This window comes from Frigoribacterium sp. CFBP 13605, assembly GCF_014839405.1.
Classification (GTDB): domain Bacteria; phylum Actinomycetota; class Actinomycetes; order Actinomycetales; family Microbacteriaceae; genus Frigoribacterium.
The window spans coordinates 1-47,140 of the sequence record NZ_JACYNS010000014.1 but is presented as its reverse complement, the minus strand read 5'-3'; the positions used below and the strand labels follow the sequence as shown (position 1 = coordinate 47,140).

Genomic DNA, 47,140 nt, shown 5'->3' with positions numbered 1-47,140 from the left:
GGTCACGCCGCGGCCGACGGGCTCGTCACGCGCGCCGCCGAGCAGCTCGCCGCCGGGGTCGTCACGCTCGCCAACCTGCTCGACCTCGACCGCGTCGTGCTGAGCGGTCCCGGGGTCGCGGTCGCCGGCTCGATCTACGCCCGGGCGGCCGTCGAGGCCCTGGCCCGCACGGCGTTCTCGCGGGGCGTGCACACCACGAGGGTGGAGGTCTCGACCGACCCGCGCGACGCGGCCGCGATCGGTGCGGCCGCCCTCGTCGTGCAACGCGCCATCTCGCGCTGACCCCGCGACGGTGCCCGGACCCGGCCCGCGCCTCCTCGGCACCGCGAGTCGTGCACTGCACCGGGTCCGGTCGGCTGCCCCGGCGGGCCCACACGCCTCCGCGCCGCGTGTCGTACAGCGCATCGCGTCTAGTCGGGGTGCCGTGCACGAAACGCGGTGTGGTGCGTGGGGAGGTACGCCGCGCAGCGTGCCCCCGCTGCCCGGGCGGGCCCACCTGCCTCCGCGCCGCGCCGCGTTCCGTGCAGCGCACCGCGTCTCGTCGGGGTGCTGTGCACGAAACGTGGTGTGGTGCGGGCCGGGCCAGCGCGGGCCGGGCGAGCGCGGGTCGGGCCGGTGTGGTTCGTCGCGGCACCGCAGGAGGCGCGGGTCACGATCCCGACACGTCCTCACGACTTTCTTGACTCGCTTACGTAAGTCGTCTAAGAAAGACCCGGGACCAGGCGACGGCGCCTGGCACGACGAAGGGTCGACGATGCCTCTCTCCATGACCAACCGCCGACGGGTCGGGTTCGGTGCGATCGCACTCGCGACCGCCGCGGGCCTCGCGCTCACCGGCTGCACCGCCTCGAGCGGCGGCGACGAAGGCGGCATCACCGCCAACACGGGCCCGGCGGGCGACCTCACGGCCAACTTCAACCCGTTCTCGGCCACGGCCGACAGCACCTCGCAGGGCCTGCTCTACGAGCAGCTCTTCTACTACAACGTGCTCACCGGCGCCGACCCCAAGCCCATGCTGGGCGAGGAGTACGAGTGGAACGACGACGGCACCGAGCTGACCGTCGACCTGCGCACCGGCGTGCAGTGGAGCGACGGCGAGGACTTCACGGCGGACGACGTCGCGTACACGTTCCAGACGATGCTCGACAAGCCCGAGCTGAACCGCGTCGGCTTCGAGGGCACCGTCGAGGCCACGGACGACGACACGGTGGTCTTCACCTTCGCCGACACCTCGTTCGTCAAGGGCCCGGACATCCTCGGCCAGGCCGCGATCGTGCCCGAGCACGTCTTCTCGAAGCTCTCCGACATCGCGACCGACCCGGTCGAGAAGCCGATCGGCACCGGGCCGTACATGCTCGACACCTTCACCCCGCAGAGCTACGTCTACAAGGCGAACCCGAACTACTGGCAGTCGGGCAAGCCCGAGGTCAAGAGCATCCGGTACATCGCCCTGGCGAACAACACCTCGGCCACCGACGCGATCGTCGGCGGCGACCTCGACTGGTCGAGCATCTTCATCCCCGAGGCCGACAAGGTGCTCGGCAGCAACCCCGACGTCAGCTACGTCGCCACCCCGCTGCAGCAGATCACGTTGATGACCTGCTCGAACGCCGACCTCGGCTGCACGGGGCCGCAGACCGACCCGGCCGTTCGCCAGGCGATCTACAAGGCGATGAACCGCGACCAGCTGAACGACCTGGCCTTCTCGGGCACGAACAAGCAGATCTCGCCGACCTTCATGACCCTCGGTCGTGACGACGACTACATCAGCCCCGACGTCGAGAAGGAGACGCCGATGACGGCCGACACCGAGGGCGCCGACGCGCTCCTGCAGTCGGCCGGCTACGCGAAGGGGTCGGACGGCATCTACGCCAAGGACGGCCAGAAGCTGCAGCTCGAGATCCAGGTCGTCACCGGCTACTCGGACTACATCGCGGCGATCGACGCCATGGCCGAGCAGCTGCGCGCGGTCGGCATCGAGATCACGCAGAGCGCCAAGTCGTACAACGAGTGGGTCGCCGCCCGCAACAACGGGCAGTTCCAGCTGACGATGGACTCGCTCGGACAGGGCCCCTCGACCGACCCGTACTACCTCTACAACGGCAACTTCGACTCGACGACGACCTCGCCGGTGGGCGAGCAGGCGATCAACAACTTCGCCCGCTACTCGAACCCGACCGTCGACGCCGCGATCGTCGCGGCCGAGCAGACCGACGACGTCGCGGCGAAGACCGAGCAGTACTTCACGATCCAGAAGGAGATCGTGGCGGACATGCCGTACATCCCCGTGCTGCTGCAGTCCACGCTCACCGAGTTCAACAGCGCGAAGGTGACCGGCTGGCCCACGGGCGACGACGACACCGAGAACTTCCCGGCGACGTGGAAGACCTGGGACAACGCCCAGACCGTCCTGAACCTGAAGCTCAAGTGATCGTGGTCGGGACCGAGAAGGTCAGGAGGCGCGGATGAGGTACGTCGCGCAGAAGGTCGGCTTCTACGCGGTCGCGTTGTTCGCGGCCCTGACGCTGAACTTCTTCATCCCGCGGTTGCTGCCCGGTGACCCGGTGGACATCCTGCTGGCCAAGATGCAGCAGAAGGGACCGGTCAGCGAGGCGACCGTGACCAGCCTGCGCCTCCTTCTCGGTTCCGACTCGGACGAACCCCTGTTCTCGCAGTACGTGCAGTACCTCGGCAACCTGGCCCGGGGGGACCTCGGCATCTCGGTGTCGTACTTCCCGGCCGGGGTGTCGACCATCATCGGCCAGGCCATCCCGTGGACGATCGCCCTGATCGGCATCGCGACGATCCTGTCGTTCGTCTTCGGGGTGGGTCTCGGGACCCTCGCCGGGTGGAAGCGCGGTTCGGTGCTGGACAACTTCATCCCGGTGACGACGATGTTCCAGGCGGTGCCGTACTTCTGGCTCGCGCTCATCCTGTTGTACGTGTTCGGCAGCGTCCTGCGGGTGTTCCCGCTGTCGGGCGGCTACAACGTGTACGAGGCGACGCCGGGGCTCAACTGGACGTTCGTCCAGAGCGCGGTGCTCTACGGCACGCTGCCGGCGTTGACGATCATCATCTCGTCGGTCGGCGGCTGGCTGCTCGGCATGCGCAACATGATGGTGTCGACCCTCAGCGAGGACTACATCGTCACCGCCGAGGCCAAGGGCCTGTCGCCGATGCGCATCCGCCAGAGCTATGCGGCCCGCAACGCGGTGCTGCCGCAGTTCGCGGGCTTCGCGATCTCGCTCGGGTTCGTCGTGTCGGGCTCCATCGTGACCGAGCAGGTGTTCTCGTACCCGGGCATCGGCAACGCGCTCTTCACGGCGACGCAGAACAACGACTACGCGCTGATGCAGGGCATCTTCCTGGTCATCACCCTCGCCGTGCTGGGGACGAACTTCATCGTCGACCTGATGTACGGCTTCATCGACCCGCGCACGCGCGCCAAGCGTTAGGACGACGAGCATGTCCACGATCGACCTCGGCCAGCTCGCCGACCCGAACTCGCCCACCGGCGACAGCGGCGCGGGCACCGGCCGGAAGGGCCTCAAGCGGGTCTTCCCGCACGTGACGCCCAAGCTCTGGGTGGGGGCGGGCATGATCGCCGCCATCGCCCTGTTCGGCCTGGTCTTCCCGTTCGTCGTCCAGAACCCGCAGGCCATCAGCGACGTCGGCCTGAGCGCCCCGAGCGGGGAGCACCTGCTCGGCACCACGCAGACCGGGCAGGACGTCTTCGCCCAGCTGGCGTACGCGACCCGCGGCTCGCTGCTGATCGGCGTGCTGGTCGGCGTCGTCGCGATGGCGTTGGCCATCGTCTTCGGCGTCATCGGCACCTACGTCGGCGGGTTCGTCGACGAGGCGTTCTCGCTGTTCTCGAACGTCGTGCTGGTCATCCCCGGCCTGCCGCTCGCCATCATCGTGTCGAGCTACGTGCCGCAGAAGGGCCTCGTGGTGATCGCCTTCGTGATCGTCATCACGAGCTGGGCGGCCAGCGCCCGCGTGCTGCGCGCCATCACGCTGAGCCTGCGGTCGCGCGACTACGTCGCCGCGTCGCGGGTGTCGGGCGAGAAGACCTGGCGCATCGTCGCCGTCGAGATCCTGCCCAACGTGCTGCCCGTGCTGGCCAGCCAGTTCTTGTTCGCGGTGATCTTCGCGATCCTCGCCGAGGCGGGACTGTCGTTCCTGGGGCTCGGCGTCTCGGGCCAGTTCACCTGGGGCTCGATGCTCTACTTCGCGCAGAACGGGCTCGCGCTGCGACTCGGCGCCTGGTGGTGGTTCGTGCCGCCGGGGCTGATGATCGCGCTGCTGGGGTGTGCGCTGTCGCTGATGAACTTCGCCATCGACGAGATCATCAACCCGAAGCTGCGCGACCAGACCCGGGCCGGCGTCAGCCGGGCCGACCGCAAGCGACTGGCGCGGGCCGAGGCCGCCGCCGGCACCACCGAGGGGGCCACCGCATGAGCACCGTCCTGACCGTCGAGGACTTCAGCGTCGACTACGCCGTCGAGCACCCCGTGCACGCCGTCAAGAACGTCAGCTTCGAGCTGGCCCGGGGCGAGATCCTCGGGCTGGCGGGCGAGTCGGGCTGCGGCAAGACGACGCTCGCCTACGGCATCAACCGGCTGCTCGGGGCGCCGGCCGTGATCACGGGCGGTCGGGTGGTCTTCCACGACGCCGAGGGCGCCGACATCCTGCTGCCCGAGCTCGACGACAAGGCGTTGCGGGCGTTCCGCTGGGACAAGCTGTCGATGGTGTTCCAGGGGGCGATGAACGCGCTCAACCCGGTGACGACGATCCAGGCGCAGCTCGAGGACGTCTTCAAGACCCACCGGCCGTACTGGAAGAAGGCCGACCGCGTCGAGCGGGCGGGCAAGCTGCTCGAGACCGTCGGGGTCGACCGCAACCGGCTCCGGTCGTATCCGCACGAGCTCTCGGGCGGCATGCGCCAGCGCGTGATGATCGCGATGGCGCTCGCCCTCGGCCCGCAGATGATGATCATGGACGAGCCGACCACCGCCCTCGACGTCGTGGTGCAGCGCGAGATCCTGCGCGAGATCGGGCGGTTGCGAGACGAGTTGGGCTTCGCGGTCATCTTCATCACGCACGACCTGCCGTTGCTGCTCGAGATCAGCGACCGCATCGCCGTGATGCGCGCGGGCGAGATCGTCGAGATCGGGGAGTCCACCGAGCTCTACACGAACCCGCAGCACGAGTACACGAAGAAGCTGCTCGGGTCGTTCCCGAGCCTCACGGGCGACCGCGGGGCGTTCATCCGCAGCGGGGTCGACGAGACGGCCCAGGACGGCGCGACCCGCGCCTCCTCGGGGCACGAACGGGCGACGTCCGTCGCCACGAGCACAGGAGGCGCGGCGTGAGCACGCTCGAGTTCCGGAACGTCGTCAAGGACTACCGGGTGCGCGGGGGCCGGGGTGAGAAGGGTCGCCTGCGTGCGGTGGACGACGTCAGCTTCACGCTGGAGGCCGGCAAGACGGTGGCCCTGGTCGGCGAGAGCGGCAGCGGCAAGTCGACCATCGCCAAGATGCTGCTGCAGCTCGAACGGCCGACGAGCGGCTCGATCGTGCTCGACGGTGCGGTCGCGCCCCGGCACGGCGAGGCCCTCCGGCGCTACCGGAGCGACGTGCAGATGGTCTTCCAGGACCCGTTCGCCTCGCTCAACCCGTTCCACTCGATCGGGCACCACCTGGCGCGGCCGCTGCTGCTGCACGGCAAGGCGACCCGCTCGACGGTCGACGAGAAGGTGCGCGACCTGCTCGGGCGGGTGCAGCTCGGCCCGGCCGCCGACGTCGCCGCGCGTCGACCGCACGAGCTGTCGGGTGGGCAGCGGCAGCGCGTGGCGATCGCCCGGGCACTGGCGCCCGAGCCGCGCATCCTCATCGCGGACGAGCCGGTCTCGATGCTCGACGTGTCGATCCGGCTCGGGGTGCTCAACCTGCTGGCCGACCTGCAGCGGCAGGAGGACCTCGGCGTGCTCTACATCACGCACGACCTGGCGACGGCCCGTCACTTCTCGGACGAGATCCTCGTGATGTACAAGGGGCAGGTGGTCGAGCGCGGGACCCCCGACGAGGTCATCCTGAACCCGCAGCACCCCTACACGCAGCAGCTCGCCGAGGCCGCGCCCGACCCCGAGAAGCGCATCGCCGAGCGGCGCGCCGCCCGCGCCTGACCCTCGCCCGACCCCACGCCACACCCTCGATCGCTGGGAGCGACATGAGCACCACCGAGACCACCACCGGCACCACGACCCGCGCGACGCCGCGCGCCGTCCGCCCCCTGCACACCGGCTGGAGCCTGCGCAGCACCGCGGGCCCCGTGCCTCCCGAGATCGCGGCCGTCGACGTGCCCGCGACCGTCCCGGGCACGGTGCACACCGACCTGCTGGCGGCCGGCCTGATCGTCGACCCGTACCTGGACGCGAACGAGCACCTGCTCGCCTGGATCGGCCAGGCCGACTGGTCGTACGCGACGACGTTCGACTGGCGGCCCGACGGGCACGACCGTCACGAGCTGGTCTTCGCGGGCCTCGACACCGTGGCCACCGTGCTGCTCAACGGCGAGGTCGTGGCCGAGACTCGCAACATGCACCGCACCTACCGGGTCGGGGTCGACGGGCGGCTCCGCGAGGGGTCGAACGACCTCGAGGTGCGCTTCGGGTCGCCCGTGGCCTACGCCGACGCGCAGAGCCTGGCGCTCGGCTACCGGCCGCACGTGAACCACCACCCCTACAACGCGATCCGCAAGATGGCGTGCAGCTTCGGCTGGGACTGGGGGCTCGACACGGCGACCTCGGGCATCTGGAAGCCGGTGACGCTCGAGTCGTGGTCGTCGGTGCGGCTGGCGTCGGTCCGACCGGTCGTGACGGTCGACGGGGCGCGGGGCGTCGTCGACGTGCACGTCGACCTCGAGCGCGCCGGGGTGTCGGTCGGGGACGCGGCCGAGCCTGTGATCGTCCGGGCGACCGTCGGGGACGTCACCCAGGAGGCGCGGGTCGAGCCGGGCGCGGACTCCACGGTCGTGCAGGTGGTCGTCGACGACCCCGAGCTGTGGTGGCCGCGGGGTCACGGCGGGCAGCCGCTCCACGACGTGACGGTCTCGGTGACCGGGGGAGGGGACGGGGACGCGGGCCGCGCCTCCTCGGGGGGTGACGGCGACGGGGTCGACGCGACCCGCGCCTCCTCGGGTGACGGGGAGGGGGCGGGTGACGTGCTCGACGAGTGGTCGTCGCGGATCGGGTTCCGCACCGTCGAGGTGCAGGTCGAGCCCGACGAGGTCGGCACGAGCTTCACGGTGGTGGTGAACGGCGAGCCGCTGTGGATCAAGGGGGCGAACTGGATCCCCGACGACGCGTTCCCGCACCGCATCGGACGCGACCGGTACCGGGACCGCATCGAGCAGGCCGAGTTCGGCAACGTGAACCTGCTGCGGGTGTGGGGTGGCGGCATCTTCGAGTCCGACGACTTCTACGAGCTGTGTGACGAGCGCGGCATGCTCACCTGGCAGGACTTCCTCTTCGCCTGTGCCGCCTACGCGGAGGAGGACCCGCTGCGCGGCGAGGTCGAGGCCGAGGTGCGCGACAACGTGACGCGGCTCATGACCCACCCGAGCCTGGTGCTGTGGACGGGCAACAACGAGAACATCTGGGGCCACGACGAGTGGGGCTGGGAGCGCCGGCTCGACGGGGCGACCTGGGGGCTGGGCTACTACCTCGACCTGCTGCCGGCGCTGGTGGGCGAGCTCGACCCGGGGCGTCCGTACGCGGCGGGCAGCCCCTGGTCGGGCAGCCTCGACGTGGCGCAGAGCGACCCCGACCACGGGTCGGTCCACCTGTGGGAGCAGTGGAACCGCAAGGACTACCCGACGTACCGCGACGTCGTGCCGCGCTTCGTGGCCGAGTTCGGCTGGCAGGGGCCGCCCACCTGGTCGGCGATGACCCGGGCGATCCACGACGAGCCGCTGACGCCCGAGTCGCCCGGCATGATCGTGCACCAGAAGGCCATGCAGGGCAACGACAAGCTGACCGACGGCCTGCTGGCGCACTACCGGCTGCCCGACGAGATCGAGGCGTGGCACTGGGCGATGCAGCTGAACCAGGCGAACGCGGTGCAGGTGGCGCTCGAGCACTTCCGCTCGCACGCCCCGCGGTGCAGGGGAGCCGTGGTGTGGCAGATCAACGACTGCTGGCCGGTGACGTCGTGGGCCGCCGTCGACGGCGACGGGCAGCGCAAGCCGCTGCTCTACGCGATGCGGCACGCGTTCGCCGACCGGCTCGTGACGATCCAGCCCCGGGACGGCGGCCTCGCGGTGGTCGTGGTCAACGACACCGAGGAGGCGCTGGCCGGCCCGGTCACGGTGCGTCGCGTCGCGTACGACGGTCGCGTCCTCGCCTCGGAGCAGATGTCGCTCACGGTGGCGGCCCGCGACACGGCGACCGTGCCGGTGCCCTCGGCCGTCGCGGCGTTCGGTGCTCCGGAGTCGGAGCTGCTCGTGGCGTCGGTGGACGGGGTGACCCGCGGGCTGTGGTTCCCGGTCGAGCCGCGGGACTCGGCGCTCGCCGCGGCGTCGCTGTCGACGTCGGTGACCGCGCTGGGCGAGGTTTCGGGCTACCGGGTCGAGGTGACGGCGGGTTCGCTCGTGCGTGACCTGGCCCTGCTCGTCGACAAGGTCGACCCTGCCGCGACCGTGGACGAGATGCTCGTGACGCTGCTGCCGGGCGAGGCGGCCGTGTTCATGGTGGCGTCCGACGTGGTGGGCGTGGGGGAGGAGTTCGTCACGCAACGGGTGTTGCGTACCGCGAACGAGTTGGTCGGGTGAGGGAGGCCGTCGTCCGGGGCGGGGGAGTCCGGCGAGGAATCGTCGGCTCCTTGTTATAGTCAGGTGCGCTGTGGCCGAGATCCGTGACCGAGTGCTAGGGGAGCGAGCCGCATGAGCGACATCTTCACGCTGACGCCGGACGAGGGCGACGGTGGCGAGCCGACGCCGCAGAAGAAGCGCAGGCGGCGTCGTTCGAAACCGGTCATCGCTCTGATCACGCTGGCGTCGGTGCTGGTGGGGGTCATCGTGATCGTCGGGGTCGTGGGCGGCGTCTACGCGTCGCGGCTGGCGAACTCGTTCAACGACAACGCGACGAAGATCGAGCAGGCCTTCCCCGAGGAGTCGACGCGTCCGGCGCCGGCACCCGACGGGGCGATGAACATCCTGCTGATGGGTTCGGACTCCCGCGCCGACGCGACGACCATCGACGACCCGTCGTCGTCGGACCAGCGGACCGACTCGATGATGCTGGTGCACGTCGACGCCGACCGCGAGAACGTCTACGTGATGTCGATCATGCGCGACCTCTACGTGCCGATCCCCGGCCACGGCTCGAACAAGATCAACGCGGCCTTCGCCTACGGCGGCTCACCCCTGACCGTGCAGACCGTCGAGCAGCTACTCGGCGTCCGGATCGACCACGTGGCCATCATCGACTTCGAAGGCTTCAAGGGCATGACCACGGCACTGGGCGGGGTCGACGTGTTCTCGCCGCAGGCGTTCTCGACGAAGACAGGCTTCTCGTATCCGGCGGGTCTCAACAAACTCGAGGGTGACGCTGCGCTGGCATTCGTGCGTGAGCGCTATGCCTTCGCCGACGCCGACTTCACTCGCGTCAAGAACCAACAGGCGTTCGTCAAGGGCTTGGCCAACACCATTCTCAGCCGTTCTACCTTGACCGACCCGGGCAAGATCTCGGCCTTCGTCACAGCGATGTCGCCGTATCTGACCGTCGACAAGGAGTTCGACATCGGAACGATCGCCTCGCTCGGCTTCAGCCTGCGCTCGATTGACGGCTCGAAGATGCACTTCTTCACCGTCCCGACGGCCGGCACCGGCTCGATCGCCGGGCAATCGATCGTGAACGTTGATCAACCCGGCCTCGACGCCGTCAAGGCGGGGCTAGCAAACGATTCGCTGAATAACGTCCCCAACGCTCAGTAGGTGACGGGTCACAGCCTGAGGTCAGAGCACGTCCAAAAAGGCCTGCCGGAGTTCTCGTAGCCGCTCCGAGGCGGTGTGGAGCTCGTCGGTCAAGCGTTCCTGCGCGGATACGGGTGACCGTGTCAGCCATGGACCGGGCTGGTCATCAGTGCGCGTGCTCTCCGGCCAACTCTCTGTAGTGACGACTCCGCGGAGCGTGCTCGTCAGTTTGTCTTGGCCTGCTTCGGTGAAGGCCACCGGCAATGCGCCGCACTGCATGCCCATGATCAATGCGTGTAGACGATTGCTCAACACGTGCAGAGATCGACGGTAGATGCCCCTGACGACCTCGTCTTGCTGGAGGTGAGTCCTGTCCTCCCATAAGGCTGTTCGAACGCCCAACAAGTTACCGAGTTGACGGTGTTGGGGGTCGTCGCGGCGTACCTGAGAGACAAGAACAGGTTCCAGCGCCTCAGCGCGCGCCGTTTCGACCAGACGTGACAGGAGCTCGAGCGGAACGGCTCTATCGCTACGAAATGAGAGGGCGAGTAGGTTGCGATCCCCCTCAGAAGGCGACGTGTCGACGTGCGCAAAGGCCATGTCCGGGTGTTGCCGGAGGTTGAGGCCAATGGCCTGGGAAGAAAGGTCGTCTCTCACGGTATAGAGAGAAAAAAGCTTGATGAGGAACCTGTCGAGCACACGCCCGAGCGAGAGGCCGCCTCGCAATGATCTACCGACGGCGACAGCCGATCCCCCTCGGCTCCGAACGGCCAGAACGTTGACGAGGTTGATGAGCGATCGAACGGCCAAGGCTGCGGGCCCGAAGATTTGAGGCCCAGGCGCCAGGACGAGGGTCGCCCGTCCTCGGCACGCTGCGAATAAGAGTCTGCGTTCGAAGGAGACACTTCTCGAATGGATTTCGACGTCCGCCAGGTTGCCGAAACCCGCCAGGTAGTCCGAGGGCATAGGCCCGACGAACACGACGAGGGGACGGCCGCTGTCCTTCAGCCAATCGAGGACGGTCTTCCGAATCTCGATGTCTCCCAGATTGTCTGGTTGAGCCGAGACGCTGTAGAAGATGGGCCGAAGTCGGGACATGGGTTCTTCCTAGGGGTTCTTGGTCGTACGAAGGTGGCGGGGTAGCCGAAAGGAGAGGCCCAGCGCCTGGACCAGGAAGGACAGCGCGAGCCCAGCGCCCGCCATCGTCGCACCGCCGACCGCAGCGCCTATGGAGACGGAGACGAGGCACAGTGCGCTCGTCGTAGCAGCGACCGTGCCCACGTAGGGAGCATCGCCCCAGCCCTGAAGCGACGCACTCAGCAACGACGACCCCGCAGCGAAGACGAGTCCGACGAGAACGATCTGCACGGCAGGGATCGACGCGCTGTACGACTGTCCGAGGACGACGGGAATGCCCCAGGGAACGATGACGGCCAGGACGACATAGATGAGGGTCATCACGAGGACGACGTACAGGGTGAGCCCGAGACTCCGGCGCCTGACGGACACATCGTTGGCTCGTGTCGCATTCGGAAGCAGGACGGCCGCCAAGGACGTCGGCAGGATGCGAAGTGGCCCGGTCAGTCGTGCAGCGGCGGCGTACAAGCCGCCTTGCGCAGGTCCCGCGAATGCCGCGACCAACGTGGTGTCCAGATTGCGGAACTGGGTTGCGAAGGAGTTCACGTAGAAGGGCCACGATGCTGTGAGCGTCTCATGCCATCCCGCCCGCGGCACGACGGGATCGACGTGCCGGCGAACGTAGCGGTGGGCTGTGGCGACGGACACGAGCCCTGCGATGGCGGCTGCCAGACAGTAGGCGAGGACCGGCTCAGCGTCCGTAGAGAGAACGAGGACAACGAATACGAGGATCGTGCCCGTGCGCCGACCCACGAGGTTCAGTGTGTTCACGCGAGCATCGCCGTCAGCCAAGGCGACGCCCAGCCGCACGTCGGCGTTGCGCTCCGCGGCCATCGCCACCGCCAGGGGAATGAAGACCCAGAGGGTCAGGGGGGTCGCGATTGACAGACAGAAGAGAACGAGGATCGAGAAGGTACCCATGGCGATCGATGTCGCGTTGTTAATATGCAGAGCCATCGAAATCTTCCCGCTGTGCGGTTCGTTCGCCCTTTCCCTGACCACGTAGGTGCCGAGACCCAGGTCGAAAGCGTTCTGCAGGACGACTCCGATGCCGAACACGGCTGAGAAGAATCCAAAAGTAGCCGGGTCGGTGGAACGGGCCAACACCACGAGAATCGCAGCCTGGAGCACGGCGGCAAGGATTCGACCCCCGGCGACCCAGACGAACTGCCGTTTCACCGTCGCGCTCGTGCGGGCCGACGCGGTGTATCTCGTCGTGGTCTCGGAAAGTGTTCCGTGGACGTCTCGTCTGACGTCGCCCTCGTGACCCACCAGCCGGCCATGAGTGAAAAGCCCATGTACAGCCACATGAGTCGGTTTCCGACGATGTCACTGGAGAACTGTGCACTGGCGACCGTGTAGACGAGAACGACGAAGATTACCGAGAACCATGAATCGACTTTGGCTGCCCTCCAGGCCTGGACGAAGCATGCAGCGAACAGTGCCGTGACCGCCACGAGAGCAAAGACGCCGCCCTCGACGAGGATCTCCAGGAACACGTTGTGAGCGTAGAGACTCTCTTCGTCGATGGCCCTGAAGTCGACGATGAACTGACCCAGTCGTCCCCAACCGATACCCATGGGGTTGGCGAAAGCTAGGTGCAGGGTCTCGGTGTAGAGGTCGGATCGACCGGAATCCGATGCTGTGGTCAGACGCGTAAGACCGGCACTGTCAGAGAAAACGATCGCAGCCACTGCCGTCAAACCGGAGAGCACGATCAAGATTGTTGTCCTCGGCGCCAGACGCTTGGTGCGCGCCAGGAAGAACACGAGACCCGCGAGCGCCACCGCGGCAGCGACCAGGGGCCCTCTGCTCCCCGTCGCCACGACTCCGACCGCTGTGACGGTGGCTGTGACGACGGCTCCGAGAATGAGCAGGGGACTCCTGACGATGCGAACGATGACCAGCGTCAGCGTGACCACCAGCACGAATCCCGCGACACGTCCTATGCCGATCGGGTTCAGCCCCAAGAAGACGAGACGGCCGCCAACATCCTGGGTGCCGAAGATCTGGGCCGCCACGCTGAAGAATGCGCCGACGATGATGGCAGCCACGGTGAAGTTCCTGATGAACGTCGGCGGATGCCTGACCGCGGCGCAAGCGACGAACAAGATCAGGATTACCAAAATGGCCTGAGCTTTGGTCAGCCCGTAGGCCGTCGGGGGACCCACAAGAAAGCCAGGGATGCACGCGACTGAGAAGGCGGCGGCAGGCCACCACATACCGGCTCGAGCCAGGACGAGGCGGAACTGGTAAAGGATGACTAGGCCGCAGAGGGCCAGGGTCAGAAGCAGATAGTCCGTCGGCAGCAGGTCTTGGACGACAACGGGGAGGACGAGATTCCCCAGGCCTGCCAACAGCAGAGCCAACGCCAGAGCAGGCTGTCGTGGATTGTCGGTCGTCGGTTTGGTCACTGGCCGACCACCTGACGTGCCTTCACTCGCGAGGCGATGCGGAAGGCCTGTGCTTCCGGCGTCCATCTGGCCTGGACTTCATCCTGTGCCGCCCGGGCCACCACCGCTGGGGACTGGCGCTTCTTCATGACCCAGAATGCGATTGCGTCAGCCAGGGCAGATACATCATCACGCGGGTATCGAGCTCCCGTGACACCGTCGATGACTGCTTCAGCTTCTGGCATTTGCCCGTAGATATCGTCGTCTGTGATGACGGGCACACCGTGAGCCAAGCTCTGGATCACGGTCAGCCCTGCTGCAGCAGGAAGCACGGTCACGTCCAACGACTGATAAAGGGACTCGATGTCCTGTCGCGCGTATACCGCACCCAGGAAGTCGATGTGGACTCCAAGAGTTCGAGCCAGGTCGGTCAAAGCTTTCAGTTCGGGGCCTTCGCCCGCGAGCACCACTCTGACGGGGCATCCACGGTCGGCCAGCGACGCGGCTGCTCGGATGAGGAGATCAAGGCGTTTGGGAGGGGTCAAGCGCACGATGGCGCCGATAGTGGCGTCGCTGGTAGGAGCGAGGCGCAGCCCTTCAGCAGAAGGCGACGTGGTCAGTTGTTTCGAACTGTGGTGACTGTTGTAGATGACCGTCATCCTGTGCTCGGGGTAGCCCATTGCGGCGCCAAGAGCCAGACCTGTGTTCCCGTAGATGAGTAGTTCATTCGCCAGCTTGTAGAACGCAAGCCGGAACACGCGCAAGACGCCAGTCTCGGGCCTGTGCCACCCGATCGTCCAGAAGAACACAGTCTTTCGACGAAGACGAGCCGCGGCGGCCGCTAGCCAGGTGCTGATCGACCATGCGTCGCCCAGGAACACGACCGAATCGTACTTTCCGAACATCGCGATGCGAATTGCAGCGCCCTGCCAGCTGAATCGCCCGGCGTAGATCGTCTCTGCCTTCTTGTGACGATCGACCATGGAGGGTGGCGTGCTTTCTATGCCGGCACGCCCGGCGGTCCCAGATACGAACGTCACCTCGAGACCGTCTGTCTTTTCTAGCTCGCTGAATACCCCGTACCGGTAATGGACGAGGAATGGATAGACGACCAGAAGGCGAAGAGGTCGCATCACAAGCGACCTCGGCGGGGCCTTTTCGCTACTGCCGGCCTACCGTACGCCACGACGTCACGAGGCAGATCATGGGTGACCAGCGAGCCGGCGCCTACGACCGTGCCTCGACCTATCGTGACGGGCCCCAAGATGATCGTGCCGTAGCCGATGAGGTTGTCACCCTCGAGAACCACTTTCGCCGGTGGCGACGAGGGGAAATCTTGGATCGTCCGTTCCGAGGCGTCGAAGGGGTGGTCGTTTCCTACGATGGCCACGTGTGACGAGATCATCACGTCATCTCCTACGCTGAGTTTGGCGTGGTTGACGAAATCGGCTCCGATGTTGACCCGCGAACCGGCCACGAAACTGCCTGAACGTGCTGAACGAGCGCGCGGTCCTATGACGAAGTTCTTGCCCCAACGGGCCCGACCGAGTGAGCTGAGTCCGAAAGTCATCCTCCGTGCGAAGCGCACGGAGGACACGAGAACACGTGACAAGGTCACGAGCCGGTTCCCCGGATGCCGAGTCGGTGGTGGTGCGACGGTGTCGTGGACAGAATCATCGAGACGACCCGGTGCGACGTGTTCTCGACCATGTAGGCCGCTGGCGTGTCGTCATGGGCAGCAGTTTCACCCTTCGTGCTCAGCGCGTAAGCGGAAGTCCGGATGATCGACTCCTCGTCTGCTCCCGTGAGAAGGATGCTGCCGGTATCTTGTGCCTCTGGCCTCTCGATTGCGTCGCGCAACGTGACCGCGGGGAAGCCGAGAACGGACGCTTCTTCGGCGATCGTCCCGCTATCGGACAGCACCAGCGCGGCAGAAGATTGCAATGCGAGGTAGTCGTGGAAGCCGAAGGGCTTGTGGAAGCTCAATCCTGAGAAGCGAGTGCCCAATGACTCGACACGCTTCCTCGTGCGCGGGTGGGTGCTGACGAGTACAGGCAGCCCATGCAGTGTGCCCAGCTGCTCCAGCCCGCGCAGGATGGATTCGAGGCGCGCCGCATTGTCCACGTTCTCTTCTCGGTGAAGGCTGACCAAGAAGTACCCGTTGCGGGTGAGTTGCTCCGCCTCGAGGACTGTGCTCGCAGCGACGCCTGCTCGGTTTTGCTGGATCACTTCCCGCATGGGCGAACCGGTCAGCATTACTCGTGACGGGTGCAGGCCCTCGGCCAGCAGGTTGCGCCGCGCGTGCTCGGAGTAGACGAGGTTGTAGTCGGCCACGTGGTCGACGAGCCGCCGGTTCGTCTCTTCGGGGACGTTTTCGTCGAATGAGCGGTTGCCGGCTTCCATGTGAAAGACCGGTATCTTCATCCGTTTGGCGATGACCGCCGAGATGCTGCTGTTCGTGTCACCGAGCACCAAGAAAGCATCGGGTCGCTCCTCGACGAGTACTCTCTCGATCGCAACGAGCACGCTACCCAGCACGGCACCGAGCGACGACGTGTCGGCTTCGAGGAAGTGGTTCGGCGGACGCAGCCCGAGGTCCTCGAAAAAGACCTCGTTGAGCTCGTAGTCATAGTTCTGGCCGGTGTGTACCAGCACATGGTCGACGTGCTCGTCGAGGCGCTTGATGACGGCTGACAGCCGGATGATTTCAGGGCGCGTTCCCACGACGGTAACGACTTTGAGACGAGGAGTGGGGGCAGTCATACGATCTCCGGGATGGTGTCGGGGGCTTCAGGGTCGAAGATCTCGTTCGACCAAAACATGGTGAACAGCAGGTCGTCGCCGGTGTTGGTGATGGAGTGGGCCCAGAAGGTGGGCATGTCGACCGAACACGGTGCCGTGCCGTCGACGGTGACGGTGACCACCTCGTCCGAGAACAGGCGCCGCAGCCGGATTTCGGCCGTTCCGGCCACCACGGTGAAGCGCTCCATCTTCCGCCGGTGGTAGTGCTGACCTCGAGTCACGCCGGGCGCCGTCGTCGAGAACGACGTCTGCCCCGATCCGCCGTGTGACCGGATCACCTCGGTGAAGCTGCCTCGGGCGTCGGTGTTCTGAGTCAGGGGGATGACGTGCGAAGCCTCGAAGGCGAACGACCGGTAGGTGTTGAACAAGTCGCGCTCGAAGTCGGACGCCAGCACGGGCACGTCGCCCTTCGAGTACGCCGAGGCAAATCGCGACAAGGTCGCCAGCAACTTCGACACCGTCGTCGTCGTCGCCCGGGCGAGCACGTCTTCGGCCCCGTCGATGCCGACGAGCGCCTCGGCGGCGTGCTGCGCGTGCAGCAGGCTCAGTTCGCGGTCGACGTCGACCGAAGGGGTCTCGCCGCGGCTCAGCAGGTGGCAGAACGTCGCCGTCACGGCGTTGTAGAAGGGGCGTCCGTGCTCGCCGAACAGGTTCGGGAGGTGCACGTCGACGAAACGTGCCCCGACGTCCACGGCAGCGTCACGGATGATGCGTGCCGCCGCCTCCTTCGCCACGCCATAGGTCGAGCCGTTGCCGACCTGGGTGGAGTTGGCGAAGACGATGGAGGCCGGCGCCACCTCGGCGGCGCGGACGACCCGGGCGGCCTGCTCGGCGAACAGGACGTTTCCCGCGTGGACCTCGTCATCCGTGCCACGGTTGACACCCGCGATGAGGACGAGTCGATCACTGCCCGAGACGGCCTCCTCCGCCAGCCGAGCATCGAATCGATCGCCGACGGCGAACGGATGGACGACGGGTTCACCCAGCGAGTGGAGGAGGGCGCGGGTGTGCCACCCCAGGAAGCCACCGGCCCCCGTCATCGCGAGCTTCACGCGGTGACCTCGGGGTGGTGGATGCCCGCGAGGGCCAGCTCCGAACGTACCTCGGGCAGGGCCAGGAGCATCGCCTCGACATCGGTCACCGTCATGCGGTCGACCGTGTGGGAGTCGTAGTCGGAGTACTCGACCTGCTCGGGGTCACCCTCCTCGAAGAACGCGCCGTAGTTCAGGTCGCGCTTGTCCGCCGAGATGCGGAAGTAGTCGCCCATGTCCTCGGCGCGGGAGAGTTCTTCACGGTTGGCCAGCGCCTCCGAGACCTTCTCGGCGTGACGGGTGCCGATCACGGTGACGCGACGCTCGCTCTGGAAGATGTTGATGACCGCCTGGGCGAGGTCACCCATGGTGCAGGCCGCCGCCTTCCGGATGAAGAGGTCGCCCTGATGAGCGTTCCGGAAGGCGTGCTCGACGAGGTCGACGGACGACGGCAGGGACATCATGAACCGGGTCATCGACGGGTCGGTCACCGTGAGGTCCTTGCCCGCCTTGAGCTGCGAGATGAACAAGGGGATCACCGAGCCGCGCGAGTACATGACATTGCCGTAGCGAACGCACGACACCGTGGTCACGGCGTTCGGGTTGTTCAGGCCGTGTGACTGCGCGACCTTCTCCATCATCGCCTTGCTCATCCCCATGGCGTTGACCGGATAGACGGCTTTGTCGGTGCTGAGGCAGACGAGCGACTCGACGCCCGCTGCCTCGCTGGCCCGGACGACGTTCTCGCTACCGAGCACGTTGGTCTTGACCGCCTCGATGGGGAAGAACTCGCATGAGGGGACCTGCTTCAGGGCAGCGGCGTGGAACACGTAATCGACGTCGCGGACGGCCCGCTCGACGCTCAGGTGGTCGCGGACGTCGCCGACGTAGAAACGGACCCGGGCGTCGCCCAGGTCGTGACGCATCTGGTCCTGCTTCGCTTCGTCCCGGCTCAGGATGCGTACTTGACTCACGTCGCTCGAGAGCAATTTCTGCGCCACGGTTCGTCCGAACGACCCAGTTCCACCGGTGATGAGCACCGACTTGCCGGCATAGTCCTTATTTGTCGTCATGGGGCTCATTCTTGGTTCTCTTCTTTCATAACGTGCGCCGGATCGGTCTGCTGTGTCGTCCTCCGGGACGCTTGCAAAATGGCTTCGATTGACGAAATGCCTGCCGCTTCCGACATGTATTCTTCATAGAAACGCCGTGCCCGCGCGGCCAACGTCGCTCTCTCAGCCTGCGTCATGGCGGCAGCGCGCCGGATGGCACCGGCGAGGGATCCTGGGTCGTTCGGCGAGGCGGACAGGCCGAGGCCCTCTCGTTCCACGAGCTCGGTCACATCACCGTGCACGGTCGTGATGACGGGCACGCCCGTGGCCAGGGAGTTCTGCAGCTTGGACGGGATCGTGCCGCGAAAGATATCCAGACCCTTGAGAGTGACGAACTGAAAATCGCTGCGTGCGTTGAGAGCCCTCATGTCGCCGGCATCGAGACGACTCGTGAACGTGATGCGGGCGCCGGGGTGCTGGGCCGCCCGTTGACGCAGGTCGGCTTCCATCACACCGCTACCCGCAATTACGAGTTCGATGTCGGGGACGTCTGCGCACAGTGCGAAAGCGTCGATCAGACCCAAAAGGTCTTGCATCTCGCCTAGATTTCCGGCGTAGACGAACGTCGTCGAGTTCGCTGTCGCCCCTTCGCGCTCTGAGCCGAAGGAATCATCGGTCTCGACCACATCGGCCGGAGCCCAGTTGTAGACAACGCTTGAGTCAGTAGATCGCGCACCGCGGGAGCGCAGCATCGAGAGCATCGTCGGAGCGATGCCGACGACGTGTGCAGCCCGACCATAAGTCGTTGTCAACCACGGCGTGAGGATGCGCCGAATGATCGCAGTGACGCGACGGTCCACCATGCCGGAGTCGACGATCGACTCGGGCCAGAGATCTTGAACGTGCAGTACGTAGGGTGTGCCGAAAGCCCTGTTCCACAAGAGCGGGCCGATGCTCGCCGTCATCTGGGTCGCATAGACGTACACGACGTCAGCTCGCCTGGCGAGGCCAAACCGGAAGGTCGAGCTGAACGCGAACGATGCGTAGTTCAGAAGACGACCAACGGCCGAGCGGCTGTGACTGATGATCAAGGGCACCCGATGAACCATCACGCCGCCCTGACGTTCGGTATGGCGGAGCCGCTGTTTGTAAGTGGGAAAAAGCTCGCCATCGGGGTAATTCGGCCAACCCGTCAGCACTTCGACGTCATGCCCTCGTCGGCTCAACTCGTCTGCCAGGGTGATCGGGATCGATACCCGTTCTGGTCTGAAGTACTGGCTGACGATGAGGACGCGGAGTGGGGGCGAAGCTGTACTGCTGGTCATCGCGCTGGCACCCCCATGACGACTTTGCCGGCCGGAACGTCTCGGGTGACGCAAGCACTCGCCCCGACCACGGCTCCGGCACCGATGGTCAATCCCTGCAAGACGACCGAGGCGGCGCCGAGCAATACTTCTGCCCCGACGTCGACCGCCCCGGAGACCACGGCTGCCGGATTGACTGACACAGCGCGGCCCAGCACGGCGTCGTGGCCGATGGTCGCATTCGGGTTCACGTGAGTGTGAGGCCCGATGATGACGTTCGCCGACACCACGGCGCCAGCGCAGATGACGACACCGGACTCGCAGATCGTCCCGGTTCCCAGAATGGCTTGAGGGTGGATCAGCGCCGCAGCAGGCTGTGTCGTTTGGGGTATGCGGTCGGCGATGCCTGCTCGAACTCGCGGGTCGCCGATGGCGATGACGTAGGCGTCGAACGGTTCCGTCAGATGCCCCTCGAAGAGATCCTGGACGCTCCCGAGAACGACGACACCCCGCAGTGCAAGGATGCCGACTGCATGCGGACTCGGATCGTCGTCGAGAACGCCGAGGACGTGGAAGCTTCCGGGGGTCGCGTCCTCCAGTGCGTCGATGACGTCGAGAGTCTCTCGGGCAAATCCTCCTGCACCGATCACGACCAAACGAACGGTCATGCGGGCGCCCCGGGAGAACCGCGGAATTCGTCTGTGGTGACCGAACCCACGGCCGTCACTCCGTCGCGACGAATCACTCGGATGAGGGTCCAGGCCAGTATGCCCAGATCACCGAAGAACGACCTGGTCTCGACGTAGCGCACGTCGAGCTCGAGCTTGTCCGCCCACGAGATCGCGTTGCGGCCGTTGATCTGCGCGAGTCCGGTCACGCCGGGGCGGACGTCGTGACGACGAGCCTGCCTGGGGGAGTAGCGCTCGAGGTAGCGAACGAGCAAGGGGCGCGGCCCGACGAGGCTCATGTCGCCCCGCAGGACGTTCCACAACGTGGGCAGTTCGTCGAGGCTCGTCGAGCGCAGGGTGGCTCCGAAAGCGGTCATGCGGTCCTCGTCCGTCACCAGGCCGCGAGACTCGTCGACGGGCAACATGGTGCGGAACTTGACGAGGTGGAATACCTTGGCACCCTTGCCCGGGCGCGCCTGGACGAACAGCACCGGCCGCCCCAGGCGTCGGGCGATGACGGCGGCCAACACGAGTTGGACGGGGGCGGTGACGAGCAGCCCGACACCGGCGACGGCGACGTCGAGCGCCCGCTTGGCGATTCGATCTGCGAGCCCTGACTTCATGCGGCGTCCAAGAAGGACTGGATGCGGGCGTGGACGCGTTCCCGCTGCCCGGCGTCGAGAGCCGAACCGCTCGGCAACGTCAACCCGCGCTCGAAGAGTCGCTCTGAGGCGCCCGTCACGCGCGCACGAGCCGACGCGAAGACCGGCTGCAGGTGCATGGGCTTCCACAACGGTCGCGACTCGATCTGAACCTCGGCCAACCAGGCCGACAGATCGGCCGGCGCCCATCCGGTGACCGAACGGTCGACGAGGATCGACGTCAGCCAGACGTTGTCGAGTTCGTCGCCGTCGCGACCGAAGATCTCGACACCCTCGACCCCGGCGAAGAGCGAGGCGTACAGCTCACGCATCTCCCGGCGCCGGGCGATCATCTCGTCGAGCCGGGTCAGCTGTGCCCGTCCAAGGGCCGCCAACAAGTTGCTGAGACGGTAGTTGTAGCCGATCTCGGTGTGCTCGTAGTGGACGACGGGCTGTCGCGCCTGCGTCGACAGGTAGCGCACGCGCTGTGCCAGGTCGCCGTCGTCGGTCAGCAACATGCCGCCGCCCGACGTCGTCATGATCTTGTTGCCGTTGAACGAGACCACGGACGCATCACCGAACGACCCGGCGGCACGTCCTCGATGGGATGCGCCGAGCGACTCCGCTGCGTCGGCGAGCAGTCGCACGCCGTGGCGATCGGTGAGCTCGGTGATGGCGGTGTAGTCGACGGCCTTGCCGAGCAGGTCGACGGGCACGACCGCGCCCACTCGTTCGCCCGAGGCCGTGAGCTCGTCGAGAACACTGGCGAGCAGACCCGGGTCCATGTTGCCTGTCTCGGGGTCACAGTCGACGAAGTACGGCTCGGCGCCCGTGTATGCGATGGCGTTCGCCGTCGCGGCGAAGGTCATCGACGACGTGGGCACGACGTCGCCCGGCCCCACGCCCCAGGCGACGAGAGCGACGTGCAGGGCCGATGTCCCCGAACTGAGGGCGACGCCGTGCCCGACCCCGACCCGCTCGGCGACGTCGCGCTCGAAGGCGTCGACGTCGGGCCCCAGGGGTGCGATCCAGCCGCCCGCCATGGCCGCCAGGACGTATTGCTGTTCGAGCTCGCCCACGTCGGGCGAGCTCATGTAGATCCGTTCGGTCACTCGGGAACTTCCTGTTTCGGGTCGAGCGCGAGCTCCGCCGTCCACGGGCCCACGTGGGCGTGCACGCCGTCGAGCTGCGACGGGTGCAGCGCCGGCACGGTGGTGTGCGAGATCTTCGGGTGCACGGGCCGGTTGTCGCTCTCGCCGAGGCCGACGAGCTCCTCGTGCATCTTCTCGCCCTCGCGCAGGCCCGTGTAGACGATGCCGATGTCCCGGCCCGACATGGCGATCATGCGTTCGGCGATGTCGAGGATGCGCACGGGCTCGCCCATGTCGAGGATGAGCACCTCGCTGGGCGAACCAATGCCACCCGCCTGAACCACGAGGTGGCACGCCTCGGGGATGGTCATGAAGAACCGCGTCACGTCGGGGTGCGTGATCGTCAGCGGGCCACCGGCCTCGATCAGCGAGGTGAACACCGGCAGCATCGACCCACGGCTGCCCAGCACGTTGCCGAACCGCACCGACAGGTAGCGGGCACCGGTCTCGTCGGCGGTCCAGGCCGTGAGTCGCTCGGCCAGGCGCTTCGAGTGCCCCAGCACGCTCGTCGGGTTCGCCGCCTTGTCGGTCGAGATGTTGACGAACGTCGTCACCCCGACGGCCTTGCTCGCGTCGAGCACGTTCTGGGTGCCGAGCACGTTCGTCTTCCACGCCTCGTCGGGGTACTGCTCGAGCATCGGCAGGTGCTTCAGCGCCGCCGCATGGAAGACCACCTCGGGTCGACGGTCCTCGAAGATCGCTCGCAGCGCCTCCGGGTCCCTGATGTCGGCCAGCACGACCTCCTTGGTGTCGAGCAGGCCGTTGCCCGAGATCGACAGCTGCGACTGCTGCAGACCGGTCTCGTCACGGTCGAGCATGATCAGCTCGGCGGGGCCGAACTTGGCGATCTGGCGGCACAACTCGCTGCCGATCGACCCGCCGGCTCCCGTGACGAGGACGCGCTTGCCCGCCAGGTAGCCCGCGATCGACTCGACCTGCGTGTCGACCGGGTGACGGCCGATGATGTCCTCGATGGCGATGTCGCGCACGTCGCCGAGCCTCGACTTGCCCTCGAGGATCTCGTCGAGCAGCGGGAGGACCATCACGCGGAGTCCGGCCTCGGCGGCCCGGTCGGTGACGTCCTGCAGCAGGGGGGCGTCGGCCTTCGCGATGCCGATGATGATCGCCTTCGCCCCACTCCGCTCGGCGGCGGCGACGAGGTCCTGTCTCGTCCCGAGGACGCGCACGCCCTCGATGCGCAGGCTCGACCGCGTGCGGTCGTCGTCGATCAGGCCGACGGGGAGGTACGGCGAGGCCGGGTCGGTCAGCATGCGGCGGACGAGGTGGTTGGCGAGACGACCCGCTCCGAAGATGAGCGTCGGTTGGGCACTCTCGCCGGGGCGGCTCTGCGTCTCGACGTAGAGCCGGGCCACGTAGCGCAGGGCTCCCATGAAGACGAAGACGACCGGCATGGCGATGAACACGGTGCTGCGCGCCAACATGATCTCGGTCCCGATCGCGAGGACGGGGATGCCGACGATCAGCCCGGTCGCGACGACCACAGCGACGATGGTGCGCACCTCGGCGAAGCTGCCCGGCACGAACCGGCGACGATAAAGCCCCGTCGCGTAGCCGAGTGCCGCCCCGACGACGACCGTCACGGCGGCGACGCCGAAGACCGCCGACCAGGTGACGTCGCCGTACCAGAAGTCGTAGCGCAGCGACACGGCGAAGAAGATCGCGACGACCCACGAGAGGGCGTCGAGCCCCACCTGCAGGGCGGTCCGTCGCGCCGGCGAGGCCATGAACCGGTCGATCACCAGGTCACCCCGCCGTCCGTCGACACCGACACGACGTCGTCGGCCCAGAGCCAGACCGCCGCCGCCGAAGCCGAGAGCGCGATCGCTCCGGGCGTCTCGGACGACGCCGGCGCGCAGCCCACGGTCGTCGCGGCCGCGCCCGACGCGGTCGGCGGCGTCACGACGGCGGTGCCGTCACAGTCGGCGACACCGGTCGAGGCGACCAGGTACGAGCCCGAGGCGGCCGTGATCGCGACGGCGCCGTCGACGACGGTGCCCGCGTCCCAGGTGCTCGCGCCGTCGCCGGTGCGGAAGAACGTCCGGTCGCTGCAGAGCACCCCGGCCTCGGCGTCGCTCACGACCGCGAGGTCGACGACGGTCGGGCACGGGGCCGCACGGTCACCCGAGGGGGAGTGAACGGTGCCGGGCGCGGTCCGGGCGACGTACCACGACGCCGCCAGTCGCTCGGGGTAGTCGCGGTACTCGGCACCCCCGCTGAAGGTCTGGGCGAACGCCGGCGCGCAGTCGTCCCCGGCGGGGCCGACGACGAAGGCCGACGACGCGTCCGTCGCCTGCAGGCGGTCCAGCCCGGCGAGGGAGCCACCGGTCTCGACCGACGTGGCCGACCAGGTGGCGCCTCCCGACGTCGTCTGCTCGACGACGGGCGCCGACGCGACGGTGCCGGGGGTGCAGCTCGCGGCCTGCGCGCGCCACGCGGTGCCCGCGTCGACGACCGACAGGAGGCGCGTCGGCGTCACGGCCTCGGCGGCGGTGGTGGGGGTCGCGGTGGGCGACGGCGTGCTCTCGGTCTCGACCGGGCGAGGCGTCGACGTGGCGGCGGGCTCGGCGTCGGCAGCCAGACCAGACGGTTCGCGGTTCAGGGCCAGGGCGACGAGTCCGAGGTCGACGAGGACGAAGGCCCCGATCCCGATGATGGCCAGGCGGCGGCGGGCGCGTGCTCGCGAGCCCCTCTTGCGGCGTGCGTCGGGCATCAGCGGTCACCCCCGTCGAGGGCGGCGGCGCGGGTCAGCACGTCGACGAGCACGTCGGCCGCGGGCACCAGCTGGCGACCCGACTCGGTGAACGTCTCGTCCGACCGGCGGTAGGGATCGACGACGTCGTCGTCCAGTGCGTCGTCCGGTGCCTCGACCGTGCCACGGCGGGAGGCCAGCAGGGCCACGGTCGCACGCAGTCGGTCGGCCACGGTGGACGCGTCGGCGGGCAGGGCGTCGACCAGCTCGGCGTCGGTCACGTCGCGGGCGAGGCGGGCGGCCTCGCGCAGGGTGAACGTGTACCGGCTGGCGCGGGGGTGCATCGAGACGACGGCCCGGCGGTGTTCGCGGGCGAGCGCCACGACGAGGTCGGCGTCGCGGACGTCGCGCTCGAACAGGAACCGGGCCCGGTGGCCGTCGGGCTCCAGGTCGAAGGACCGGGCGAGGGCCCGGGCCTGGTCGGGCATGACGTCGTCGTCGACGGCCATGGTGCCGGCGCTCGACACGGTCACGTCGTCCCACGACGAGAGACCGCGGCGGAGGTACAGCTCGGCCAGGGGTGACCGGCAGATGTTGCCGGTGCAGACGGTCAGCAGCGAGAAGGTGGTCGAGGTGCGGCGGGGGATCACGAAAGACACGGGGCCGCCTACTTCGCCGAGCGCGAGCTCGTCTTCGGGGCCACGGGCAGGTCACCGACGCCTGCCTCGGGGGCGTCCTGCTCCATGCCGTAGTACGCCCCGTAGTTGCCGTAGCCGTAGGCGTCCGGCCCCTTCGTCGGCAGCATGGTCAGCACGATGCCGTGCACCTTGCTGCCGATGTGCTCGAGGTTGCGCAGCGCGGACTGCAGCTCGTTGCGGGTCGTGCGGCCCGCGGCCGACACGACGATCGCCCCGCCGGTCAGCTTGCTGAGGATGGCCGCGTCGGTCACCGGCAGCAGCGGAGGCGCGTCGATCAGCACGTAGTCGAACGACGTCGTCAGCGATTCGATCAGCGACGACATCGCCTTCGAGCCGAGCAGCTCGCTCGGGTTCGGGGGAACGCGGCCGGCCGGCAGCACGTACATCGTGCCGCGGCCCCAAGGCTGCAGGACGTCCTGGAGGTCGGCCCGACCGATCAACACGTCGGTCAGGCCGACGACGCCCTCGAGCCCGAGGGTGTCGGCCAGGCGCGGCAGGCGGAGGTCGCCGTCGACGACGGCCACCGTGGCACCGGTCTCGGCGAGGGCCACCGCGAGGTTGGCCGTCGTGGTCGTCTTGCCCTCGCCGGGCAGCGACGAGGTGACGACGAAGCAGCGGCTGGCCGACTCGACGTTCACGAACTGCAGGTTGGTCCGCAGGGTGCGGAACGACTCGGCGCGCGGGTTGCGCGGGTCGACGTGCACGATCAGCGGGTGCTTCTTCGCCCCGGGGTCGTAGCTGATGCCACCCACGATCGGCGCATCGGTGACGAGCTCGACGTCGTGCGAGCCGTGGATGCGGGTGTCGAGGGTGCTGCGCAGCACGGCCGCTCCGACGCCGAGGGCGAGGCCGATCAGGAGGCCCAGGCCGAGGTTCAGCGTGGTGCGCGGGGTCGAGGGGGCCGAGGCGACCGACCCGGGGACGATCGTCGCGATCTTGACCAGGCTCGCGCCTCCACCGGTCGGCGTCTCGAGCTCGTTGACGACGACGTCCGTGAGGGAGGCGCCCACCGCGTTGGCGACGTCGGCGGCGCGCTGGGCGTCGGTGTCGGTGACCGTGATGTTGATCAAGACGGTGTTCAGGGGCGACTCGGCCGTGATCTTCGAGGCGAGGCCCGCGGCCGTGGTGTCGAGGCCGAGCTGGTCGATGACCGGGTCGAGCACCGCGTCGCTCGTCACGACGTCGACGTACGACCGGACCTTCTGCTGGGCCGCGCTGCTGCCCTGCACCGCGTCGACCGTGGTCGACGAGTCCTGCGCCTGCACCGAGACGAACAGCCGGGTCGACGACACGTAGGTCGGCGTGGCCAGGATCGAGCTCAGCGCCCCGGCGGCGAGGCCGACGAGCGTGAGGGCGGCGATGAAGATCCAGCCCTTGCGGAGAATGCGGATGTAGTCACGGAGTTCCACGTGGCTGAGGTCCTGTCCTGATCGGGTGCGGGCACCGCGGCAGGCACCCCGGCAGTCGTCGCACGGACCATGCCTCCCGGCACCCTGATGGCTCCCCGCGACTCTGCGCCGTGACCAATACTCACACACGGGACGGCCAGACGGGGTACATATGTTGCCCGATCCGGCGAAGTGGCCCCCGAACGGGGGTGCGGGGGGCCGTACCGCGACACCCGTCGCTGATCGTCCGCCTGAACGCTGGCTGTGATTCGGGCGCACCACCCGACCCGCGCAATAGCCTGCCGACGACGGGCACGTCCCGTGCTCGCTCGTGATCAAGGAGGATCACCATGGCAACGAATCACGCGGTCGCCTACAAGGGCCCCGGCCAGGTCGAGGTCATCGACGTCGACTACCCGACCTTCGAGCTCAAGGACGGCCCGGGCGTCAACCCGGCCAACGTCGGGCGCAAGGTCAACCACGGCGCGATCCTGCGCACGGTCGCCACCAACATCTGCGGTTCCGACCAGCACATGGTCCGCGGCCGCACCACCGCCCCGACGAACCTCGTGCTCGGCCACGAGATCACCGGCGAGGTCGTCGAGGTCGGCCCCGACGTCGAGTTCATCAAGGTCGGCGACATCGTCTCGGTGCCGTTCAACATCGCCTGCGGCCGGTGCCGCAACTGCAAGGAACGCAAGACCGGCATCTGCCTCAACGTCAACCCCGACCGCCCCGGCAGCGCCTACGGCTACGTCGACATGGGCGGCTGGGTCGGCGGCCAGGCCGAGTACGTGCTCGTGCCCTACGCCGACTGGAACCTGCTCAAGTTCCCCGACGCCGACCAGGCCATGGAGAAGATCCTCGACCTGGCGATGCTGTCCGACATCTTCCCGACCGGCTTCCACGGTGCCGTCACCGCGGGCGTCGAGGTCGGTTCGACCGTCTACGTCGCCGGAGCCGGCCCCGTCGGCCTCGCCGCCGCCACCGGAGCCCTGCTGCTCGGTGCCAGCGTCGTCATCGTCGGCGACATGAACGCCGACCGCCTCGCCCAGGCGCGCAGCTTCGGCTGCGAGACCGTCGACCTGACCAAGGGCGAGCCGGGCGAGCAGATCGACCAGATCCTCGGCGAACCCCTCGTCGACTGCGCCGTCGACGCGGTCGGCTTCGAAGCCAAGGGCCACGGAGGCGGCTCGGGCGAAGAAGCACCGGCCACCGTGCTGAACTCGCTGATGGACATCACCGCGGCCGGTGGCGCCATGGGCATCCCGGGGCTCTACGTCACCGGCGACCCGGGCGGCATCGACGCCGCCGCGCAGAAGGGCTCGCTGTCGCTCAGCCTCGGCACCGGCTGGGCCAAGTCGCTGTCGTTCACCACGGGCCAGTGCCCGGTGATGAAGTACAACCGGCAGCTGATGATGGCGATCCTCCACGACCGCACGAGCATCGCGAAGAACGTCCACGCCCAGGCGATCAGCCTCGAGGACGCCCCGCGCGGCTACGCCGAGTTCGACCAGGGCGCGGCCACGAAGTACGTCCTCAACCCGAACGGCCTGATCAAGGCGGCCTGACCCTCGTCGCCACCCGCGCCTCCTCGGCTCTCGGTCCCCTCGACCGACGGAGCCGGGGAGGCGCGGGTCGGCGCACCCGCGCCCCCCGCGTTCCGCAGGCACCCGCGTCGTTGCAGGCCGTGCACGGTGTATGACGGAACGATCCCATGACGAAGACATCCGACACCCCTGCCCCGGGAGGCGCCGACGCCGCCCGCCCCGCCTCCGGCCGCGCCGCCCGCTCCGACGAAGAACGCCAGAAGTGGCGCGCCTTCGCCGTCTGCGTCGGCGTCGCCGCCCTGACGATCCTCGACTTGTCGAAGGTCAACGTCGGCCTGCCCAGCATCGAGGCGTCGCTCGGCGCCGGCCCCACCGCCCTGCAGCTGATCGTCGCCGGCTACGCGCTCGCCTTCGGCCTCTCGCTCGTGCCGTCCGGCCGACTCGGCGACCTCAAGTCGCGCCGCATGATGTTCGTCATCGGCCTGACCTCGTTCACCGTCGCGAGCCTGCTCTGCGCCCTCGCGCCGACCATCGAGTTGCTCGTCGCCGCGCGCATCCTGCAGGGCGTCGCCGCCGGAATCCAGATGCCGCAGGTGCTCGGGCTCATCCAGCAGCTCTTCCAGGGCAAGGAGCGCGGTCGCGCGTTCGGCTTCTTCGGCGCCATCATCGGCGTCAGCACGGCGTTCGGCCCGACCCTCGGTGGTCTGCTCATCGCGATCGGCGGCCCGGAGGACGGTTGGCGCCTGCTGTTCTGGATGAACATCCCGCTCGGCCTGATCGCCATCTTCTTCGCCCTGAAGCTGCTGCCGAAGACGCGGACGGCCCCCAACGGCCACAACGAGCTCGACCTGTTCGGCATCGTGCTGCTCGGCCTGACGATCTTCACCCTGATGCTGCCGTTCGTGCTGACCACCGGACAGGGCGACGACCCGCTGCGCTGGCTCTTCCTGATCGGTTTCGTCGGCTTCGGCGCCGCGTTCGTCTGGTGGGAGCAGCGCTACAAGGCCCGGGGCAAGTCACCCGTCGTGCACTTCAGCCTGTTCTCGCTCGCGTCGTACCGCAACGGCACCCTGATCGCGACGGTCTACTTCTGCGCCCTGCCCGCGACCTTCCTGCTGACGACCCTGTACCTGCAGCAGGGGCTCGGCCTCGAACCCGTCTACGCCGGCATGGTCACCATCCCGTTCGCCCTGACCAGTGCCGTCGCGGCGTTCTACGGCGGACGCCTCGTCGACCGGTTCGGCCGCAGCCTCGTCGTCCTCGGGCTGGTCCTGGTCGCGGTGGGCTTCGTCGCCCTGCTGCTCGCGGCCGTGCTCACTCCGCGCGACAGCACGCCCTATGCCATGGGCATCGGCATGCTGATCGCCGGCACCGGCGGCGGCTTCGTCATCTCGCCCAACCAGACGCTGACGCTGGCCGAGGTGCCCGTCGAGATGGGCGGCGTCGCCGGTTCGATGGGGCAGGTCGGCCAGCGGGCCGGCACGGCCATCGGCACGGCGGCGGCGGTCTCGACGTTCTACTCGGTCATCGCCGGCTCCGGGGGAGCGGACGGGGCGAACCTCGACGTCTACCACGAGGCGTACCGCAACGGCTTCTTCGTCACGATCGCCCTGGTGTCCGTGGCGCTCGTGCTCGGGCTGATGGACCTGCGCGCCCGCAAGAAGGGGCGCGTGGGCGAGGGGGCCGCGGCCTCGTAGCCGGCGATCGCTGTCGGGGAGGCGACCCGCGCCTCCTCGGGTGGCCGCGACTCCCGGGTCGTCGGACCGTCGGGCGGCGGATCGTGGCGGATCGTCGGGAGGCGAGCCGCCGGGTGACGGTCGGGTCAGAGGCGGGCGAAGGCCTCGACGACGTAGCTCGTGACGTCGACCTGACGCGTGGTCGGCAGGGCGATCGAGGCGGGGTCGATCGAGCCGGCGACCGTGCTGGTGGTGGCGGAGACGGAGACGGCGGGCGTGACGAACATGATGGGCCTTTCGATCGGCTGGTGACGCGGTCGGTGACGCGGTTGGCGAGGCCCGGCCGCCCGTGCAGGGACACGGGCGGCGGGGCCCCTGACGACCCTGCCCGAGCTGCTCGGTGCCCCTGTGCGGAGCCGGTGACGTCGTGTGATCAGTCAAGCCGCCCGCACGTTGCGTGAACATAAGCGCAGGGCTGAGTCGCCCTCCGTCGCAGGGATGAACCTCGGCCGCCGGTGCCGGTCAGGCAGGAGGCGCGGCCACGACCCCGAGGACGCTCTCGTGCAGCAGTCCGTTCGTCGCCATCGCGGTGCCGTGCCAGGGCCCCGGCCGGCCGTCGGCACTGGTGAAACGTCCGCCGGCCTCCTCGACGACGACCGCCACGGCCGCCATGTCGTAGGGCTGCAGGTCGAACTCGCCCGCGACGTCGAGCGCGCCCTCGGCGACGAGCATGTACGACCAGAAGTCGCCGTACGCCCGCGTCCGCCAGACGCGGCTCGTCAGGTCGAGCAGTTGCGGCAGGCGCCCGGCGTCGATCCAGTACTCGAGCCCGTTGAAGCTCAGGGACGCGTCGGCCAGGTCGCGCACGCCCGACACCCGCAGCGGCCCGTCATGTTCGGTCGAGAACGCCCCGCCGCCCTGCGTCGCCCACCAGCGCCGGCCGAGCGCGGGAGCACTGACCACGCCCACCACGGGCACCCCGTCGACGACGAGCGAGATCAACGCCGCCCAGACCGGCACCCCGCGCAGGAAGTTCGCCGTGCCGTCGATCGGGTCGACCACCCACTGGCGGTGCGAGGGAGCGTCGTGGCCGTACTCCTCGCCGTAGAAGGTGTCGTCGGGCCGCGCGGCGGCGACCCGGTCGCGGATCGCCCGCTCGACGGCCTGGTCGGCGTCGGTCACGTGCGAGCGGTCGGGCTTGAGCGACACGTGCAGGTCGGCCGACCGGTACCGCTCGGTGCTGATCGCGTCGGCCAGGTCGGCCAGCTCGAGCGCGAGCGCCAGGTCGTCCGCCCAGGGCGTCCCGGTGGATCGGTCGGACGAGGAGGCGCGGGTCGGCTCGGCAGCATCGGTCACCCCGTCAGCGTACCCAGCCCGCCCTGCTCGACCGCGCCCTGTCCGCCGGCCCGGCCCGCGCCTCCTGCACCCACCGCACCGCCGCCCCGGCCCGCCCCGCGCCTCCTGCACCGCCCCCCGGCCCGCCCCGCGCCGCACCGCAAGGCCCCGCGCCGCACCTCACCGCCGCCCCGGTCCGCCCCGGCCCGCCCCGCACTTCACTGCACCGCGTTTCGTGCACGGCACCGCGACTAGTCCAGGTGTGCTGCACGAGACGCGGTGCGATGTCGCGCGGTCGGCCCCGGCGCGGATCGGCCGGCGCCGAGCGACCGAGTGCGGTGCGACGCGGCGGCGCGCTAGCCGAGTTCGTCGCTGCGGGCGTCGTCGGCCGCGGCCGCGAGGTCGCGCGCGCTCACGCCGCCCTTGGACGCGAGCAGCGACTGCAGCGACTCGAGCCGTTCGCGGCCGACGTCGCCGAGCTCGCCGGCCTCGATGCGGTCGACGATCTCCCAGTCGTGGGCCTCGGCCAGCGGGATGCCGTCGACCGGCTCGCCCTCGGCCGGGATCGCGTGCGCCGCGAACGACTTGAGGATGTTCTCGGGGTCGACGTGCCCGAGTCCGAACGACCGCACGCCGGGGGTGTCGACGATCCAGCCGCCGGTCGGCACCTTGAACGACACGGTCGACGACGAGGTGTGCCGTCCGCGACCGGTGACCGCGTTGACCACGCCCACCTCGCGACGCGACCCGGTCAGGGCGTTGACGAGGGTCGACTTGCCGACGCCCGAGTGGCCGACCGTGACGGTCACGTGGCCGTCGAGGACGCCGCGCAGCTCGTCGAGCGCGGGGGAGACCTGCCCGCCGGGTGCGACCTCGTCGAACGAGGTCGAGGTCGTCGTGACGATGCGCAGGTCGAAGCACGAGAAGTGCGCCGCGAACGGTGCCGGGTCGGCGAGGTCGGTCTTGGTGATGCAGAGGATCGGTTCGACCCCCGCGTCGAACGCCGCCACCATGTAGCGGTCGACCAGGCGGGGCCGGGGCTCGGGGTCGGCGGCGGCGACGACGATCAGCATCTGGTCGGCGTTGGCGACGATGACGCGCTCGACGGCGTCGCTGTCGTCGGCGCTGCGCCGCAGCAGGGTCGAGCGGTCGTGCACCTTGACGATGCGGGCGAGCGACCCCTCGGAGCCGCTCGTGTCCCCGACGACGCCGACGCGGTCACCGGTCACGACGCTCTTCTTGCCGAGCTCGCGGGCCCGCGCCGTCGTGATCTCGCGTTCGTCGGGGGTGCCGGCGTCCATCAGCACGCCGTAGCGGCCACGGTCGACCGTCCAGACGACGCCCTCCTCGGCGTTCGCGTAGGCCGGGCGCTGCTTGGTGCGCGGCTTGTTGCCCTTGGGGTTCGGGCGCACCCGCACCGAGCTCTCGTCGTACCGGGCGTAGTCGCCCTCGTCCTCGGCGTCGTCGCCGTCGCTCCACCAGCTCATCGTGCCTCGCTCATCGTCGACCGTGCCCCGCTCGTCCTGCGCCGTGCCCTGCTCATCGTCGTCGGCCCGGCGCCTAGAGGAAGCCGAGCAGGTCGATGTCGGCGGGGCTCTGGCGGACGGACCGGCCGAGCATCTCGTCCCACAACTCGACGAACTGCGGCAGCGTCTTGCCGACGACCCGGACGTCGTCGAGCTCGACCCCCTCGACCGCGAGGCCGATGATCGCCGCCGCCGTCGCCATGCGGTGGTCCTCGTAGGTGCGCCACTGGCCCGCGTGAAGCGGGGACGGCTCGATGCGCAGGCCGTCCTCGAGTTCGGTCACCGCGCCTCCGAGGGCGTTGATCTCGGCGGCGAGGGCCGCGAGGCGGTCGGTCTCGTGGCCGCGCAGGTGGCCGATGCCGGTGATCGTGCTCGGGCCCGACGCGAGGGCGGCGAGGGCGACCAGCGCCGGGGCGAGCTCGCCACCGCGGGACAGGTCGACGTCCACGCCGGGCAGCGAGCCGCCGCCGACGAGGCCCACGCCGCCGTCGACGGTGAGGGTGTCGCCGTCGAGCGTGACGGACGCACCCCAGAGCGGCAGCAGGTCGATCAGGTCGGCCCCGACCTGGGTCGTGTCGGCGGGCCAGTGCGGGATGGACACGGTGCCGCCCGCGACCAGGGCGGCCACGAGGAACGGCGCCGCGTTCGACAGGTCGGGTTCGATGACGACCTCGCGCCCTGCGATCGGCGTCGGCGGCACGATCCAGGTGCCGACGGCGGGCGAGGCGACCTCGACCCCGCGCTGGGCGAGCGCGTCGATCGTCATCTCGATGTGGGGCAGGCTCGGCAGGCGTTCGCCGGTGTGGGTCAGGGTGAGGCCGCGTTCGAAGCGCGGGGCCGAGAGCAGCAGCCCCGAGACGAACTGGCTCGAGGCCGACGCGTCGATCTCGACGTCGCCGCCCTCGACCTCGCCGGTGCCGTAGAGGCTGAAGGGCAGCGCGCCCCGGCCGTCGTCGTTCACCTCGACGCCGAGGGAGCGCAGGGCGTCGATCGTCGTGCGCATGGGGCGCTTGCGGGCTCCGGCGTCGCCGTCGAAGGTGACCGGTCCGAGGGCGAGTGCGGCGACCGGGGGCAGGAAGCGCATGACCGTGCCGGCCAGGCCGCAGTCGATCGTCGCGCCGCCCTGCAGTTCGCCGGGCGTGACGACCAGGTCGGGGCCGAAGGGGGAGTCGTTCGGGAACTCGGCGACCGTCGTGCCCAGGGCCTTGAGCGCCTCGATCATGAGCGCCGTGTCGCGGGAGTGGAGCGGCAGCCGCAGCGTCGACGGCGACGAGGCGAGCGCCGACAGCACGAGTTCGCGGTTCGTCAGGGACTTCGACCCGGGCAGGGACGAGGAGGCGCGCAACGGCCCGGAGGCGGTGGGCGCGACCCAGCGCCCCTCGTCGACCTCGGGAACCTTCCCGTCGCCGTAGGGAGAGAACTCGGGCCCGGAATACCTGTACACCTGCATCGGTTCACCACAGTAATGCAGCAAGAACCTGGAGGACCTGTGCCTGTCGCACTCGCACCGAGGGAAATCACCGTCGCCGAACTAGAATCGGCCCTGATGAGCACCCCCGAGGGCCACGAGCCCACACCGACCGCCGCCGTCGAACCGACCGAGGCCGACGTCGACGCCGCCCTCGAGGCGGTCGACGCCGACGCCGAGAAGCGCGCCCTGTTCGAAGAACAGGCGCTGCCGTTCATGGACCAGCTCTACGCCGCGGGCATGCGCATGACGCGCAACCCGGCCGACGCGAGCGACCTCGTGCAAGAGACGTTCGTCAAGGCCTACGCGGCGTTCGCGCAGTTCCAGCAGGGCACGAACCTCAAGGCCTGGCTCTACCGCATCCAGACCAACACGTTCATCAACACGTACCGCAAGAAGCAGCGCGACCCGTACCAGGGCACGATCGACGAGTTGGAAGACTGGCAGATGGGCGGCGCCGAGTCCGCGACCCGCGCCTCCGGCTCCACCCGCTCGGCCGAGGCCGAGGCGATCGACCACCTCCCCGACAGCGCCGTGAAGGACGCCCTGCAGAAGGTCCCCGAAGACTTCCGCATGGCCGTGTACTTCGCGGACGTCGAAGGCTTCTCGTACCAAGAGATCGCCGACATCATGAAGACCCCCGTGGGCACCGTGATGAGCCGCCTGCACCGCGGCCGTCGCCTGCTCCGTGAACTCCTCGCCGACTACGCACGCGATCGTGGCATCGCCGTTCCCGTCGGCTCGTCGAAGGGCGGAAAGAAATGACCGACTGTGGTTGCACCAAGGCCAAGGCCGAGCTCGAAGATTACCTGCACAACGAGTTGTGCCGCGAGGACGCGGCCGACATCCGCGAGCACATGGCGAACTGCGGCGACTGCTCGGGCGAGCACAAGGTCGGCGTCGTGCTGACCGAGGCCGTCCAGCGGGCCTGCCGCGAGACGGCACCCGAAGACCTGCGTGCCACGGTGCTCGCGCGCCTGCGCGAGCTGCAGTCCGCCCACCGCTAGTCGTCGCGCTCCGTGCCCGGCCGGTCGTCACATGACGAACGGCTGCGCTAGCGTCGTGGCATGACCGCAACGGTGCAGCCCCTCGGCATCCCGACCACCAGCGACCTCGACGACCTCGTGTCGTTGATCGGCCTGCTCGGTTACACGCTCGACGCGGACGTCCTGTCCGCGCGCCTGACGCGGCTCACGGCCGACGCGGGGCACGAGACGTGGGTCGTCCGTGGCGACGACGGGCGCATCACCGCCGTGGCCGGCGGTCACGTGGTGTGGGCGTACAACGACGACGCGCCGACGGCCGAGCTCCTGCTGCTCGTCGTGTCGGCCGAGGCCCGCCGCGACGGCGTCGGTTCGTACCTGCTGGGGCACTTCGAGTCCTGGGCCCGCGGGCACCAGGCGCGCGTTCTCAACGCCGTCTCGGCTGCCGCGACCGACTCGGCCAACCGTTTCTACCGCAAGCGCGGCTACCACGAGGCCGGCGTCCGCTACTCGAAGCTCATCTGACCGCGGCGGTCCCGTCGCCTCCTGACGCTGACCGCCCTCCCGGTGCTGGCCGCGCCGTCCCGGTGACGGCCCAGCCCTGAGGCGCGATCCCTCGCCGCGGTGCCGACTCCCTCCGCGGCCAGCGGTGTCGCGGGTGACGCGTCGTGCCTCGTGCGTCGTGCGCCGGTAACTCCTGGCCGGTGTCGTCGTGACGCGGCTCGACTGGGACTGCGCTCGCAGGAGTCCTGAATTGCCGACAGGCGGCACGGGTCCGCTCCCGGGGTCGACCATCGATGCCGATGCCGATGCCGATGCCGGTGCCGGTGCCGGTGCCGGTGCCGGTGCCGGTGCCGGTGCGATGTCGATGCGGGCGCCGTTCGTCGCAGGCGTGTGTGTGGGCAATTCCGGAGAACGGCTGCACATCGGGGTGTCTGCGCCCGCTGCGGCAGCAGGAGTCCTGAGTTGCCGACAGCGGGGCGCGGACTCGAACCCGGGCGGACCGGGGCCGGTGCAAGCGCCGTCCGTCGGCCCGTCCCGCGGCCCCGAATCGATCCGCGTCGGCAAGTCAGGACTCTTGCCGCCGTTCCGCCCAGGACAGTCCCCGGCGGGCACGTTTCTCCTGAGTTGCCGACGCGCGAGACGACCGTGGCCGCGCCTCCTGAAGGAGGCGCGGCCACGGTCGTGCGGGCGAGGACCGCCTACAGGTCGAGTGCCTCGGCGATCAGGGTCGCCTGCTGCGCAGCGCTCGCCTTGTTCGAGCCGGCGGCCGGCGAAGCCGACGCGGGACGCGACGCCACGCGGATCTGTCGATCGAGGTGCTTCTGCAGCTCGAGCACGACGAACGGCCAGGCCCCCTGGTTCTCGGGCTCTTCTTGCGCCCAGACGAGTTCGGCGGACGGGTAGCGGTCGAGCACGCGGCGGATCTCGTCGAGGGGCAGCGGGTAGAGCTGCTCGAGGCGGACGAGCGCGACGTCGTTCTGCACGCCTCGCTTGTCGAGCTCGGTCGAGAGGTCGTAGTGGATCTTGCCGCTGTGCAGCACGACGCGCTTGGTCGACTCGGGCTCGGAGACCCTAGTGCAGTCGAGCACCGGCTCGAAGCGACCCGAGGTGAAGGCGTCGACCCCGCTGGTCGCTCCTCGCAGCCGCAGCATGGCCTTCGGGGTGAAGACCACGAGCGGACGACGCGGGCGGGCGTAGGCCTGACGGCGCAACAGGTGGAAGTACGACGCGGGTGTCGACGGCCGCGCGATCGTCATGTTGTCCTCGGCGCAGAGCTGCAGGAAGCGTTCCATGCGGGCGGACGAGTGGTCGGGGCCCTGCCCCTCGTAGCCGTGCGGCAGCAACAGCACGACGCTCGAACGCTGACCCCACTTCTGCTCGGCCGACGAGATGAACTCGTCGATGACCGTCTGGGCGCCGTTGCTGAAGTCGCCGAACTGCGCCTCCCACAGCACGAGCGCGTCGGCCCGCTCGACCGAGTAGCCGTACTCGAACGCCATGGCCGCGTACTCGCTGAGCAGCGAGTCGTAGATCCAGAGCTTCGCCTGGTTGTCGGCGACGTTCTGCAGCGGCAGCCACTCCTGGCCGTTCTCACGGTCGTGCAGCACCGAGTGCCGCTGCACGAAGGTGCCGCGTCGGCTGTCCTGGCCCGCGAGGCGCACGGGGGTGCCCTCGGTGAGCAGCGAGCCGAAGGCCAGCAGCTCGGCGAAGGCCCAGTCGATGCCGCCGTTGCGGCTCATGTCGACGCGCTTCTTGAGCAGCTGCTGCAGCTTGGGGTGGACCGAGAACCCGGCCGGCGGGTTGTCGTGGGCGTCACCGATGTCGTGGACGAGCTCGAGCGACACCCCCGTGGTCTCGGGTTCGCCCCGGGCGTCGTCCTGCTGGGCCACGGGACGCTCGAGGTCGGCGACGTCGCCGTCGTCGTTCGTCACGACGGGGGTCGACCCGGTCTGCGCGGCGTGCGTCTCGGCGAAGGCGCGCTCGAGGCGCTCCTGGAAGTCCCGGTGGGCGCCGTCGTACTCGTCCTGCGTGATGTCGCCACGGCCGACGAGGGCCTCGGTGTAGAGGGTGCGCACCGAGCGCTTCTGCTCGATGAGGTTGTACATCAGCGGCTGTGTCATCGAGGGGTCGTCTCCCTCGTTGTGACCGCGTCGGCGGTAGCACACGAGGTCGATGACGATGTCGCGCTTGAACTGCTGACGGTACGAGAACGCGAGCTCGGCGACGCGGGCCACGGCCTCGGGGTCGTCGCCGTTCACGTGGAAGATCGGAGCCTGGATCGTCTTGGCGACGTCGGTCGAGTACACCGACGTGCGCGACTCGGACGGCGGGGTGGTGAAGCCCACCTGGTTGTTGATGACGATGTGGATGGTGCCGCCGACGCGGTAACCGCGCAGCTGCGACATCTGCAGCGTCTCGACCACGACGCCCTGGCCGGCCATGGCCGCGTCACCGTGGATCAGGATCGGCAGCGTGCTGAAGGCCCCGGGCGTCCCACGGTCCTGCTTGGCGCGCACGATGCCCTCGAGCACGCCGTCTCCGGCCTCGAGGTGCGACGGGTTCGCGGCCAGGTACACGGGGATGGTCTCGCCGACGGCACTCGTGAACTCGCCCTCGGTGCCGAGGTGGTACTTGACGTCGCCCGAGCCCTGCACGGTCTTGGGGTCTTGCGTGCCCTCGAACTCGCGGAAGATCTGACCGTAGGTCTTGCCGGCGATGTTCGTCAGCACGTTGAGGCGGCCGCGGTGGGCCATGCCGATGGCGACCTCGTCGAGGCCTTCGCGGGCGGCGTGCTGCATGACCGTGTCGAGCAGCGAGATGGTGGACTCGCCGCCCTCGAGGCTGAAGCGCTTCTGGCCGACGTACTTCGTCTGCAGGAAGGTCTCGAAGGCCTCGGCCTCGTTGAGCTTCGCGAGGATGCGCATCTGCTCGTCGTGCGAGGGCTTCGTGTAGGGCACCTCGAGGTGGTCCTGGATCCACTTGCGCTGCGCAGGATCCTGGATGTGCATGTACTCGACGCCGATGGTGCGGCAGTACGAGTCGCGCAGGATGCCGAGGATGTCGCGCAAGAGGGCGTGGGTGCGGCCGCCCAGGCCACCGGTGACGAATTCGCGGTCGAGGTCCCAGAAGGTGAGCCCGTGGCTCTCTATCGCGAGGTCGGGGTGCGTGCGCTGGCGGTACTCGAGCGGGTCGATGTCGGCCATCAGGTGGCCGCGCACGCGGTAGCTGTTGATCAGCTCTTGGACGCGGGCCGTCTTGCTGACGCGCTCGGCCAGGTTGACGTTGATGTCGGCGTTCCAGTGGATCGGCTCGTAGGGGATGCGCAGCGCCGCGAAGATGTCCTCGTAGAAGCCGCGCTGACCGATCAACAGCTCGTGCACCTTCTTGAGGAACTCGCCCGAGCCCGCGCCCTGGATGACCCGGTGGTCGTAGGTGCTGGTGAGCGTGATGGTCTTGCCGATGCCCAGTTCGACGAGCGTCTTCGAGGCCGACCCCTGGAACTCGGCCGGGTAGTCGAGTGCACCGGCACCGATGATGGCGCCCGCGCCCTTCATCAGGCGGGGCACGCTGTGGACGGTGCCGATGCCGCCGGGATTGGTCAGCGAGATCGTGTTGCCCTGGAAGTCCGCCGCGGCGAGCTTGTTGTCGCGGGCGCGCTTGACGATGTCCTCGTAGGCGGTCAGGAACTCGCCGAAGTGCATCTCTTCGGCCTTCTTGATGCCGGGAACGAGCAGGGCCCGGGTGCCGTCGGGCTTCGGGATGTCGATCGCGAGGCCGAGGTTGACGTGCGCGGGGGTGACGACCGACGGCTTGCCGTCGACCTCGTCGTAGAAGACGTTCTGGCTGGGGAACTCTTTCAGGGCCTGGACCAGGGCCCAACCGATCAGGTGGGTGAACGACACCTTGCCGCCGCGGGCGCGCTTGAGGTGGTTGTTGATGACGATGCGGTTGTCGATCATCAGCTTCGCCGGGATCGTGCGGACGCTCGTCGCGGTGGGCACGGTGAGGCTGGCGTCCATGTTCGTGGCGAGGGACTTGGCCATGCCGCGCAGCGGTGAGACCACGTTCTCGGCCTCGGGCGTGGGCTGCTCGCCGGCCGTGGCGGGCTTCGCCTTGGCCTTGTCGGGCACCTGGGCCGGGATCGGCTTCGCCGCCGGCTCGACCGAGGTGGTGCGCGCGGCGGCCTTCTGGACGGCGGTCGCAGCGGCGGCGGGTGCGGTCGCCTCAGCGACCGGAGCGGCAGCGGACGACGCAGGAGGCGCGGGTGCGGTCTCGACGGACGGGGCGGCGGGCGACGTGGGGGCTGATCCGCCCTCGGGCGGCGTGTAGGCCTCGAGGATCGGCCACCACGACTCGTCGACCGAGTTCTTGTCGACCACCCACTGCTCGTAGAGCTCGTCGACGAGCCACTCGTTGGCCCCGAACTCGGCTGCAGCGCCGTCGTCAGTTGTACCGGTCACGTGGCTTGACACAGCCGATCGCCCACTCTCCGTTGATTGTTGATCAGTGCGTGGGCTGCGACGCCCACCTCCTCCACCTTAAGCGCAAACGGCCGGTCCTCGGCGGGACGACTCACAGGGATTACCGTGGACCCATGCGGTTCTACGAGACGACCCCCACGCACGATCTGACCTACTCCGACGTGTTCCTCGTCCCGAGCCGGTCGTCGATCACCAGCAGGCTCGACGTGTCCCTCTCCCCGGGCGACGGCACCGGTGCCACGATCCCGATCGTGTCGGCCAACATGAACTCGGTCACGGGCCCGCGCCTGGCGGCGACGCTGGCGCGTCGGGGCGGCCTCGGCGTGTTGCCGCAGGACATGCACTTGCAAGACCTCGACGCCGCGATCCGTTGGGTCAAGGACCAGCCCGTCGACTACGACACGCCCTACTCGCTCGACGCGGGGCAGACCGTCGAGCAGGCGCTGTCCGTCGTCCCGGCCGTCGAGGGCCACGGCATCGTCCTGCACGACGGCACGGGGGCGTACCTCGGCTGCATCGCCACCTCGCGCCTGGCCACGGCCCCGCGGGACGCGGTGCTCGGCGACCTGCTGCACGGCGCCCTGACCTCGCTCGACGCGGACGACGTCGACAGCCCCCGAGACGCGTTCGACCGCATGGTCGCGGCCGACATCCACTTCGCGCCCGTGCTGCGGCACGGTCGGGTCGTCGGCACGGTGAGCCGCAAGAGCGCGCTGCGATCGACGATCTACCAGCCCGCGGTCGACGCCGACGGTCGGCTGCGCGTCGCCGCGGCGGTCGGCATCAACGGCGACGTCGCCGGCAAGGCGAGGGCACTCGCCGCCGCGGGCGTCGACGTGCTCGTGATCGACACGGCCCACGGCGACCAGGACGGCATGATCCGGGCCGTCAAGGCGGTCTCGGCCCTCGGCCTGGGCCTGCCGATCGTCGCCGGCAACGTGGTCACCGAGGAGGCCGTCCGCCACCTCGTCGCGGCCGGCGCCTCGATCGTCAAGGTCGGCGTCGGGCCGGGCGCCATGTGCACCACCCGCATGATGACGGCCGTCGGCCGTCCCCAGTTCTCGGCCGTGCTCGAGACGGCCGCCACCGCCCGTTCCCTCGGCGCGCACGTCTGGGCCGACGGCGGGGTGCGCTACCCCCGCGACGTCGCGCTCGCCCTCGCGGCGGGTGCGTCGTCGGTGATGATCGGATCGTGGTTCGCCGGCACCATCGAAGCGCCGGGCGAGCTGGCGAGCGACGAGCGCGGCCTCTACAAAGAGAGCTGGGGCATGGCCTCGACCAAGGCCGTACGCGGTCGCTTCGAGCGCCTCGACCCCTACGAACTGGCCCGCAAGACGCTCTTCGCCGAGGGCATCTCGTCGTCGAAGATCTACCTCGACCCGCTGCGTCCCGGAGTCGAGGACCTCCTCGACATGATCACCTCGGGCGTCCGCAGCTCGTTCACCTACGCGGGGGCTCGGTCGGTCCCCGAGTTCGCCGAGCGAGCGCTCGTCGGCGTCCAGTCGGCGGCGGGCTACGAAGAGGGCAAGGCGCTCCCCGTCAGCTGGTGAGACGGGGCCGAGGTCGCGCGACGGAAAGCGTGCACGTGCCGTAAGATCTCCCGTCTATGGATGACCCTCCGTCTCAGACGACCGCACCCACGCACCATCGCACGCCGCGCCTCCCGACCTCGGGCGCCATGCCCTCCGAGCGGGGTGACGGAACCCGGTGAACGAGTGGATACTGCTCGCCTTCGGCCTGCTGCTCACCGTGGGCACCGGACTCTTCGTCGCCAGCGAGTTCTCGCTGGTGAACCTCGACCGGTCCGACCTCGAGGCCCGTCAGTCCCGAGGTGAGAAGGGGCTCGCCCCGACCATCGGGGCGCTGCGCATCACGTCGACGCACCTGTCGAGCGCCCAGCTCGGCATCACACTGACGACCCTGCTGACCGGCTACACGATGGAGCCCGCGATCTCGCGCCTCCTGTCGCCGCCGCTCACCGCGGTCGGCGTGCCCGAGGGGGTCGTCGCGGTCGGTGCCCCGATCGTCTCGATCGTCGTCGCGACCCTGCTGTCGATGATCATCGGCGAGCTCGTGCCCAAGAACTTCGCCCTGGCCCTGCCGCTGAAGACGGCCAAGCTGGTCATCCCGTTCCAGGTGTTGTTCACCACGGTCTTCAAGCCCGCGGTCGCCCTGCTCAACAACACGGCCAACGCCGTGCTGCGCGCCATGGGCATCGAACCGAAAGAAGAGCTGTCGGGTGCCCGGACGGCTGAAGAGCTGTCGTCGCTGGTGCGACGCTCGGCCACGGAGGGCAGCCTCGACCGTGACACGGCGACCCTGCTCGCCCGCACGCTCGTGTTCAGCGACCACACCGCGTCCGACGTCATGACCCCGCGGCCCCGGCTCTCGACCGTCGCGCGCGGCGACTCCGCCGAGACCGTCCTCGAACTGGCGCGACGCACCGGCTACTCGCGGTTCCCGGTGACCGACGACGGCATCGACGACGTCGTGGGCCTGGTCCACGTCAAGCAGGCCGTCTCGGTGCCGCGCGAGAAGCGGGCCGACGTGCCCGTGTCCGCGTTGCTGACCGATGCCGTCCGCGTCCCCGAGACGATGACCCTCGACAACCTGCTGGGCGAGGTGCGGGGTCGCGGCTACCAGATGGCCGTCGTCGTCGACGAGTACGGCGGCACCGCCGGTGTCGTGACCCTCGAGGACCTCATCGAGGAGCTGGTCGGCGAGGTCAGCGACGAACACGACCGCAGCCGGGTCGACGTCGTCCGGTCGCGCAACTGGCTGACCTTCCCCGGTCTGCTGCGTCCCGACGAGCTGCTCGAGCGCGCCTCGGTCAAGGTGCCGGAGGACGGCCCCTACGAGACCGTCGGCGGCTGGCTGATGAGCGAGCTGGGCCGCCTGCCCAAGGTCGGCGACGTCGTCGAGACCGACGACGGCGCGTTCCGCGTCGAGCGGCTCGACGGCCGGCGCATCGATCGCATCCGCTTCACTCCCACGCCCGACGACGTGGTCGAGGCCACGGCGACCGAGCCGGGCCGCCGCGACGGGCGTGACGAGCGCGACCGGTCGGGCCGACGCGACCCGAAGGTGCTCCCCGAGAAGGTGCGCACGGGCGTCGAGGACGACCGTCGCGCGGTCCGCACGAAAGAGGTGACCCGATGAGCAGCGACTGGTGGGGCATCGTCTGGCTCGTCGTGTTGCTGGCCGGCAACGCGTTCTTCGTGGCCGCCGAGTTCGCCGTCATCTCGGCTCGTCGTTCGCAGATCGAGCCCAAGGCCGAGGCCGGCAGTCGCGCGGCGAAGACCACGCTGTGGGCCATGGAACACGCGACGATGATGCTCGCGACGACGCAGCTCGGCATCACCATCTGCTCGCTGCTGATCCTCAACGTGTCCGAGCCGTCGATCCACCACCTGCTCGAGGGGCCGCTCGCCTGGACCGGGCTCAGCCCCGAGCTGGTCAGCGTCGTCGGCTTCGTCATCACGCTCGTGCTCGTGTCGTTCCTGCACGTCGTGTTCGGCGAGATGGTGCCGAAGAACATCTCGTTCTCGCTCCCGGACCGCGCCGCCCTCCTGCTGGCCCCGCCGCTCGTGGCGATCGCGCGCGTGCTGCACGTGGTCGTGCTGGCCCTCAACCACTCGGCCAACGCCGTGCTGCGGGCCTTCAAGGTCGAGCCAAAGGACGAGGCGACCAGCGCCTACACGGTCGACGAGGTCGCGACGATCGTCGCCCAGTCGCAGCGCGAGGGCATGATCACCGACGCGACCGGCACGGTGCGCGCGGCGTTCGAGTTCACCGAGAAGACCGTCGCGCAGACGGCCGTCCCGATGGCCGAGCTCGTCACCCTGCCCGAGGACGCCACGCCGCACGACGTCGAGCGGGCGGTCGCCCAACGCGGCTTCTCGCGGTACGTGCTGGTCGACGACGGCGGCGACCCCACGGGGTACCTGCACCTCAAGGACGTCATCGACCTCGACGAGGACGAGTTCGCCGACCCGGTGCCGCCGAAGCGCATCCGTCAGCTGATCTCGATCTTCCAGGGGACCGAGCTCGAGGACGCCTTGGCGACCATGCGCCGCAGCGGCGTCCACGTCGCCCGCTCGTTCGACGAAACCGGTGCCACGCGCGGCGTGCTGTTCCTCGAGGACATCCTCGAAGAGCTGATCGGCGAGGTCCAGGACGCGACCCGGCGTCGCTGAGCGAGCCCGCGCAGACGACACGACCCGCGCCTCCTGACCCCGAGGGGTGAGGAGGCGCGGGTCGCGTCGTCCGGGACCGTCACGGCCCCCGGGCGGCTGGCCGTGCTCGGCCGGCCGCGCCCGGTTCAGTGCGCGCGGAACGGTGCCCGCTGGTACTGCGGCGGCGTGTAGTCGAGCTCGATCCCGAGCTCGGCCGCGGCGCGGAGCGGGAAGTGCGGGTCGCGCAGGAACTCGCGCGCCATCAGCACGACGTCGGCCTGGCCACTGGCCACGACCTCGTTCGCCTGCTCGGCGCCGACGATGAGGCCGACGGCGCCGGTCTCGACGCGCCCCTGCGTCCGGACGTGCTCGGCGAAGCGCACCTGGTAGCCGAGGCCCACGGGGATGCTCACGCCCGCGACGAGGCCGCCGGTCGAGATGTCGAACAGGTCGGCGCCGGCCTCGTGCGCCCAGGCCGCGACGGTGGCGGTGTCGTCCTCGTCCCAGCCGCCGTCGGCCCAGTCCGTGGCCGAGAAACGGACGAGCAACGGGTACTCGTCGCCGACCTCGGCCCGGACGGCCGCGACGACCTCGAGCAGGAAGCGCGCACGGTTCTCGAGCGACCCGCCGTACTGGTCCTCGCGCGAGTTGCTCAGCGGCGAGAGGAACTGGTGCAGCAGGTAGCCGTGGGCGGCGTGCAGTTCGATCAGTTCGAAGCCGGCGTCGATCGAGCGGCGCGCGGCGACGCGGAACGCCTCGACGAGGTCGCTCACCGCCTCGGTGGTCAACGCGACGGGCTCGTCGTAGCCCTCGAAGGCGACGGCCGACGGAGCGACCGTGGTCCAGCCGCCCTGCTCGGCGGGGACGGTGCCCTGCGTCTCGCTCCACGGGCGGAAGGTCGAGGCCTTGCGGCCGGCGTGCGCGAGCTGGACGCCGGGCACGGAACCCTGCGAGCGGATGAAGGACGTGATCGGGCGGAACGCCTCGACCTGGGCGTCGTTCCAGAGACCGAGGTCCTGCGGCGAGATGCGACCCTCGGGCGTGACCGACGTGGCCTCGGCGATGACCGCACCCGCGCCTCCTCGGGCGAGCGAGCCCAGGTGGACGAGATGCCAGTCGGTGGGGACGCCGTCCTCGAGCTCGGCCGAGTACTGGCACATCGGCGCGACCCAGAGGCGGTTGCGGAAGGCCTGGCCGCGCAGGGTGATGGGGTCGAAGAGGCCGACGGGGGAGTCGGAGGGGGTCGTGGGGGCGGGTGCCGTCTGTGCTGCGTTCGTCACGAGTGTGGTCATCGCCTTTCGGTGGGGAGGGTCGCGAGCCCCTCGACGAAGCGTCGGAGCGGCTCGGGCCCGGTGAACAGGTGCCCGATGATCCCGAGCGCCTGGGCGGCCTCGACGTTGTCGGACCTGTTGTCGATGAACACCGTGTCGGCGGCCGTTGTTCCGAGTTCGGCGAGGACGTGCTCGAAGATCGTGGCCGACGGCTTGAGGTCGTCGAGTTCGGCGCTGACGAAGACCTGCTCGAACAGCTCGCCGAGGGGCGAGTGGCGGAACGGCGACGCGAAGTCGAGACCGGCGTTCGAGAGGATCGCCAGTCGCGTGCCGCCGTCGGCCAGGTCGGCGATCACCTCGAGCGTGCCGGGCTCGGGCACGAACCACGACGGGAAGTCGGCGGCCCAGAGCTCGTGCACGCGGGTGCGGGTCCAGTCGGCGCCGGTGTCGGCCGCGATGGCCCGCCAGTACGCCCCGGCGCTGAGCGTGCCGCGGTCGAGGGCGTGGCGGTGGCGACCGTAGCTGGGCCAGAGCACGTCCGGGTCGACGCCCGCGAGCTCTTCGAGGCGGCGGCGCGACGCGTCGTCGGGGAACCGCGCGATCACCTCGCCGTAGTCGAAGACGACGGTGCGGCCGGGGAGTGAGATGCTCATCGACCCACCGTATCGGCGGGCGCAGGCCGGGCGGGGCCGGGCGGGGCTCGGCCGACTACCGTCGGGGCGTGACCTCCGACACCCGCTTCACCGACTGGACCCCCTCCGACGCCGCCGACCAGACCGCCGTGCCGGCGGTCGACGACGACAAGTACAGCCGAGGCGTGCTCGGCGTCGTGACCGGCTCGAGCGCCTACCCGGGCGCCGCCGTGCTCGGCGTCGAGGCCGCGTTGCACACCGGCGTCGGCATGCTGCGGTACCTGGGCCCCGCCCGCGCCTCCGACTTCGTGCTGCACCGTCGGCCCGAGGCCGTGACGAGCCCGGGTCGCGTGCAGGCGTGGTTGCTCGGCTCGGGCGTGGACCCGGACCACCTCGACGACGAGACGCGCGACGGCTTCGCGACCGGCGCCTCCTCGGGGCTGCCGCTCGTGCTCGACGCCGGAGCGCTGTCGCTCCGCGAGCAGGCCACCGGGCCGGTGGTGCTGACGCCGCACTTCCGCGAGCTGGCGAAGGCCTCGGGCCGCGAGGTCGCCGACGTGGCCGCCGACCCGGCCGGTGCCGCCGAGCG

41 protein-coding genes are annotated in these 47,140 nt (G+C 69.1%); 17 read left to right on the top strand and 24 right to left on the bottom strand.

Annotated features, from left to right (window positions below; translation table 11 throughout):
- From IFT36_RS05650 to IFT36_RS05620, 7 genes are all read left to right on the top strand, one after another.
- A partial coding sequence (locus IFT36_RS05650; protein WP_200412627.1) for an ROK family protein occupies nt 1–282 on the top strand: 282 nt, incomplete at its 5' end.
- A gap of 472 nt (nt 283–754) precedes the next feature.
- The gene (locus IFT36_RS05645) at nt 755–2,431 is read left to right on the top strand and encodes an ABC transporter substrate-binding protein (protein ID WP_199736200.1); all 1,677 of its coding nucleotides are present in this window, start codon (nt 755–757) and stop codon (nt 2,429–2,431) included.
- A 34-nt stretch (nt 2,432–2,465) separates the two neighbouring features.
- Nucleotides 2,466–3,455 carry an ABC transporter permease gene (locus IFT36_RS05640; RefSeq protein WP_123570318.1) on the top strand — a complete coding sequence of 330 codons (990 nt, stop codon included), beginning with the start codon at nt 2,466–2,468 and terminating at the stop codon, nt 3,453–3,455.
- A 10-nt stretch (nt 3,456–3,465) separates the two neighbouring features.
- Nucleotides 3,466–4,461, top strand: a complete 996-nt coding sequence (locus tag IFT36_RS05635; protein ID WP_082460275.1) for an ABC transporter permease — start codon at nt 3,466–3,468, stop codon at nt 4,459–4,461.
- Complete coding sequence (locus tag IFT36_RS05630) at nt 4,458–5,375, top strand: ABC transporter ATP-binding protein (RefSeq protein ID WP_200412626.1); 918 nt, start codon at nt 4,458–4,460, stop codon at nt 5,373–5,375. The genes IFT36_RS05635 and IFT36_RS05630 overlap by 4 nt, the downstream gene beginning before the upstream one ends.
- A complete protein-coding gene (locus tag IFT36_RS05625; protein ID WP_056046094.1) occupies nt 5,372–6,187 on the top strand; it encodes an ABC transporter ATP-binding protein in 816 nt (271 codons plus the stop codon). Before IFT36_RS05630 ends, IFT36_RS05625 begins: the two co-directional genes overlap by 4 nt.
- A gap of 44 nt (nt 6,188–6,231) precedes the next feature.
- Complete coding sequence (locus IFT36_RS05620; protein ID WP_200412625.1) at nt 6,232–8,832, top strand: glycoside hydrolase family 2 protein; 2,601 nt, start codon at nt 6,232–6,234, stop codon at nt 8,830–8,832.
- Between the two features lie 59 nt (nt 8,833–8,891).
- Here IFT36_RS05620 and IFT36_RS05615 read toward each other — a convergent pair whose 3' ends face one another.
- On the bottom strand, nt 8,892–9,077 hold the full coding sequence (locus IFT36_RS05615) for a hypothetical protein (protein ID WP_158612846.1): 186 nt from the start codon (nt 9,075–9,077) through the stop codon (nt 8,892–8,894).
- A gap of 16 nt (nt 9,078–9,093) precedes the next feature.
- Between IFT36_RS05615 and IFT36_RS05610 the strand changes: the two genes are divergently transcribed.
- Entirely contained in the window at nt 9,094–9,996 is a 903-nt protein-coding gene (locus IFT36_RS05610) for an LCP family protein (RefSeq protein ID WP_200412624.1), read from the top strand.
- A 21-nt stretch (nt 9,997–10,017) separates the two neighbouring features.
- Here the strand turns inward: IFT36_RS05610 and IFT36_RS05605 are convergent, their stop codons facing one another.
- The 16 genes from IFT36_RS05605 to IFT36_RS05530 form a co-directional block, all read right to left on the bottom strand.
- Nucleotides 10,018–11,073, bottom strand: coding sequence for a polysaccharide pyruvyl transferase family protein (locus IFT36_RS05605; RefSeq protein ID WP_200412623.1), 1,056 nt, complete (start codon nt 11,071–11,073; stop codon nt 10,018–10,020).
- A 9-nt stretch (nt 11,074–11,082) separates the two neighbouring features.
- The gene (locus tag IFT36_RS05600; protein WP_200412622.1) at nt 11,083–12,291 is read right to left on the bottom strand and encodes an oligosaccharide flippase family protein; all 1,209 of its coding nucleotides are present in this window, start codon (nt 12,289–12,291) and stop codon (nt 11,083–11,085) included.
- Nucleotides 12,288–13,526: an O-antigen ligase family protein gene (locus IFT36_RS05595; protein WP_200412621.1), complete on the bottom strand. Its 1,239-nt coding sequence runs from the start codon at nt 13,524–13,526 to the stop codon at nt 12,288–12,290. The genes IFT36_RS05600 and IFT36_RS05595 overlap by 4 nt, the downstream gene beginning before the upstream one ends.
- Entirely contained in the window at nt 13,523–14,545 is a 1,023-nt protein-coding gene (locus IFT36_RS16875) for a glycosyltransferase family 4 protein (RefSeq protein WP_207114179.1), read from the bottom strand. Before IFT36_RS16875 ends, IFT36_RS05595 begins: the two co-directional genes overlap by 4 nt.
- A 92-nt stretch (nt 14,546–14,637) precedes the next feature.
- Nucleotides 14,638–14,910 carry an LbetaH domain-containing protein gene (locus tag IFT36_RS17080; RefSeq protein WP_374058388.1) on the bottom strand — a complete coding sequence of 91 codons (273 nt, stop codon included), beginning with the start codon at nt 14,908–14,910 and terminating at the stop codon, nt 14,638–14,640.
- A 209-nt stretch (nt 14,911–15,119) separates the two neighbouring features.
- Nucleotides 15,120–16,268 carry a non-hydrolyzing UDP-N-acetylglucosamine 2-epimerase gene (gene wecB / locus IFT36_RS05580; RefSeq protein ID WP_200412618.1) on the bottom strand — a complete coding sequence of 383 codons (1,149 nt, stop codon included), beginning with the start codon at nt 16,266–16,268 and terminating at the stop codon, nt 15,120–15,122.
- Nucleotides 16,265–17,359, bottom strand: coding sequence for a polysaccharide biosynthesis C-terminal domain-containing protein (locus tag IFT36_RS05575; protein WP_200412617.1), 1,095 nt, complete (start codon nt 17,357–17,359; stop codon nt 16,265–16,267). The genes wecB and IFT36_RS05575 overlap by 4 nt, the downstream gene beginning before the upstream one ends.
- Nucleotides 17,356–18,411 carry an SDR family NAD(P)-dependent oxidoreductase gene (locus IFT36_RS05570; protein ID WP_200412616.1) on the bottom strand — a complete coding sequence of 352 codons (1,056 nt, stop codon included), beginning with the start codon at nt 18,409–18,411 and terminating at the stop codon, nt 17,356–17,358. Before IFT36_RS05570 ends, IFT36_RS05575 begins: the two co-directional genes overlap by 4 nt.
- A 5-nt stretch (nt 18,412–18,416) precedes the next feature.
- A complete protein-coding gene (locus IFT36_RS05565; protein WP_200412615.1) occupies nt 18,417–19,715 on the bottom strand; it encodes a glycosyltransferase family 4 protein in 1,299 nt (432 codons plus the stop codon).
- Entirely contained in the window at nt 19,712–20,362 is a 651-nt protein-coding gene (locus IFT36_RS05560) for a NeuD/PglB/VioB family sugar acetyltransferase (RefSeq protein WP_200412614.1), read from the bottom strand. The genes IFT36_RS05565 and IFT36_RS05560 overlap by 4 nt, the downstream gene beginning before the upstream one ends.
- Nucleotides 20,359–20,985 (bottom strand): sugar transferase, encoded by a 627-nt coding sequence (locus IFT36_RS05555; RefSeq protein ID WP_200412613.1) that lies wholly within the window; start codon nt 20,983–20,985, stop codon nt 20,359–20,361. The genes IFT36_RS05560 and IFT36_RS05555 overlap by 4 nt, the downstream gene beginning before the upstream one ends.
- Nucleotides 20,982–22,115, bottom strand: coding sequence for a DegT/DnrJ/EryC1/StrS family aminotransferase (locus IFT36_RS05550; protein ID WP_199736196.1), 1,134 nt, complete (start codon nt 22,113–22,115; stop codon nt 20,982–20,984). The genes IFT36_RS05555 and IFT36_RS05550 overlap by 4 nt, the downstream gene beginning before the upstream one ends.
- Nucleotides 22,112–23,914, bottom strand: a complete 1,803-nt coding sequence (locus tag IFT36_RS05545; protein ID WP_307785032.1) for a polysaccharide biosynthesis protein — start codon at nt 23,912–23,914, stop codon at nt 22,112–22,114. The genes IFT36_RS05550 and IFT36_RS05545 overlap by 4 nt, the downstream gene beginning before the upstream one ends.
- Entirely contained in the window at nt 23,911–24,885 is a 975-nt protein-coding gene (locus tag IFT36_RS05540; protein ID WP_200412612.1) for a hypothetical protein, read from the bottom strand. Before IFT36_RS05540 ends, IFT36_RS05545 begins: the two co-directional genes overlap by 4 nt.
- The gene (locus IFT36_RS05535) at nt 24,885–25,523 is read right to left on the bottom strand and encodes an arsenate reductase/protein-tyrosine-phosphatase family protein (protein WP_200412611.1); all 639 of its coding nucleotides are present in this window, start codon (nt 25,521–25,523) and stop codon (nt 24,885–24,887) included. Before IFT36_RS05535 ends, IFT36_RS05540 begins: the two co-directional genes overlap by 1 nt.
- An 8-nt stretch (nt 25,524–25,531) precedes the next feature.
- The gene (locus tag IFT36_RS05530; protein ID WP_056046057.1) at nt 25,532–26,971 is read right to left on the bottom strand and encodes a tyrosine-protein kinase domain-containing protein; all 1,440 of its coding nucleotides are present in this window, start codon (nt 26,969–26,971) and stop codon (nt 25,532–25,534) included.
- Between the two features lie 329 nt (nt 26,972–27,300).
- On the opposite strand from IFT36_RS05530, the gene fdhA reads away from it, so the two are divergent.
- Both fdhA and IFT36_RS05520 read left to right on the top strand, forming a co-directional pair.
- The gene (fdhA, locus tag IFT36_RS05525) at nt 27,301–28,521 is read left to right on the top strand and encodes a formaldehyde dehydrogenase, glutathione-independent (protein ID WP_056046055.1); all 1,221 of its coding nucleotides are present in this window, start codon (nt 27,301–27,303) and stop codon (nt 28,519–28,521) included.
- 146 nt (nt 28,522–28,667) lie between these two features.
- Nucleotides 28,668–30,197 carry an MFS transporter gene (locus tag IFT36_RS05520; RefSeq protein ID WP_200412610.1) on the top strand — a complete coding sequence of 510 codons (1,530 nt, stop codon included), beginning with the start codon at nt 28,668–28,670 and terminating at the stop codon, nt 30,195–30,197.
- Nucleotides 30,198–30,322: 125 nt separating this feature from the next.
- On the opposite strand, the gene IFT36_RS05515 is transcribed toward IFT36_RS05520, so the two are convergent.
- The 4 genes from IFT36_RS05515 to aroA all read right to left on the bottom strand — a co-directional run bounded on the left by IFT36_RS05515 (nt 30,323) and on the right by aroA (nt 34,487).
- Nucleotides 30,323–30,463 carry a hypothetical protein gene (locus IFT36_RS05515; RefSeq protein WP_157485316.1) on the bottom strand — a complete coding sequence of 47 codons (141 nt, stop codon included), beginning with the start codon at nt 30,461–30,463 and terminating at the stop codon, nt 30,323–30,325.
- A gap of 235 nt (nt 30,464–30,698) precedes the next feature.
- Nucleotides 30,699–31,460 (bottom strand): inositol monophosphatase family protein, encoded by a 762-nt coding sequence (locus IFT36_RS05510; RefSeq protein ID WP_207114183.1) that lies wholly within the window; start codon nt 31,458–31,460, stop codon nt 30,699–30,701.
- Between the two features lie 407 nt (nt 31,461–31,867).
- Nucleotides 31,868–32,998, bottom strand: a complete 1,131-nt coding sequence (gene rsgA, locus IFT36_RS05505) for a ribosome small subunit-dependent GTPase A (RefSeq protein ID WP_200412609.1) — start codon at nt 32,996–32,998, stop codon at nt 31,868–31,870.
- Between the two features lie 73 nt (nt 32,999–33,071).
- On the bottom strand, nt 33,072–34,487 hold the full coding sequence (gene aroA / locus IFT36_RS05500; RefSeq protein WP_200412608.1) for a 3-phosphoshikimate 1-carboxyvinyltransferase: 1,416 nt from the start codon (nt 34,485–34,487) through the stop codon (nt 33,072–33,074).
- 96 nt (nt 34,488–34,583) lie between these two features.
- On the opposite strand from aroA, the gene IFT36_RS05495 reads away from it, so the two are divergent.
- Genes IFT36_RS05495 through IFT36_RS05485 form a run of 3 tightly spaced genes read left to right on the top strand, consistent with a single transcriptional unit; the run spans nt 34,584 to nt 36,013 of the window.
- Entirely contained in the window at nt 34,584–35,270 is a 687-nt protein-coding gene (locus IFT36_RS05495; RefSeq protein ID WP_082460271.1) for a sigma-70 family RNA polymerase sigma factor, read from the top strand.
- Nucleotides 35,267–35,512, top strand: coding sequence for a zf-HC2 domain-containing protein (locus IFT36_RS05490; protein WP_043593711.1), 246 nt, complete (start codon nt 35,267–35,269; stop codon nt 35,510–35,512). Before IFT36_RS05495 ends, IFT36_RS05490 begins: the two co-directional genes overlap by 4 nt.
- A 60-nt stretch (nt 35,513–35,572) precedes the next feature.
- A complete protein-coding gene (locus IFT36_RS05485; RefSeq protein ID WP_173151032.1) occupies nt 35,573–36,013 on the top strand; it encodes a GNAT family N-acetyltransferase in 441 nt (146 codons plus the stop codon).
- 677 nt (nt 36,014–36,690) lie between these two features.
- Here IFT36_RS05485 and IFT36_RS05480 read toward each other — a convergent pair.
- Complete coding sequence (locus tag IFT36_RS05480; protein WP_200412607.1) at nt 36,691–40,464, bottom strand: multifunctional oxoglutarate decarboxylase/oxoglutarate dehydrogenase thiamine pyrophosphate-binding subunit/dihydrolipoyllysine-residue succinyltransferase subunit; 3,774 nt, start codon at nt 40,462–40,464, stop codon at nt 36,691–36,693.
- 122 nt (nt 40,465–40,586) lie between these two features.
- Here IFT36_RS05480 and guaB1 point away from each other — a divergent pair, with 122 nt between their 5' ends.
- From guaB1 to IFT36_RS05465, 3 genes are all read left to right on the top strand, one after another.
- Nucleotides 40,587–42,023 carry a GMP reductase gene (gene guaB1 / locus IFT36_RS05475; RefSeq protein WP_200412606.1) on the top strand — a complete coding sequence of 479 codons (1,437 nt, stop codon included), beginning with the start codon at nt 40,587–40,589 and terminating at the stop codon, nt 42,021–42,023.
- A gap of 157 nt (nt 42,024–42,180) precedes the next feature.
- On the top strand, nt 42,181–43,632 hold the full coding sequence (locus IFT36_RS05470; protein ID WP_173151029.1) for a hemolysin family protein: 1,452 nt from the start codon (nt 42,181–42,183) through the stop codon (nt 43,630–43,632).
- Entirely contained in the window at nt 43,629–44,669 is a 1,041-nt protein-coding gene (locus IFT36_RS05465) for a hemolysin family protein (RefSeq protein WP_056046041.1), read from the top strand. The genes IFT36_RS05470 and IFT36_RS05465 overlap by 4 nt, the downstream gene beginning before the upstream one ends.
- A 125-nt stretch (nt 44,670–44,794) precedes the next feature.
- On the opposite strand, the gene IFT36_RS05460 is transcribed toward IFT36_RS05465, so the two are convergent.
- Together IFT36_RS05460 and IFT36_RS05455 are read right to left on the bottom strand one after the other, a co-directional pair.
- The gene (locus IFT36_RS05460; protein ID WP_200412605.1) at nt 44,795–45,940 is read right to left on the bottom strand and encodes an NADH:flavin oxidoreductase/NADH oxidase; all 1,146 of its coding nucleotides are present in this window, start codon (nt 45,938–45,940) and stop codon (nt 44,795–44,797) included.
- The gene (locus IFT36_RS05455) at nt 45,937–46,572 is read right to left on the bottom strand and encodes an HAD family hydrolase (protein ID WP_123570291.1); all 636 of its coding nucleotides are present in this window, start codon (nt 46,570–46,572) and stop codon (nt 45,937–45,939) included. The genes IFT36_RS05460 and IFT36_RS05455 overlap by 4 nt, the downstream gene beginning before the upstream one ends.
- A 68-nt stretch (nt 46,573–46,640) precedes the next feature.
- Between IFT36_RS05455 and IFT36_RS05450 the strand changes: the two genes are divergently transcribed.
- On the top strand, nt 46,641–47,140 hold a 500-nt coding region (locus tag IFT36_RS05450), incomplete at its 3' end, for an ADP-dependent NAD(P)H-hydrate dehydratase (protein ID WP_374058386.1).

Coding starts and splice junctions, on each gene's coding strand:
- IFT36_RS05645 (WP_199736200.1), top strand. CDS start 755: ATGCCTCTCTCCATGACCAACCGCCGACGGGTCGGGTTCGGTGCGATC.
- IFT36_RS05640 (WP_123570318.1), top strand. CDS start 2,466: ATGAGGTACGTCGCGCAGAAGGTCGGCTTCTACGCGGTCGCGTTGTTC.
- IFT36_RS05635 (WP_082460275.1), top strand. CDS start 3,466: ATGTCCACGATCGACCTCGGCCAGCTCGCCGACCCGAACTCGCCCACC.
- IFT36_RS05630 (WP_200412626.1), top strand. CDS start 4,458: ATGAGCACCGTCCTGACCGTCGAGGACTTCAGCGTCGACTACGCCGTC.
- IFT36_RS05620 (WP_200412625.1), top strand. CDS start 6,232: ATGAGCACCACCGAGACCACCACCGGCACCACGACCCGCGCGACGCCG.
- IFT36_RS05615 (WP_158612846.1), bottom strand. CDS start 9,077: ATGACCCCCACCAGCACCGACGCCAGCGTGATCAGAGCGATGACCGGT.
- IFT36_RS05605 (WP_200412623.1), bottom strand. CDS start 11,073: ATGTCCCGACTTCGGCCCATCTTCTACAGCGTCTCGGCTCAACCAGAC.
- IFT36_RS17080 (WP_374058388.1), bottom strand. CDS start 14,910: ATGATCTCGTCACACGTGGCCATCGTAGGAAACGACCACCCCTTCGAC.
- wecB (WP_200412618.1), bottom strand. CDS start 16,268: ATGACTGCCCCCACTCCTCGTCTCAAAGTCGTTACCGTCGTGGGAACG.
- IFT36_RS05570 (WP_200412616.1), bottom strand. CDS start 18,411: ATGACGACAAATAAGGACTATGCCGGCAAGTCGGTGCTCATCACCGGT.
- IFT36_RS05565 (WP_200412615.1), bottom strand. CDS start 19,715: ATGACCAGCAGTACAGCTTCGCCCCCACTCCGCGTCCTCATCGTCAGC.
- IFT36_RS05560 (WP_200412614.1), bottom strand. CDS start 20,362: ATGACCGTTCGTTTGGTCGTGATCGGTGCAGGAGGATTTGCCCGAGAG.
- IFT36_RS05555 (WP_200412613.1), bottom strand. CDS start 20,985: ATGAAGTCAGGGCTCGCAGATCGAATCGCCAAGCGGGCGCTCGACGTC.
- IFT36_RS05540 (WP_200412612.1), bottom strand. CDS start 24,885: ATGCCCGACGCACGCCGCAAGAGGGGCTCGCGAGCACGCGCCCGCCGC.
- fdhA (WP_056046055.1), top strand. CDS start 27,301: ATGGCAACGAATCACGCGGTCGCCTACAAGGGCCCCGGCCAGGTCGAG.
- IFT36_RS05520 (WP_200412610.1), top strand. CDS start 28,668: ATGACGAAGACATCCGACACCCCTGCCCCGGGAGGCGCCGACGCCGCC.
- IFT36_RS05515 (WP_157485316.1), bottom strand. CDS start 30,463: ATGTTCGTCACGCCCGCCGTCTCCGTCTCCGCCACCACCAGCACGGTC.
- rsgA (WP_200412609.1), bottom strand. CDS start 32,998: ATGAGCTGGTGGAGCGACGGCGACGACGCCGAGGACGAGGGCGACTAC.
- aroA (WP_200412608.1), bottom strand. CDS start 34,487: ATGCAGGTGTACAGGTATTCCGGGCCCGAGTTCTCTCCCTACGGCGAC.
- IFT36_RS05495 (WP_082460271.1), top strand. CDS start 34,584: ATGAGCACCCCCGAGGGCCACGAGCCCACACCGACCGCCGCCGTCGAA.
- IFT36_RS05490 (WP_043593711.1), top strand. CDS start 35,267: ATGACCGACTGTGGTTGCACCAAGGCCAAGGCCGAGCTCGAAGATTAC.
- IFT36_RS05485 (WP_173151032.1), top strand. CDS start 35,573: ATGACCGCAACGGTGCAGCCCCTCGGCATCCCGACCACCAGCGACCTC.
- guaB1 (WP_200412606.1), top strand. CDS start 40,587: ATGCGGTTCTACGAGACGACCCCCACGCACGATCTGACCTACTCCGAC.
- IFT36_RS05465 (WP_056046041.1), top strand. CDS start 43,629: ATGAGCAGCGACTGGTGGGGCATCGTCTGGCTCGTCGTGTTGCTGGCC.
- IFT36_RS05460 (WP_200412605.1), bottom strand. CDS start 45,940: ATGACCACACTCGTGACGAACGCAGCACAGACGGCACCCGCCCCCACG.
- IFT36_RS05455 (WP_123570291.1), bottom strand. CDS start 46,572: ATGAGCATCTCACTCCCCGGCCGCACCGTCGTCTTCGACTACGGCGAG.